The organism is Croceibacterium mercuriale (genome assembly GCF_000802385.1).
In the GTDB taxonomy this organism is placed as follows: Bacteria; Pseudomonadota; Alphaproteobacteria; order Sphingomonadales; family Sphingomonadaceae; genus Croceibacterium; species Croceibacterium mercuriale.
The window spans coordinates 119,663-177,333 of the sequence record NZ_JTDN01000001.1 but is presented as its reverse complement, the minus strand read 5'-3'; the positions used below and the strand labels follow the sequence as shown (position 1 = coordinate 177,333).

At 67.1% G+C, this 57,671-nt stretch carries 45 protein-coding genes and 1 pseudogene (1 of these 46 cut by a window edge); 22 read left to right on the top strand and 24 right to left on the bottom strand.

Annotated features, from left to right (window positions below; all coding sequences use genetic code 11):
* On the top strand, window positions 1-521 hold the 3' portion of the coding sequence (locus PK98_RS00805; RefSeq protein ID WP_039093571.1) for an acyltransferase family protein. The gene continues 664 nt to the left of window position 1, outside the view; only the last 521 of its 1,185 coding nucleotides appear in the window; the start codon falls outside the window, past its left edge; the stop codon is at window positions 519-521.
* On the opposite strand, the gene PK98_RS00800 is transcribed toward PK98_RS00805, so the two are convergent.
* From PK98_RS00800 to PK98_RS00775, 6 genes are all read right to left on the bottom strand, one after another.
* Window positions 511-2,808, bottom strand: coding sequence for an FdhF/YdeP family oxidoreductase (locus tag PK98_RS00800; protein ID WP_039093570.1), 2,298 nt, complete (start codon window positions 2,806-2,808; stop codon window positions 511-513). The two genes, PK98_RS00805 and PK98_RS00800, sit on opposite strands and share 11 nt — an antisense overlap.
* A 62-nt stretch (window positions 2,809-2,870) precedes the next feature.
* Complete coding sequence (locus PK98_RS00795; RefSeq protein ID WP_039093569.1) at window positions 2,871-4,013, bottom strand: HlyD family type I secretion periplasmic adaptor subunit; 1,143 nt, start codon at window positions 4,011-4,013, stop codon at window positions 2,871-2,873.
* Between the two features lie 5 nt (window positions 4,014-4,018).
* Complete coding sequence (locus PK98_RS00790; protein WP_052207831.1) at window positions 4,019-6,178, bottom strand: ATP-binding cassette domain-containing protein; 2,160 nt, start codon at window positions 6,176-6,178, stop codon at window positions 4,019-4,021.
* The gene (locus PK98_RS00785) at window positions 6,175-7,497 is read right to left on the bottom strand and encodes a TolC family protein (protein ID WP_081995976.1); all 1,323 of its coding nucleotides are present in this window, start codon (window positions 7,495-7,497) and stop codon (window positions 6,175-6,177) included. The genes PK98_RS00790 and PK98_RS00785 overlap by 4 nt, the downstream gene beginning before the upstream one ends.
* Window positions 7,498-7,670: 173 nt before the next feature.
* On the bottom strand, window positions 7,671-8,255 hold the full coding sequence (locus tag PK98_RS15840) for a nucleotidyltransferase family protein (RefSeq protein ID WP_052207829.1): 585 nt from the start codon (window positions 8,253-8,255) through the stop codon (window positions 7,671-7,673).
* Window positions 8,248-9,102, bottom strand: coding sequence for an XdhC family protein (locus PK98_RS00775; RefSeq protein WP_161792382.1), 855 nt, complete (start codon window positions 9,100-9,102; stop codon window positions 8,248-8,250). The genes PK98_RS15840 and PK98_RS00775 overlap by 8 nt, the downstream gene beginning before the upstream one ends.
* Before the next feature lie 189 nt (window positions 9,103-9,291).
* On the opposite strand from PK98_RS00775, the gene gmd reads away from it, so the two are divergent.
* The 6 genes from gmd (at window position 9,292) to PK98_RS00745 (ending at window position 16,662) form a co-directional block, all read left to right on the top strand.
* Entirely contained in the window at window positions 9,292-10,362 is a 1,071-nt protein-coding gene (gmd, locus tag PK98_RS00770) for a GDP-mannose 4,6-dehydratase (RefSeq protein WP_039093567.1), read from the top strand.
* A 92-nt stretch (window positions 10,363-10,454) separates the two neighbouring features.
* Window positions 10,455-11,327 (top strand): glycosyltransferase family 2 protein, encoded by an 873-nt coding sequence (locus PK98_RS00765; RefSeq protein WP_081995975.1) that lies wholly within the window; start codon window positions 10,455-10,457, stop codon window positions 11,325-11,327.
* 13 nt (window positions 11,328-11,340) lie between these two features.
* Entirely contained in the window at window positions 11,341-12,288 is a 948-nt protein-coding gene (fcl, locus tag PK98_RS00760; RefSeq protein ID WP_152608493.1) for a GDP-L-fucose synthase, read from the top strand.
* 25 nt (window positions 12,289-12,313) lie between these two features.
* A complete protein-coding gene (locus PK98_RS00755; protein WP_039093565.1) occupies window positions 12,314-13,546 on the top strand; it encodes a WcaI family glycosyltransferase in 1,233 nt (410 codons plus the stop codon).
* A 135-nt stretch (window positions 13,547-13,681) separates the two neighbouring features.
* Window positions 13,682-14,134, top strand: a complete 453-nt coding sequence (locus PK98_RS00750) for a hypothetical protein (protein WP_235425345.1) — start codon at window positions 13,682-13,684, stop codon at window positions 14,132-14,134.
* Window positions 14,131-16,662, top strand: a complete 2,532-nt coding sequence (locus PK98_RS00745; protein WP_039093562.1) for a hypothetical protein — start codon at window positions 14,131-14,133, stop codon at window positions 16,660-16,662. Before PK98_RS00750 ends, PK98_RS00745 begins: the two co-directional genes overlap by 4 nt.
* A 144-nt stretch (window positions 16,663-16,806) precedes the next feature.
* Here PK98_RS00745 and PK98_RS00740 read toward each other — a convergent pair whose 3' ends face one another.
* From PK98_RS00740 to PK98_RS00715, 6 genes are all read right to left on the bottom strand, one after another.
* Window positions 16,807-17,946, bottom strand: coding sequence for a glycosyltransferase family 4 protein (locus PK98_RS00740; protein ID WP_081995974.1), 1,140 nt, complete (start codon window positions 17,944-17,946; stop codon window positions 16,807-16,809).
* Window positions 17,947-18,046: 100 nt separating this feature from the next.
* On the bottom strand, window positions 18,047-19,612 hold the full coding sequence (gene gcvPB / locus PK98_RS00735) for an aminomethyl-transferring glycine dehydrogenase subunit GcvPB (RefSeq protein WP_039093561.1): 1,566 nt from the start codon (window positions 19,610-19,612) through the stop codon (window positions 18,047-18,049).
* Entirely contained in the window at window positions 19,609-20,967 is a 1,359-nt protein-coding gene (gene gcvPA, locus PK98_RS00730) for an aminomethyl-transferring glycine dehydrogenase subunit GcvPA (RefSeq protein WP_039093560.1), read from the bottom strand. Before gcvPA ends, gcvPB begins: the two co-directional genes overlap by 4 nt.
* Before the next feature lie 30 nt (window positions 20,968-20,997).
* Entirely contained in the window at window positions 20,998-21,372 is a 375-nt protein-coding gene (gene gcvH / locus PK98_RS00725; protein ID WP_039093558.1) for a glycine cleavage system protein GcvH, read from the bottom strand.
* A complete protein-coding gene (gcvT, locus tag PK98_RS00720) occupies window positions 21,372-22,511 on the bottom strand; it encodes a glycine cleavage system aminomethyltransferase GcvT (protein ID WP_081995973.1) in 1,140 nt (379 codons plus the stop codon). The genes gcvH and gcvT overlap by 1 nt, the downstream gene beginning before the upstream one ends.
* A gap of 245 nt (window positions 22,512-22,756) precedes the next feature.
* Window positions 22,757-25,210 carry a zinc-dependent metalloprotease gene (locus tag PK98_RS00715; RefSeq protein ID WP_052207823.1) on the bottom strand — a complete coding sequence of 818 codons (2,454 nt, stop codon included), beginning with the start codon at window positions 25,208-25,210 and terminating at the stop codon, window positions 22,757-22,759.
* A gap of 119 nt (window positions 25,211-25,329) precedes the next feature.
* Here PK98_RS00715 and PK98_RS00710 point away from each other — a divergent pair, with 119 nt between their 5' ends.
* The 3 genes from PK98_RS00710 (at window position 25,330) to PK98_RS00700 (ending at window position 30,679) form a co-directional block, all read left to right on the top strand.
* Window positions 25,330-25,848 carry an Lrp/AsnC family transcriptional regulator gene (locus PK98_RS00710; RefSeq protein ID WP_326998646.1) on the top strand — a complete coding sequence of 173 codons (519 nt, stop codon included), beginning with the start codon at window positions 25,330-25,332 and terminating at the stop codon, window positions 25,846-25,848.
* Window positions 25,849-26,082: 234 nt separating this feature from the next.
* Window positions 26,083-29,004: a TonB-dependent receptor domain-containing protein gene (locus PK98_RS00705; protein WP_039093556.1), complete on the top strand. Its 2,922-nt coding sequence runs from the start codon at window positions 26,083-26,085 to the stop codon at window positions 29,002-29,004.
* Window positions 29,005-29,089: 85 nt separating this feature from the next.
* Window positions 29,090-30,679 carry an amidohydrolase gene (locus tag PK98_RS00700; RefSeq protein ID WP_039093555.1) on the top strand — a complete coding sequence of 530 codons (1,590 nt, stop codon included), beginning with the start codon at window positions 29,090-29,092 and terminating at the stop codon, window positions 30,677-30,679.
* Window positions 30,680-30,734: 55 nt separating this feature from the next.
* On the opposite strand, the gene PK98_RS00695 is transcribed toward PK98_RS00700, so the two are convergent.
* Window positions 30,735-31,694 (bottom strand): YihY/virulence factor BrkB family protein, encoded by a 960-nt coding sequence (locus PK98_RS00695; protein ID WP_235425343.1) that lies wholly within the window; start codon window positions 31,692-31,694, stop codon window positions 30,735-30,737.
* A 303-nt stretch (window positions 31,695-31,997) separates the two neighbouring features.
* On the opposite strand from PK98_RS00695, the gene PK98_RS00690 reads away from it, so the two are divergent.
* From PK98_RS00690 to PK98_RS00680, 3 genes are read left to right on the top strand one after another with little or no spacing between them, the layout of a single operon-like run.
* Complete coding sequence (locus PK98_RS00690; protein WP_235425342.1) at window positions 31,998-34,244, top strand: autotransporter assembly complex protein TamA; 2,247 nt, start codon at window positions 31,998-32,000, stop codon at window positions 34,242-34,244.
* Entirely contained in the window at window positions 34,244-38,482 is a 4,239-nt protein-coding gene (locus PK98_RS00685) for a translocation/assembly module TamB domain-containing protein (RefSeq protein ID WP_039093554.1), read from the top strand. The genes PK98_RS00690 and PK98_RS00685 overlap by 1 nt, the downstream gene beginning before the upstream one ends.
* Window positions 38,482-38,706 (top strand): hypothetical protein, encoded by a 225-nt coding sequence (locus tag PK98_RS00680; protein WP_039093553.1) that lies wholly within the window; start codon window positions 38,482-38,484, stop codon window positions 38,704-38,706. Before PK98_RS00685 ends, PK98_RS00680 begins: the two co-directional genes overlap by 1 nt.
* Window positions 38,707-38,732: 26 nt before the next feature.
* On the opposite strand, the gene PK98_RS16965 is transcribed toward PK98_RS00680, so the two are convergent.
* Window positions 38,733-39,929 (bottom strand): PDZ domain-containing protein, encoded by a 1,197-nt coding sequence (locus PK98_RS16965; protein ID WP_161792381.1) that lies wholly within the window; start codon window positions 39,927-39,929, stop codon window positions 38,733-38,735.
* Between the two features lie 245 nt (window positions 39,930-40,174).
* Between PK98_RS16965 and PK98_RS00670 the strand changes: the two genes are divergently transcribed.
* The 5 genes from PK98_RS00670 to PK98_RS00650 are packed head-to-tail and all read left to right on the top strand — an operon-like array spanning window position 40,175 to window position 43,260.
* Window positions 40,175-40,579 carry a CrcB family protein gene (locus PK98_RS00670; RefSeq protein WP_039093552.1) on the top strand — a complete coding sequence of 135 codons (405 nt, stop codon included), beginning with the start codon at window positions 40,175-40,177 and terminating at the stop codon, window positions 40,577-40,579.
* Window positions 40,576-41,715, top strand: coding sequence for an RluA family pseudouridine synthase (locus PK98_RS00665; protein WP_052207817.1), 1,140 nt, complete (start codon window positions 40,576-40,578; stop codon window positions 41,713-41,715). The genes PK98_RS00670 and PK98_RS00665 overlap by 4 nt, the downstream gene beginning before the upstream one ends.
* Complete coding sequence (locus tag PK98_RS00660) at window positions 41,715-42,371, top strand: HAD-IA family hydrolase (protein ID WP_200884954.1); 657 nt, start codon at window positions 41,715-41,717, stop codon at window positions 42,369-42,371. The genes PK98_RS00665 and PK98_RS00660 overlap by 1 nt, the downstream gene beginning before the upstream one ends.
* On the top strand, window positions 42,368-42,574 hold the full coding sequence (locus tag PK98_RS00655) for a hypothetical protein (protein WP_039093551.1): 207 nt from the start codon (window positions 42,368-42,370) through the stop codon (window positions 42,572-42,574). Before PK98_RS00660 ends, PK98_RS00655 begins: the two co-directional genes overlap by 4 nt.
* The gene (locus PK98_RS00650; protein WP_039093550.1) at window positions 42,571-43,260 is read left to right on the top strand and encodes an ATP12 family protein; all 690 of its coding nucleotides are present in this window, start codon (window positions 42,571-42,573) and stop codon (window positions 43,258-43,260) included. The genes PK98_RS00655 and PK98_RS00650 overlap by 4 nt, the downstream gene beginning before the upstream one ends.
* A gap of 9 nt (window positions 43,261-43,269) precedes the next feature.
* Here PK98_RS00650 and PK98_RS00645 read toward each other — a convergent pair whose 3' ends face one another.
* Genes PK98_RS00645 through PK98_RS00630 form a run of 4 tightly spaced genes read right to left on the bottom strand, consistent with a single transcriptional unit; the run spans window position 43,270 to window position 46,883 of the window.
* Window positions 43,270-43,869, bottom strand: coding sequence for an ABC-type transport auxiliary lipoprotein family protein (locus tag PK98_RS00645; RefSeq protein WP_039093548.1), 600 nt, complete (start codon window positions 43,867-43,869; stop codon window positions 43,270-43,272).
* 22 nt (window positions 43,870-43,891) lie between these two features.
* Window positions 43,892-44,833 carry an MlaD family protein gene (locus tag PK98_RS00640; protein WP_039093547.1) on the bottom strand — a complete coding sequence of 314 codons (942 nt, stop codon included), beginning with the start codon at window positions 44,831-44,833 and terminating at the stop codon, window positions 43,892-43,894.
* Between the two features lie 9 nt (window positions 44,834-44,842).
* Window positions 44,843-45,763, bottom strand: coding sequence for an ABC transporter ATP-binding protein (locus tag PK98_RS00635; RefSeq protein WP_081995970.1), 921 nt, complete (start codon window positions 45,761-45,763; stop codon window positions 44,843-44,845).
* A gap of 1 nt (window position 45,764) precedes the next feature.
* Entirely contained in the window at window positions 45,765-46,883 is a 1,119-nt protein-coding gene (locus PK98_RS00630) for an ABC transporter permease (protein ID WP_039093546.1), read from the bottom strand.
* An 86-nt stretch (window positions 46,884-46,969) separates the two neighbouring features.
* On the opposite strand from PK98_RS00630, the gene PK98_RS00625 reads away from it, so the two are divergent.
* Both PK98_RS00625 and PK98_RS00620 read left to right on the top strand, forming a co-directional pair.
* Window positions 46,970-49,762: a valine--tRNA ligase gene (locus PK98_RS00625; protein ID WP_039093545.1), complete on the top strand. Its 2,793-nt coding sequence runs from the start codon at window positions 46,970-46,972 to the stop codon at window positions 49,760-49,762.
* A gap of 19 nt (window positions 49,763-49,781) precedes the next feature.
* A complete protein-coding gene (locus PK98_RS00620) occupies window positions 49,782-50,513 on the top strand; it encodes a 7-carboxy-7-deazaguanine synthase QueE (protein WP_039093544.1) in 732 nt (243 codons plus the stop codon).
* A 6-nt stretch (window positions 50,514-50,519) separates the two neighbouring features.
* Here the strand turns inward: PK98_RS00620 and PK98_RS00615 are convergent, their stop codons facing one another.
* From PK98_RS00615 to PK98_RS00595, 5 genes are all read right to left on the bottom strand, one after another.
* Entirely contained in the window at window positions 50,520-52,169 is a 1,650-nt protein-coding gene (locus tag PK98_RS00615) for an ATP-binding protein (protein WP_039093543.1), read from the bottom strand.
* A gap of 76 nt (window positions 52,170-52,245) precedes the next feature.
* Entirely contained in the window at window positions 52,246-53,004 is a 759-nt protein-coding gene (locus PK98_RS00610) for a TIGR02186 family protein (RefSeq protein WP_039093542.1), read from the bottom strand.
* The gene (locus tag PK98_RS00605) at window positions 53,001-53,915 is read right to left on the bottom strand and encodes a sulfite exporter TauE/SafE family protein (RefSeq protein WP_039093541.1); all 915 of its coding nucleotides are present in this window, start codon (window positions 53,913-53,915) and stop codon (window positions 53,001-53,003) included. The genes PK98_RS00610 and PK98_RS00605 overlap by 4 nt, the downstream gene beginning before the upstream one ends.
* Window positions 53,916-53,970: 55 nt before the next feature.
* Complete coding sequence (locus tag PK98_RS15830) at window positions 53,971-55,248, bottom strand: hypothetical protein (RefSeq protein WP_052207815.1); 1,278 nt, start codon at window positions 55,246-55,248, stop codon at window positions 53,971-53,973.
* On the bottom strand, window positions 55,245-56,684 hold the full coding sequence (locus PK98_RS00595; RefSeq protein ID WP_052207813.1) for a glycosyl transferase family protein: 1,440 nt from the start codon (window positions 56,682-56,684) through the stop codon (window positions 55,245-55,247). The genes PK98_RS15830 and PK98_RS00595 overlap by 4 nt, the downstream gene beginning before the upstream one ends.
* A gap of 179 nt (window positions 56,685-56,863) precedes the next feature.
* Here PK98_RS00595 and PK98_RS17535 point away from each other — a divergent pair.
* A pseudogene (locus PK98_RS17535) lies at window positions 56,864-56,914 on the top strand (hypothetical protein); the annotation flags it as partial.
* Between the two features lie 98 nt (window positions 56,915-57,012).
* The gene (locus tag PK98_RS17530; RefSeq protein WP_407637595.1) at window positions 57,013-57,318 is read left to right on the top strand and encodes a Na+/H+ antiporter NhaA; all 306 of its coding nucleotides are present in this window, start codon (window positions 57,013-57,015) and stop codon (window positions 57,316-57,318) included.
* Here PK98_RS17530 and PK98_RS00585 read toward each other — a convergent pair.
* Window positions 57,305-57,634, bottom strand: coding sequence for a DUF3297 family protein (locus tag PK98_RS00585; RefSeq protein ID WP_039096041.1), 330 nt, complete (start codon window positions 57,632-57,634; stop codon window positions 57,305-57,307). The genes PK98_RS17530 and PK98_RS00585 overlap by 14 nt on opposite strands.
* Window positions 57,635-57,671 lie beyond the last annotated feature (37 nt).

Genomic DNA, 57,671 nt, shown 5'->3' with positions numbered 1-57,671 from the left:
AGTTCATCGCCTACCTGCCGTACTTCGCGCTGGGCTGCCTGCTGCAACGAATGCCGGCGGTGCAGGCGAAGTTCGGCCAGCTGAGCCCGGCCGTGATGGTAATCGCGATCGTGGCCACGATCGTGTCGGTGCGCTGGGGATCGGAGGTCCACCCGGCAACCGGTCGCTTCATCGCCACCTTCGCCGCGCTGGCATCGACGCAGGTGCTGGTGGCCGCGGCGCGCACCTGGTTCGACCGGCCGAGCGCTGGCGTGCGCGCGGTGACGGAGGGCGCGTTCGTGATCTACCTGTTCCACATGCCGATCGTGATCGGGCTGGCCTGGCTGGGTCAGGAGGTTGCCTTGCCCACCTGGCTCAAGGTGGTCGCCGTCAATCTGCTGACGCTGGCGCTGTCGTGGGGCGCATGGCTGGTGATCCGCCGCTCCGGCACACTATCCCTGGCCTTCAACGGGGTGCGTACCCCGCTCCCGCTGCACCGGTCCGGCACCGGCGCAGCGGGTGGCGATCCGGTCAGGTTCTGATCCGGACGGGAATGCTCTTGGCCGCAGGCGTCTTCGACATCTCCTCGTGATACCATAGCGGCATCAGGGGGTTCAATTCGGGGAAGTAGCCGGCCAGCGTGCCAGCGGGCAGGTCGTATGGCGTCACGGTCAACCCGCCGACCTCGCGCACGACATCGTCACCCGCATCGCCGACCAGCGTCACGACCTGCCCTTCACGCAGGCTCAGCCGCTCCATTTCGGCTGGGCTGACCAGTACGATCATGCGTGATCCCGACAATCCGCGCAGCCGGTCCGAATGGCCGTAGATCGTGGTGTTGAACTGGTCGTTGGAGCGCAGCGTGACGAGGTGGAAGCGGTTCTCTGCCCGGCCGACCCCGGCAGCGTTGAGCACGGTGGGTGTGGTGAACTCCGCCTTGCCGCTATCGGTCTTCCAGATCCGTTCGCGCGCGGGATTGCCGCGGTAGAAGCCACCAGCCTGCCACATGCGGACATTCATGTCATGGAACTGGTCGGGCCAAGTGCGGGCGATCAGGTCGCGCACCAGACTGTAATCCGCCGTCCATTCCTGCCACGGAGCCTTGGGATCTGGATCAAGCGTCGCCTGCGCAATGCCGGCGACAATCGCCAGCTCCGACTTCAGCAGTTCGCTGGCGGGCGTGCGTCGCCCTTGCGAGCCATAGATGTGGCTGAAGCTGTCCTCCATGCTCACCGCCTGCGGACCGCCCGCCTGCATGTCCTCCTCCGCCCGCACCAGGCACGGCAGGATCCAGCCGCTCTTGCCCGGCATGAGGTGCGTGGTGTTGAGCTTGGTCGCGACATGCACGGTCAGTTCCATGTCGGCCCACGCGGCATGCGCCTGCTCATGTTCAGGGATCGCCATCGCCAGATTGCCCCCCAGCCCGATAAATCCCTTGTTCTCGCCTGTCAGCAACGCTTTCACGAACTCGACGGTGGTGTGACCATCCTCCATCGGCGGCTCGAAGCCGAACAGTTCGCGGTATTTGTCGTTCGGGGCCAGCTCGGCCTTCTCGGTGATGCCGACGGTGCGCTGGCCCTGCACGTTGGAATGGCCGCGGATCGGATTGCAGCCGGCGCCTTCGCGGCCGATATTACCGCGCAGCAGCAGCAGGTTGACCAGCAGGCCGATCGTCTGCCCGCCATGCACATGCTGGGTCACGCCCATGCCGTAGATGCCGATGACCCTCTCGGCATTGCAGTAGACGTCGCCGGCTTCCTCCATATCGGGGCGGGTCAGGCCGGATTCCGCCTCCAGCGCGTCCCAGCCGATCGTGTTTAGCTTGGCCAGGAACTCGTCGATCCCATGGGTGTGCTGTTCGATGAAGGCATGGTCCAGCACCGGCCGCGCACCCGTTTCCTGCGCCGCCCGCTCGCGTTCCAGCACGCGCTTGCACAGGCCCATGATGGCCGCGATGTCGCCACCGGGGCGCACCTGCAGGTACATGTGGTTCATCTTCGTGGGCGTGCCGACCGTCATCTGGATCGGGTTCTGCGGATCGGTGAACTCGATCAGCCCCTTCTCCTTTAGCGGATTGAAGACGATGATCTTGCAGCCGCGCTCTACCGCATCCTTCAGCGGATGCAGGATGCGGGGACTGTTGGTGCCGGGATTCTGCCCAAAATAGAAGATCGCGTCACACTTCGACAGATCCTCGAACGTGCAGGTGCCGACCGGTGAACCGGTCACCTTCTTCAGCCCGACCGAGGTGGTCTCGTGGCACATGTTGGAACTGTCGGGCAGGTTGTTGTGCCCGTACATTCGCGCAAACAGGGCATACAGGTAGGACGGCTCCAGCGCCGCCTTGCCCGATGCGTAGAAGGTGACCGACTTCGGATCGAGTTCCCGCAGCTTCTGCCCGATGGCGGCGAAGGCTGTGTCCCATCCGACCGGCAGATAGCGGTCGGTATTGGCATCATACCGCAACGGCTGCGTCAGCCTGCCCTGCATTTCCAGCTCGTAATCCCCCCATTGCCGCAGCTCGCTGACGGTATGGCTGGCGAAGAGTTCGGGAGTGCAGCGATCGGTGGTCAGGTCCCAGAGGGTGGCCTTGGCGCCGTTCTCGCAGAACTCGAACGCATGGGGGTTCGGCGGCTTGGCCCAGGCGCAGGAAGTGCACATGTAGCCGCCGGGCTTGTTCTGGCGGCTGAGCGTCTCGATCACGCCGGGGCTGGCGCGTTCCTTCAGTGCAATGCGGGCGATGCCCTGCAGCGAGCCCCATCCGCCCGTGGAGTGGCGATATTCGTGCGGCGTCGCCGTTCCGCCCGCGTTATCCTTGCTGCCTGCCATCAACCCGCTCCCGCATTCCTGTTCTGCAACAGGAACGCGCGAACGGGCGATAGTTTCACCAATCACCGTTCGCGCATGGCCTGGTGCGAAGTCTTGAGCAGCGGCTTGGTCAGATATTCGAACACTGTCTGTTCGCCGGTCTTGATATCGGCCGTCGCGGTCATGCCGGGCTGCAGGTCGATCACCTCCCCTTCGCGGCGTGGGCGGAGGTTGGAGATGTCGACCTCCAGGTTGACGCGATAGTAGGTGTTGACCCGGCCATCGGGCCCTTCCTCGCTCAGCGTGTCGGGGCTGATATAAACCACGCGGCCATCCGCGGCGCCGTAGATCGTGTAGTCGTACGCATCGAAGTTCACCCGCGCCTCCTGCCCCTGCCGGACATAGGCGATGTCACGCGGCGGCACCTGGGCCTCCACGATCAGGCGATCCTCGGTCGGCACGATCTGCAGCACCTCATCCCCTGGCGCCAGCACGCCGCCAACCGTGGTCAGCCGCACATTCTTGACGATGCCGTTCGCCGGCGCGACCAGATTGGCCGATTGCAGGGAGCGTTCACGCTGCGCCAGGGTCTGCTGCGCGGCGACCAGCTCCTCCTCCGTCTGGGTGAATTCGGTCTGCAGGTCCTGGATGTACTGGGAGCGGATGTTGCTCATCTGCCCTTCGGTCTGCACCACCTCGCGCCGCATGCGGATGATCTCCGACCGGGCGACATCGCCGCTGCCGACCAGCGGCTCGTTCAGCGACAGCTCCTCGCGCTGCAGGCGGGCCATGGAGTTCAGCGATCCCAGCTCGGACTGCAGTGCCGCACGGCGGCGCTGGAACAGCTGGCGCTGGTTGGTGACGAATTCGGGGAACTGCGACACCGATGCCGGGAAGGTGAGCGGCCGGTCGAACAGTTCCGCATTGATGCGGGCCATGCGGCTCTGCAACGCGGCGACCTGGGCCCGGGATTCCCGGACGCCGGCGTCCAGCTTCACACGGTCCAGCTCGACCAGCAGCTGCCCTTTCTCCACCTTGTCGCCTTCGCGCACGTTGATGGCGGCGATCGGGCCGCCCTCCTCGCTCTGCACGATCTGCACGCGACCGAACGGGATCGCCTTGCCGGGGGCGCGGGTCACCTGGTCCAGCGTCGCCCAGTTGGCCCACAGGATGAAGCCGATCAGCGCAACCGAGATGGTGATGATGATCCAGTAGGACGTACGCATGCGCGTCACGACGCGTTCTCCTCGTCCGCCGCTTCCGCGGGCGGTCGCCTGATGGTGGTGGTCACGCCGCCTTCGGGCGGGGCGACGGGACGCGGTGGCTGGGGCTGGCCCTGCGGGCGGCGGGGCGCCAGCTCGGCGATGATGTCCTTGGCCCCGCCATCGCGGATGATCCGGCCTTCGCGCATCACGATGATGCGGGTGAAGCGGGGCAGCAATTGCAGCTTGTGCGTGACGATCACCAGGATGTCGTCGGCCGCGAGCTGCCGGTCGATCGCATCCAGCACGGCACCTTCGGTCACCTGGTCCAGCGCGGCGCTGGGCTCGTCCAGCAGCCAGACCGACGGCGCGGCGTGCAGCAGACGGTTGAGGCCGACCAGGCTGCGCTGCCCGCCGGAAAGGCCGCGGCCGCCCTCCTGGATCTGCATGGCCAGGCCGTTCGGGTGGGAGGAGATCATCACCTCCAGCCGGGTTTCCTTGGCCTTCTCCATGATGGCGGCGTCGCTGATCTCGCCCAGCCCCATCGCCAGATTGTCACGCAGCGATCCGTTGATCATGCGCGAATCCTGCGGGAGGTAGCCGATGTGCCGCCGCACGACCTCTTCCGCCACCTGGTTCAGGTCCAGCCCGCCGATCAGCGCGGTGCCGGTCTGCGGGGCATAAAGGCCGGTCAGCAGCTTCAGCAACGTCGACTTGCCCGATCCGATACCGCCGACGATGGCGATACGTTCGCCGGGAGAGATCACCAGCCGGTCGATCTGCACGGCCTGGCGGCCACCGGCATAGGTGAAGCCGGCATCGGTCAGCACGATCGGCCCCGACAGGTGGTCGGGCCGCAGCGCACCGGACGAGGTCGCCGGATCGAGCGGCAGCTGCAGGATGCCGTCCAGCGCCCGCAGGGACGACTTGGCATAGCTCCACTGCACGATCAGCGTCGGCAGCTGCGCCACCAGCGGGCCGTTGATCCGCCCGGCGATGATGGAGCAGGCGAGCAGCGCGCCGGTGGTGATCATCCCCTGCGCCGCCATCCACGCGCCCCAGCCCATGATCAGGACGTAGGACACCTGCTGCAACGTGGAGAACATCGTGCTCGACAGGGCAGAGGCCCGCTTCACGGGATCCTCGTAATGGTGGATCTCGCGGATCAGCGCGTTCCAGCGGCCCATCATGAACCACGTGCCGCGATTGGCCTTCACCATCTCGGCGGCGTCCAGCGATTCCACCAGCATGCCGTTCTTGCGATTGCCGCTGACCTGCGCGCGGTCGGCCCCGGTGCGGATCACCCGCGACAGGATAAGCGCCATTCCCACCGCAATCGGCAGGCTGGCGATCGGCACCACGGCCAGCCAGCCGCCGATCATCGCGATCACGATGATGAAGAACAGGGCAAAGGGCAGGTCGGCCAGCAGGAACAGCGAGCCGGAGGACATCACCTGGCGGATCTGTTCCTGCCCGCGCAGCTGCGATGCCAGGGTGCCGATACCCGGCGGCCGGGCATCCAGCCGGATCGCCTGCGCGCGGGCGAAGAAGAATTCGCTCACCTCCGCATCGATGGAATTGGCTTCCTTCTCCACCAGCACGGCCCGCAGCGCGCGCAGCGCGAGGTCGAGCACCAGCGCGAACATGACGCCCGCCGTCAGCACGTACAGCGTGTCGAAGTTCCCCAGCGGGATGACCCGGTCATACAGCTGCATGGAATAGAGCGAGGTCGCCAGCGTCAGGATGTTGGCGAAGACGGTGGCCACCCCGGCCATCACCAGCGCACCTCGGCGCCGACCGATCGCCCGCCTGAACACGTCGATCGCCTTCTCGCCGCCGCCCGCCAGCGGATCGGGCAGGCGCATGCGATAGAAGCGCTGGTCACCGTCGAACGCCAGCAGCCCGCGTTCGCCCGCCAGCAGCATGGCATCGGGGCTGTCCCACTGACGCACCACGGACCAGCCGCTGGCGGCATCATAGACCAGCAGCGGGAACTGGTCGGGCCGCGGCCGCCCCTCGATCCGGGTGGGATAGGGCCAGCCGAGCACGCCACACAGGCCGGCCAGTGCATCCGCATCGTCCGACAGCTCGTAATCGCCGAGCTCCGCGCTCCATTGCGGAGACAACGGCGCGCCGGAAGCGCGGGCGTATGTCTCGATCGCCCGGATGATGCTGCCCTGCCCGCTCATTGTGTGTTCCCTGTCGGCATTGGTCCCCAACGGCAGGACAGCGCCAGGATGCGCGCGGCGGAGGTGGCGGCGGTGACCCGGGCCTCGCTTTCCGACAGGCGTGCATTGGCGGCTTCCCGCACGGCATTCATGACGTCCAGCCAGCTGCGCCGGCCGGCAATGAATTGCCGCTGGTAGGATTCGATCAGATCGGCCGCGGTGTCGGCGGCAAAGGCGCCATAGGCGATGCGGTCCTGCGCGGCACGCAGCTGTACGTAATCGGTCTGCAGCTGTTCGCGCAGCTCCCGCTCGGCCTGGCCGAACTCGGCAAAAGCGCGCGCGATGCGTGCCTCGGCGCTGTCGATCGCGGCCAGGCGGGACAGGCCGCTGCCCGTCTCTGCCCGCACGACCAGCGCGGCGCGGGCGCCGATGATCTCGTTCTGCGACAACTGGAAGAGCACCTGGGGCAACAGTTCGCCCCGTGCGACCCGGCGCCGTGCCTCGGCGGCATCCACCTGGCTCAGCAGCGCCTGCAGCGTGGGGCTGCACTGCAAGCCGTCCGCCACCGCCTGCTCCAGCAGGGGCATGGCTTCCGCGCTGACCGGCGGCGGCAGGACCGGTACGACCGGCACCCCGCCCGTCAGCTGCAGCAGCCGGGCGCGCGCACGATCCTGCAGCTCGCGCGCACCGGCCAGCTCCAGCTCGATCTGTGCAACGCGGGACCGGGCCAGCGTCAGGTCGACCTGCGGCGAGACCTCCTGCGCCACGCGCCGCTCGATCGAGCCGACCAGGATGCGATGCTGTTCCAGGCTGTCGGTCAGGACGCCGATCCGCTCCTCGCCCAGCACCTGCTGGTAATAGGCGGTCGTGACATCGATGGTGATCTGCCGCGCAGCCTCGCCGATACGTTCGCGTCCTGCCCGCGCCGCGGCATTGGCGCTGTCGATCTCACCGCTGATTCGCCCGCCGGACCACAGCGGCTGTTCGGCCACGATGTTGGCGGTCAGCCCGTCACGATCTGCGAAGTTGCTGCCGCGAGTCGCGGCCAGCGCCTCCACCCCCAGGTTGGGGTAGCGCAGCCAGCGGGCGCCGCGCAGTTCGGCATCGAGCGCCTCGCTCTCGGCCTCGGCCGCGTTCACGATCGGATGGGTAGTGACCGCCAGCGCCGCGGCACGATCCAGCTCCGCCGGGATGGTGGCCGGTGGCGGCAGGTTCTGCGGGCCGATATCCGCGGCAGGCGGCCCGTAGACCTCCTGCGCCCGGGCATGCGGCACCGCCACCCCGGCCAGTAAAAGCGCGGCATGAAACGACAGCGGCAATCGGCGAAAAGCGTGCAGCATGTACAATTGCTTCAGGCAAAACGATCGGCGGTGAACCCGAGATCGCGGAAACGGTCAGCCGCCCAGACCCCCCATGGACCGTGAGCCAGAATGCTTCGTAGTTGCGCTGTCGTTATGCGTTGCGTGAACGGCCGTCAAACGGGATCGGCAGACGGTCATCGTACAGACGGTGATTAGGCGTGACCTTGCAACAGCATGACAACAGCCTGTGCCAGCCCGGCTGCATCGTCCACGTCCAGCAACGCGGCGGCCGGCGCGCTGACGAGCGCCAGGCCGGCGATCGTGCGCAGCAGGCCGGCCGCGCCGCTGTCGCCTGCAAGGCTGGCGAGCTCCGGCAAGATGCTCGCCGGCAGCAACGCCGGCACGCCCGGCCGGCCGGGCGCATGCGCCACCGCCGCGGGCGCAGGGGACGCCAGCAGGCGGCGCAGCAGGGCCGCATCCACCAGCGGCATGTCGGCCAGCAGCACCAGCAAGGCGCCGGCGCCCTGCTGCATCGCTGCCCGCGCGGCACAGGCGAGCGAGGTGCCGAGGCCGTCCTCGCTTGCCGGATTGACAAACAGCGGCCAGCCGGACTGTTGCGCGAACCCGGGCACCTGCGGCGGCACGATGATGATGCGCTGCACGATCCCCGCCTGCGCCACTGCCTGCAACGCCCAGGCGCCGAGCGGGCGACCGGCGCACCGTGCGTCCAGCTTGCCGCCGCCAAAGCGCCGCCCCCGGCCCGCGGCAAGCACCGCCGCCAGAACCTGCTCAGCCATGGGGGTGCAGCTGCTCGTGGCGCTCCACCACCTGCGCCAGCACCGACAGCGCCAGCACCAGCGGTTCGCGGGTACGGGGGATCAGGCCGATCGGGCTGACGATCCGGGCAAGATCGTCGGTGGTGAAGCCGGAGTCGGCGAGCTGCTCCAACCGCTGCACCCGCGTGCGCGCACCGCCTTGCGCGCCGATCAGGAAGGCCGGGGTGCCTAGCGCCCATTGCAGCAGTGGCTGTTCCCACTCGTGATCGTGATACAGCAGAACGATCGCGGTCCACGGATCGACTGCGACGCCCGCCGGCGCATCGCCCAGCGCCATGCCGGCCCCGGCCTGCTCCACGGCGATCCCGGCGGCCGCCGCGAGATGCACCAGCGCAGCAGGCTCCGGCCCTTCCCCGAACACCAGCAGCCGCGGTGGCGGAGTATAGTGGCGGGTGAACGGTTCTTCCGGACCCGCAGCCAGCGGCAGCGAAGCGGCCCGGCGCGCGTCCAGCAGCGCGATCGCCTGCCGGCAGGCGTCGCGGTCAGGGGCCGGGTCGATCAGCACGTCGATGCCGCTGCCGCAAGGGAGGCGAAAGTCGATCTGCGGGGATCCGGCGCCGAACCTGCGGACCACCGGCATGCCGACCCCGCCCAGCTGCTGCAGTTCGCTGACCAGCTGTCGCTCAAGGCAGCCATCGGCAAGGCTGCCGGTCATCTGCCCGTCGGCCGAAACAGCCAGTTGCGCACCCAGGCGCCGGGAGTAGCTGCCCGCGATCCCGACGATCGTGCACAGACCCACGTCGTCCTGGCAAGCTGCGCGCAAGGCGGCGCGGTCATCGTCGGGGGCGCTCGGAAGCAGTTCGGTCAAGGTCACGCAGAGTCAGGTAGAGACGGGCGAGTGCCGTGTGAAGGTGGCTCGCCCCAGCCATTCGGCGCCCGATCCGACCGGGCTGCCGGGTTGCCACCGACGGTAAAGACTTTGCTGGCGAAGCGTCCTTGTGCGGCGCTGCAGCGGTGTATAAGAACCTCTTCGCATTTGCAGCATAAAGGGGCAGACATGGCATCGGGCGAAAAGCGCGCATTGATCACTGGCGTGACCGGACAGGATGGAGCCTATCTGGCCCAACTGCTGCTGGAAAAGGGTTACGAGGTCCACGGGATCAAGCGCCGGTCGTCTTCCTTCAACACGGGGCGGATCGAGGATATCTACCAGGATCCGCATGACGACGATGCGCGGTTTCACCTCCATTACGGTGACCTGACGGATTCGACCAACATGATCCGCATCATGCAGGAAGTGCAGCCGACAGAGGTGTACAACCTGGCAGCGCAGAGCCATGTGGCGGTCAGCTTCGAGACGCCGGAATATACCGCCAACGCCGACGCGATCGGCACGCTGCGCCTGCTGGAAGCGATCCGCATCCTGAAGCTGGAGGAAACGACCCGTTTCTACCAGGCGTCCACCAGCGAGCTGTACGGACTGGTGCAGGAAGTGCCGCAGCGAGAGACGACCCCGTTCTATCCCCGCTCGCCTTACGGCGTGGCCAAGCTGTACGGGTACTGGATCGTGGTGAACTACCGCGAAGCCTACGGCATGCACGCCTCCAACGGCATCCTGTTCAACCACGAAAGCCCGCTGCGTGGCGAGACCTTCGTGACGCGCAAGATCACCCGGGCTGCCGCCGCCATCAAGCTGGGCCGGCAGGAACGCCTGTATCTGGGCAACCTGGATGCCAAGCGCGACTGGGGCCATGCGCGCGAATATGTCCGCGGCATGTGGATGATGCTGCAGCAGGACCAGCCCGACGATTACGTGCTGGCCACCGGCGAGACGACCACCGTGCGCGACTTCGTGCGCTGGGCGTTCGAAGATGTGGGCATCCCGCTCGAGTTCCGGGGCGAAGGCGTGGACGAGGAAGGCTTCTGCCAGAACACCGGCAAGTGCCTGATCAAGATCGATCCCCGCTACTTCCGTCCGACCGAGGTCGAGCTGCTGATCGGTGACCCGACCAAGGCGCACGAGAAGCTGGGCTGGAAGCACGAGACCTCCGTCCGCGAGCTCGCGCGCGAGATGGTGCAGGCCGACCTGGAAATCATGCGCGACGCGCCGATCGCCAAGGACAGCTGAGCCTGACGTCACGAGGCGCGCCGCTGGAGCATCGGGCTCTTGCGGCGCGCCTTGTCCCTCATGGAAGCGGACTACCCGGAAGGAAGCGGCGGATGACGGCAGAGATCGCGATATTGTTGACCTGCCATAATCGCAAGGCGCTGACCTTGCGTTGCCTGGACCAATTGATGGCGCAGGAGCACTTCCGCCCGGAGAACGTGTTCCTGGTGGATGACGGGTCCACGGATGGCACCGGCGACGCGGTCAGGCAGTTTCTCCCGGCCGCCAATGTCATCCAGGGTAGCGGCAACCTGTTCTGGAACGGCGGGATGCGCTTGGCGTGGGATTCCGCCAAGGCTTCCGGACGGCAGTTCGATTTTTACCTCTGGCTCAACGACGATGTCGAGCTGGAGGCCGGCGCACTGGCGCAACTTGTGACGGATGCGGACCGGATGGTGCCACGTGGCGGCGCGGTGATCGTGTCCGGCGCGACGTTCGAGCCGGGGACAGGCGTCCTGACCTATGGCGGGCATCAGTGCAAGAACCCTGCCCGCCCGCTGCGCCTGCAGCCGATCGCGCCGACCGGCGAGCCCGCGCCGATCGATTCGGTCAGCGGCAATATCGTGCTGGTGTCCCGCGCCGCCGAAGAGCGGCTGGGCAACATGCTTGCGGATTTCGAGCATATCTACGGCGATCTCGATTACGGATACCGTGCGCGCAAGGCCGGCATTCCGATGTATCTCGCCGGTCGGATGCTGGGCGCGTGCGCAGCCAATTCGACGGAGCGGTCGTCGCTCGATCCCTCGCTTTCGCGGTGGCAGCGCGTGCGATTGCTGCACAAGGAGCGGCGCAAGGTCCATCACCGCGACTGGATGCGGTTCGTGCGCCTGCACGGCGGCGGCCCGGTGCAGCAGCTGGCTTACTGGCTTGCGCCATACCTGCGGATCATCGTCGACCGGCCCAACCGCCATGCCCAGACAGTTTGAAGAAAGACGAACAATGACCTATTCGCTGCAAGGCAAGCGCATCTATGTTGCCGGACACAAGGGCATGGTCGGTTCTGCGATCGTGCGCCGGCTGGCGGATGAGGGATGCGAGATCCTGACGGCAGACCGATCGGTCGACCTGCGCGAACAGGTTGCGGTGCGCGAGTGGTATGCCGCCAATCGCCCCGATGTCGTGGTGGTCGCCGCGGCCAAGGTCGGCGGGATTCTAGCGAACGACACCTACCCGGCCGAATTTCTGTACGACAACCTCATGATCGAGGCGAACCTGATCGAAGGCGCGCGGCAGGTCGGCGTGGAAAAGCTGCTGTTTCTGGGATCGTCCTGCATCTATCCCAAGATGGCGTCGCAGCCGATTACCGAAGATGCGCTGCTGACCGGACCGCTGGAACCCACGAACGAATGGTACGCGATCGCCAAGATCGCGGGGATCAAGCTGTGCCAGTCCTACCGAAGGCAATATGGCTGCGACTACATCAGCGCCATGCCCACCAACCTTTACGGTCCTGGCGACAATTACGACCTGAATGGCAGCCATGTCCTGCCCGCGCTGATCCGCAAGGCGCACGAGGCCAAGCTTGCGGGTGCCGACAGCATCGAGATCTGGGGCACGGGCACGCCGCGACGCGAATTCCTGCATGCTGACGACCTGGCCGATGGCTGCGTCTTCCTGCTGCAGACCTACTCGGACGACGAGCATGTCAATCTCGGCTCCGGCGAGGATCTGCCGATCGCGGAGCTGGCGGAACTGGTCTGCGATGTGGTGGGCTTCACCGGCACGATCACCAAGGACACCAGCAAGCCTGACGGCACACCCAGGAAACTGATGAGCGGGGCGAAGCTGGCAGCGATGGGGTGGCGCCCGCAGATCGGTCTGCGCGACGGGATCGGGAATGCCTATGCCGAGTTCCTCGCCGGGCATGTCAAGCAGCCTGCGCTCTGATCACCCTTCACGGCCCGGCGCTTCAATGCAAATCTCGATTATCGGGCTGAACTACGCCCCGGAGCCGGTCGGCATCGGCCCATACACGGCCGGTCTGGCAACCGGTCTGGCCGAACGCGGGCACGATGTGCATGTAATGGCCGGCGTGCCGTACTATCCGCAGTGGCGGCTTTATGCCGGCCATTCCGGCTATCGCTCAACCGCGATCGAGGATGGCGTAACGGTCACGCGGGTGCCGCATTATATCCCGCAGCAACCATCCGCCGCCCGGCGCCTGCTGCATCATGCCAGCTTCGCCCTGTCGGTGCGCGGGGACGCCATGGCCGCAGCCCGTCAGCGGCCGGACCTGGTCGTGGCAGTCGCGCCGTCGCTGATGTCGGTCCCGGTGGCAGCGCAGGCCGCGCGGCGGGCCGGGGCACCGCTGTGGGTGCATGTGCAGGACTTCGAGGTGGACGCAGCGTTCGCCACAGGCCTGATCGGTGGCGGCGCAGCAACGTTGGCCAAGGCCGCGCATGCTATCGAGCGGCGCATCCTGCGTCAGGCCAATATGGTGTCGACGATCAGCCCGCCGATGGCGGCGCTGCTTGCCGACAAGGGCGTTCCGCCTGAGCGCATCTACGAGTTACGCAACTGGTCCAATGCCGATTTCGCCGGCACGACACATGACGGGGCACGCTATCGCGCGGAATGGGGTCTGGGCGACCGTCATGTGGCACTGTATTCGGGTAACATCGCCAACAAGCAGGGCCTGGAAGTGGTGATCGATGCGGCCCGAGGCTTGGCCGGGCGGCCGGACATCAGCTTCGTCATCTGTGGCGAGGGCCCCAACCGGGCCAACCTGCAGCAGCTGGCCGCCGGGCTCGACAATATCCAGTTCCATGATCTGCAGCCGACAGGGCGGATGGCCGAGTTCCTGTCACTGGCGAGCGTACACCTGTTGCCGCAGAAGGCGGAGGCTGCCGATCTGGTGCTGCCGTCCAAGCTGACCAACATGCTGGCATCCGGTCGGCCGGTGGTCGCGACGGCCGCCGCCGGCACCGGCCTGCATGCCGAGGTCGAAGGTTGCGGCATCAACAGCGAGCCTGGAAATGGCGCGGCGATGGCGGATGCGATCGTGCAGTTGATCGACAATCCTGCCAGGCGGCACGCCCTGGGCGAAGCGGCCAGGATGCGAGCGGTCGAACGCTGGTCACGACCGGCGATCATCGCTGCGGCGGAACAGCGTATGCTGACGCTGGTGGAGCAGCACAGGCGGTAGTCCACCCGCGACTTGGGGTATGAACCGTTAGCTCCTGCGGCGATGCCGTTCAGCCTGCTTATGTGGTAAAAAGCATTTTCCTACAATAACCATAGTGGTTAGTCAGGGTCGGTACTCCCAAGCAAGAGAGGCCCGATGTCGCAAAAATTTCCGATCTCCAATCCGGCACGTTTCGCTACGCCAACGGCCGTTGGCTTCACTGACGGGGCCGGCACCCTCGCGCTGGTCAGTCAAGGCGCACCCCTGCCCGTGACGATCACCAATCCGAGCAGCTTGCCGGAGCTGCCAGCCGCCCCCAAGCCGGTGGTGGGTCGCACGACATCGTCCACCGTCGTGGGTCCGTTCAAGCCGGCGGGCAGCACGCCAATCCACCTGCAACTGAGCGGCAACTGGGTGGGCCGTGCCAGCCTGGAGCGATCGACCGATGGCGGTGCCACCCGTCAGGGCCTTACCGTCGGCGGGCGGCGCTGGGCAAGCTTCACGGGCAACGCGAACGAACCGGTCTGGCAGGACAGCGAGAGCGGAGTGACATTCTGGCTCGACGTCCAGATAAGTTCGGGCGAGCTGGCATACCGGGTGTCGCAATGAGCGCGCTGGATTTCGCCGCGCGCGCGGGCGCACAGGAGGCTCGCGACATGGCCGAAGCGGTTGTCGGCACTGCCGACGCCGCCCGTGGCACCGCCGCCAAGGCCGAAAGCGCCGCCCAGGCGGCGCTAACCGCAGCCGATGCCACGGGCAAGGCACTCGATGCATCCCGGCAGGAGATGGAAGCAGCACGCGAGGCCGCGGATGTGGCGGGCAGGACTGCACAAGCGGCGGATCGCGTTGCTCAGGCTGCCAACGGTGTCGCGCAGCAGGCCGAGCGTCTGGCGCGCGACGCGGCAGCCGGTGCGCCTCGCCTATTCACCAGCATGTCTGCCGCCAGTCTGCCGACCGGTGCTACGGTGATCGGCAGCAGCGGCTTCGCCGCAGTCGGCATGGGCGCCGCAACCTATGTCAGCGATGCAAATGCCACAGCCGACCTGGCGCGATCGCATCCGCTCGCCTGCTTCAAAGGGGAAGGCGGTCGCTACTTCCGCCTGATGCCCGACGCGCAGGGCGCCATCACGCCAGAGCAGTTCGGGTGCCCCATTCCGGCGGTCGGCAGCAACGCACAACCCTATCTGCAAGCCACGCTTGATTACGCCGCAGCCGTGCCTGATGTTCGGCAAATTTCCTTCACCCAGAACTATGATCTGTGGAACCCCATCAGGATCAGCGGAACCCCCACGACCGCCCAGCAGGCGGACTATCTCTATCTCCGCAGCACAGTGAAGATCGTCGGCACGGCGTCCGATCGCGTGGTGCTGCGGTTCCTTAATTCCCAAGGCGGGCGCAATGACATTGTGACCCAGCGCGTCGTGCTGCCAGGAATCGCGGGATACGAGGGCGGCCACGATGAGAACAACTATCCGTGGATGGGCAGCGGCCTTGTTCCCGACAGGACCAAGGGCTTGCTGGATTTTATCTATCTCGAAAACATCGAGATGGATGGAACCTACACATACGACGAAGAGAAGTTCTACGATGCGAATGGTCAGAGAACTTTGCATAGCACGAATTTGATGCACAAAGCATTTTCTTCTGATTCCAGCTGCCGCCGCGTGTTTATGCGGAATGTGTATATGCACGATTGGGGCGGTGAGATTTATTATCTCGGCGGATCAGAGGTCCGGGAAGAATATCTGGAGAATTGCGAGTTCCGCGGGTCGCCCCAATGCGCGATCAACCCGGGCACTCCCGCCCGCAGCACCTACGTCAACGTCGTTTGTGCCGATGCTCTTCAGAACGAGATTGTCGGCGGCATGGGCAAGACGTTTGTCGGCGGACGCTGGGAGAACCTGCGCGGTGCAGGTGTCTTTGGCGGCGCCCAGGGCGACGGCCGGACCCATGCAGGTTATTCGTTCGGGTATCCGTGGCGAGCCCCTGATACGATCCCATGGTGCGTGTTCCAGGATCTTCGTATCGAACGCTGCAAAGGTTTCACTCTTGGCTCTTATTCCAAGGGACGTATCCATGTTGTAGATACACCCATCATTCTCGGTGGTGATTTCGGAAAGCTGGAAGAGATTGATCTGGACATTCAGGCAACCTGTGATGGCCAAGCCGACGCTATTCTCTACATGGGCGGCCCCGCAACCCTGACCGAGCAGGTTCCAAACTGTGACCCCGGCATCTACAAGCAGTTGCCTCGGAACATTGACATTCGGATCAACGCCATGCGGACGCGCCAGGCGCAGGAATCCCCAGCATTCGGAGGTGGTGACAATCGCGCCGCTTGGAGAACGGCTGTCGTGTATTACGGCGGGATGGTCGAGGGCAATTCGGTCAAGATCACGATCGACGGTACGGCTAATGATGCATTCCAGACGGTTAATGGCCTCAGCGGCGAGGCGCCGCAGATCGTCGTGCTGCCCACGTTCAAGCGATCAAACCCTGGTATCGATCCTGTGGGTATCTCCATTCTTTCGACGACTGGCGAACAGTCGGTCAACGTCCTCCCAGGCGATAACCCGATTGCGCTGGATGGCGACGATGGACTTCGCCTTATCCGCATGAGGAATACGCAGGGGCAGCGCTCCTGGAATTGGGCTGATGGTACGCAAGTGTCCTTCACCATTCGAGGGGCGCCGGGTAACAGCGGATACGGTGATGGCCGTGTAGTTGCCTTGTTCCACCCGGAGGCCGCTTCCGAGTACGTTGTGCCCGAGGCGCGGCTGCTAGGCCAAGCCGGTGATCGCATCACCTTCCGTCGCGACAACAGAGCGAACCGCTGGGTTGAAGTATCGTGCGAAACTGGAACAAAGGTCAGGTTCAGCGGCAGCGGCAACATTTCGGCGCGGGAAGTTGCCGCGGGAGCGACGGTCACCATCGACTTTCCCGTCGCTGGGGTGCGCGCCTCTGACAAGCGGCGTGATGTTGTGGAGTGGGTCGAGCCGACGACAGGCTTCGTCAGCAGCGGCTCCGTGATCTCGAATGATCTTGTGCGCGTGTCAGTAACCAACACCGGCGCGACCGCTGCCGCTCTTCCAGGCGGCGTTCGCCGGGTGCGTGTGCTGAACGGGTACGCGCTGTGATCGATCGGTAAACGGCATGTCGGCGCAGCCATGAGGGAGGCTGCGCCGTAGCCGATGGGCTGACCCGGAGCGGACGGTTGCAGTCAGGACAGACATGGGCGGGGATCGATCGGTCCTCGCCCATGCTGCATCATGTGCCGAAGGTCACGAGCTGGCTGATGCGTCCCTGACGAGACGCGCCACACCGTCGCAGAAATGCCGCACGTGCCCGCGTGGGGCGCTGGCGCTGGCCCGGCTGCTCATGGCGCGCCACTCCGTCTCGGACAGGCCAGCCATGAACTCCATGGCCCGGACCAGATCCACCTCGTTCGAAGGGTTGATGATGAGGCCGTTGCCGAGATTGTCGACCAGCTCGTCCACGGCGCCTGCGTTGCTCGATACGATCACCGGCGTGCCGGTCGCCAGCGCTTCGTTCACGACCAGGCCGAACTGCTCCTCCGTGCTGGCGAGGATCATGGCAAGCGAGCGTGTCAGGGCATCGGCGATGTACGAGGATGGCTGTTGCCCCAGGAACCGGGTCCGCGCTGCGATGCCGAGTTCCTCCGTTTGCTGCTCCAGATCCGCAAGCATCGGGCCGTAGCCGATGATGTGCAATTCCCGTGTGCCGGCTCCTGTGCTGTCGAGCTGGGCATAGGCGCGCAGCACCAGCCCGAGGTTCTTCTTCGGGACGAGGCGGGCAACGACCACGAAGGGCCGTTCGGCATATGGAGTGTCATGTGCCACCGGCTCGATCGTCCGGTTGAATCGGCCGGTATCGATCGTGTCGTACCCCTGCGCGATCGGCCGCTTGCCGAACCCGAGGAAGGACAGATATTCCACCGACCGCCTGCTGGCCACCAAAGCGCCGCTATAAGGCAGCAGGAACAGCGCCTTCAGGCATTCCCGCGGCAGCTGGCGCGGATAATCGTCGAACTTGGAGTCCACCATCGTGTAGACACGGCGCCCGGCCAGCCGCAGGATGACAGCGGCAAGCAGGACGGCGCTCTTGTCATAATGGCAGAAGAACAGATGCCGCGCGCGCGTTTGCCAGGACGCACGCACGATGCGCCAGGCCAGCTTGACCGAAGACGGCCTGACGGGTCCGGCAGACAGGGTCGTGACGTCATAGTCACCTGATGAGGAACGGTCCCAGCGATAGTCCTGGCTCGTCTCGGCAAGCTCGATCGCCTGTACCCTGTAACCGCTCCGCGCCAGGGCACGGAGCCGGTCATGATGGTACGGACCAAGGCTTTCCCACAGCAGGACAATGGTCTGTGATGCCGGGGTGAGCCGCATGTCGGTCATGACCGGCCTATAGCTCCGCCCGATGCTCTTCGCACTTGCAAAATGTTAGTGCGCGATATGGCGCAAGGATCCCCGCTACAGGCCGACCCGGACATGGCGCTCAGCCGAGCTCCGCCACCTCCCGCCAGACCAGCCGCGGTTTGCGGGCCGCAGCCGTTTCGTCGACGCGGCGACGTGGCGCCAGGAGCGGCGCGGCATGCAGGCTGTCGTCGCCGGCATTCGCCCGTTCCGCGATCGCGCGCATGGAGGCGATGAATTGGTCGAGCGTGGCCTTGCTCTCGCATTCGGTCGGTTCGACCAGCATGGCGCCGTGCACGACCAGTGGGAAGTACATGGTCATCGGATGGAAGCCTTCGTCGATCAGCGCCTTGGCGACATCCAGCGTGCTGACCCCCTTGGCGAAGTTGGCGTCGCTGAACAGCGCCTCGTGCATGCACGGACCGCTGGCGGCGAAGGGTGCATCCAGCAAATCTTCCAGGCTGCGCAGCATGTAGTTGGCGTTAAGGACCGCATCCTCCGCCACTTGCCGCAAGCCGTCCGCGCCATGGCTGAGGATGTAGGTCAGCGCACGGGTGAACATGCCCATCTGGCCATGGAACGCGCTCATCCGTCCGAACGAATGCGGGTGACGGTCACCGACCGTCTCCTCCTCCACCAACGTGATGTGTCCATCACCCTGCCGTTCCGTGAAGGGCAACGGGGCATAGGGGCTGAGCGCTTCAGACAGGACCACCGGGCCAGAGCCCGGACCGCCGCCGCCATGCGGAGTGGAGAAGGTCTTGTGCAGGTTGATGTGCATGGCATCGATGCCGAGATCGCCCGGCCGCACCCGGCCGACGATGGCATTGAAATTGGCGCCATCGCAATAGACGTAGCCGCCGACGGCATGGACCGCATCGGAGATCGCCTTCATGTCGCGTTCGAACAGGCCGCAGGTGTTCGGGTTGGTGATCATCACGCCGGCCACATCAGGGCCCAGCCGCGCCGTCAGCGCCGCCAGATCGACCCGGCCATCAGCATCGGCCGGGATACCTTCCACGGCGAAGCCGGCGAAGGCCGCGGTAGCGGGGTTGGTGCCATGGGCGCTTTCCGGCACCAGGATGACGCGGCGATCCTCCCCGCGCGCTTGCAGGGCAGCCTTGATGCACAGGATGCCGCAGAGTTCACCATGCGCGCCGGCCTTGGGCGTCATGGCGACGCTGTGCATGCCGGTCAGCTTGATCAGCCACACGGCAAGTTCGTCGATCACGGCCAGAGCGCCCTGCACCGTGTCAGCCGGCTGCAGCGGATGCACGTCGGCGAAGCCGGGCATGCGCGCGACCTTCTCGTTCAGGCGCGGATTGTGCTTCATGGTGCACGATCCCAGCGGGAAGATGCCGCAGTCGATGGCGTAGTTCTGCCGGCTGAGCCGGGTGTAGTGCCGCACCGTCTCCGGTTCGGACAGGCCGGGCAGACCGATCGCGCCGGTGCGGGCATGCCTGCCGAGGCGGCTGACGCGATCGGTGGCAGGCTCCGGCAGGTCGACGCCGGTGGTCTCGGTCGTGCCGATCTCGAAGATCAGCGGCTCTTCCAGCATCAGTCCCCGATTGCCGCTGACCGTCGCGCTCTCGTCACCGGCCGGAACCGGCGTGCCGGGCTTCCACCCGCTGGCGTTCATCACGTTCATGCGAGCACTCCTTCAAGCCCGGCGACCAGGGCGTCGATATCCTCGGGCGTGACCGTCTCCGTCACCGCCACCAGCAGCCCGTCGGCCAGACCCGCTTCCTGCGGGTAGAGCCGGCCGAGCGACACGCCGGCGAGCACCTGTTGCGCTGCCAGGTCGCGCACGACCTGCCGCGCATCACGACCAATGCGAACCGTGAATTCGTTGAAGAAGCTGTCATTGACCACCTCCACTCCGGGGATCGCCGCCAGCCGGTCCGCGACATCGCAGGCGAGCCGGTGGTTCTCCGCCGCCAGCGCGCGCAGCCCCTTTTCGCCCAGCAGGGTGACGTGGGCAGAGAAGGCCAGCGCACACAGGCCGGAATTGGTGCAGATGTTGCTGGTCGCCTTCTCACGGCGGATATGCTGTTCGCGTGTCGACAGCGTCAGCACGAAGCTGCGCCGGCCAGCCGCATCCACCGTCTCTCCGCACAGGCGGCCCGGCATCTGGCGGACATATTTGTCGCGCGTCGCGAACAGGCCCAGATACGGTCCGCCGAACTGCAGCCCGACGCCGAGCGACTGCCCTTCCCCGACCACGATGTCGGCGCCGAGCTCGCCCGGGCTGGCGATCGCGCCCAGCGCGACCGGCTCCGTCACGACGGCGATCAGCAGCGCGCCGTGCGCCTGCGCCGCCGCGGCGATTGCGGCCAGGTCGGGCAGGCGGCCCAGGATGTCGGGATACTGCACCACCACGCAGCTGGTTCCGCCATCGATGCGGGCGACAAGCGCGTCTTCCCCGCAATCGCTTGCCAGCACCGGCGGTGCGTAGTCGATCACGTCGCCGGTGAAGCGGGCCATGGTCTGGATCGTCGACACGTAATGCGGGTGCAGCCCATCATGGATCAGCACGCCCGAGCGCTTCGTGATGCGGCGCGCCATCACCACCGCCTCCCACGCGGCGGTAGAGCCGTCATACATGGAGGCGTTGGCCACGTCGCAACCCAGCAGGCGCGCAACCTGCGTCTGGAACTCGAACAGCATCTGCAGCGTGCCCTGCGCGATTTCCGGCTGGTAGGGCGTGTAGGCGGTCAGGAACTCGCCGCGCTGGATCAGATGGTCGACGCTGGCCGGCACATGGTGGCGATACGCCCCCGCGCCCAGGAAGAACGGCGCATCGGCCGCCGACAGGTTCTGCGCGGAAAGCCGGCGCATGTGGCGCTCCACCGACTGTTCGCCGGCATGCAGCGGCAGACCTTCGATCGGGCCGTACAGATGCGCACTTTCGGGCACATCGGCGAACAGGGCATCGACGGAAGGCGCGCCGATCACCGCCAGCATGGCGGTGCGGTCGGCATCGGTAAGGGGAAGGTATCGCATGGGTCGATTTAACTTTCGCTTGGCGCAGGCTTAGTCGAGCCCGGCCACGAATTCCTTGTAGGCGGCCTCGTCCATCAGGCCGTCCAGTTCCGCAGTGTCGGCGATCGTCAGGCGGTAGAACCAGCCTTCGCTCTCGGCACCGGAATTGACCAGCGAGGGGTCTTCCTCCAGCGCACCGTTGCTCTCGATCACCGTGCCGCTGACCGGGGAATAGACGTCGGATGCGGCCTTGACCGATTCCACGACGCCCGCTTCCTTGCCCTTGACCAACTCGGTGCCGGTGGCCGGCACTTCGACGAAGACCAGATCGCCAAGCTGGCTTTGCGCATGATCGGTGATGCCGATCGTGGCCGTGTCGCCATCGACCTCGATCCACTCATGCTCGGTCGTGAAGTAACGTGCCATCAGGCCTCTCCTTTGCGGTAATAACGATGGGGAACGAAGGGCGGGCGCGCCACCGTGGCGGGCAGGCGCTTGCCCCGCACTTCGGCAAATAGCGCCGTGCCGGGCGCGATATGCGCCGTGTCGACGAAGGCCAGTGCGATCGGATGACCCAGCGTGGGCGAGAAGCCGCCGGAGGTGACCCGGCCGACCTGCTCCTCACCGGCGAAGACCGGGCTACCTTCGCGCGCGGCCATGCGCCCTTCCAGGACCAGGCCCACGCGGCGCATCGGCGCACCATCGCGCAGCAGCGCGTTGATGCGCCCGGCACCGGGAAAGCCGCCATCGGCACGGCGTGCCTTGGTGATCGCGAAGGCAAGGCCGGCCGTCACCGGATCGACATCGATGTCGAGGTCATGGCCATAAAGCGGCAGGCCCGCCTCCAACCGGAGGGAATCGCGCGCGCCCAGGCCGATGGGGCGGACTTCCTCCTCGGCCATCAGGCGATCGGCGAGGGTCACGGCATCGACAGCCGGCAGCGACAGCTCGAACCCGTCCTCACCCGTATAGCCGGACCGGAAGATGCGCACCGGAACCTCGCCCAGCAGGCGGCTGGTCGCCTCCATGAAGCCGAGTTCGGTGGCAATGCCGGGGAACACCCGATCGAGCACCAGGGCCGCTTCCGGCCCCTGCAGCGCCAGCAAGGCCAGCTCCGGCAGCGGGGTCAGCACCACGCCCGCGGGCAGATGCGTCCGCAGGTGAGCTATATCGCCGTCCTTGGTCGCACCGTTCACCACCAGGAAGTAGGTCGGCTCGCCTTCGGAAACGTTGGTGACGATCAGGTCGTCGATCACGCCGCCACTGTCGTTCAGCAGCAGGGAGTAGCGCATCCGGCCCGGCGCCAGCGCCTGCAGGTCGGCCGGCAGCAGCGCTTCCAGCGCGGCGGCAGCGCCAGTGCCCCCCACGGTGAGCTGACCCATATGGCTGACGTCGAACAGGCCGGCATGGGTCCGTGTCCATTCATGTTCCGCGATGATGCCGTCCGGGTACTGGATCGGCATGGCATAGCCGGCGAACGGGACCATCCGGGCGCCTGCCGCGCGATGCCAGCCGTCCAGTGGCAGGGTCGCGGGCGGACGTTCGATCACGGTGCTGTCACTCATTTCAGGCGGGCTCCGGTTTGATGGTCGCCCGGCTCGGCTGCAAGCTGGCGGGCGTCGGTTTGCGGTGAGAAGGTGCGCTGGACAGGTGGCTCATGGCGCGCCGCGCCTGGGTTCAATATCCATTGTCCCGTTCACGCCGCGGGCGGCGCGCAACAGCGTCGCGAACACGCCGGCGGCGATCGAGGACACGGAAAAGCGCAACGGAATCATCGGTAACAGCTCTGGCGGGCGGGAACGCGCATCCCCTACTCGGAGAACCAGCCGCTGTCGCCACCGATCGGCATGCCGGGCGGGATGGCCGGCGCGGTTGCCGGTTGCTGCTGCAGCAGCGCGGTCAGCCTGGCCTCGTCGCCCAGAACGTCGGCGGCGTAGGTGGCCCACGCGCCGTCCTCCCCTGCCCGGCTGCCTTCGCCCGCCAGCCGGCGCGCTATCGTGCCGAGCCGGGCGTGCAGCAGCGCTGCCGCCTCCGGCGAGGTGGCGGGATCGCGCTCGGCCGCGGCCATGCCCAGCAGCGCGCGCCAGGCCACCCGCCGGGCGACCATGTCCGGACGGCTGGCGATCACCCTGGTGTCGATCGCCGTCAGCAGGTCGGCAATGCCCGGCATCCCCGGATCGCGCCGCTGCTGCTCTGCCAGACGGCGCAGGCGTGCCGGTGCCAGCAGGCTGCCGAGCGTGATCTGCGCGGCGACGTCGGCCGCCACCAGCGGGTCGAACGCGGCAGCGCCGGCATTGTCGAACACCTCGGTGTTGAACTGCGGATCGGGCAGGCTGGTGGTCGGCACCGACAGCAGCGGCACCAGCCGGGCCGGTACGGTGAGCCGCGTGGAGGATAGCGTATCGATCAGTCCGGCAATGGCGGCACGCTGCTGCTCCGCCGGGAACGGTGCCGGATCCTGGTGCCGGTCGCCCCGCACGCCGTACTGGTAATCCAGTCCGCCGATCAGCTTGCCCGCCGCATCCACGTCATAGCGGTGCAGCAGCCACAACGGCACGAACTTGCGGCGCAGATTGGCCAGTGCCTCGCCCGGCAGCACGCTGCCCTCCCCGAAGTTCGCCAGCGCAATATCGCGCACTGCCAGCGTGTTGGCGAGACCGGCCAGCGGGTCGGGCCCGTCATCCCACATGGAGCCGACCGGGCTGGGCAGGTCGGGCGCGCGTCCGTCGATGTCGGTGATGAAGGCCAGGCCCTGCTCCTGCGCCGCCAGCGCCTTGGCCGCTGCATGTGCATCGGGGTTCACGCCCGGCGCGGGATCGCCATAGAGCCAGTCGACGGAAAAATCGTCCCACACGCCGCCGCCGGGGGCGTAGGCATCACCCAGGTCGACCTGCCCGTTGGCGACGCGCCAGCGCGGCGACGGGTAATCCATCACGCTGCTGCGATCCTGCGTGCTGCCCGCGAAATTGTGCATGAAGCCGATCGCATGGCCCACCTCGTGCGCGCCCAGCTGCCGCATCCGCGCCAGTGCGGCCTGCACCGGATCGTTGCGGCTGCCGGTGCCGTTCTCGGCCGTGCCCACCAAGGCTTCGAAGATGGTGATGTCCTGCCGCACGCGGAGGGAGCCGATCACCACGTTACCCTTGATGATCTCCCCCGTGCGCGGATCGACGATCCCGCCGCCATAGGACCAGCCGCGCGTCAGCCGGTTCGCGAAATTGACGATGTTGTAGCGGACATCCAGCGGGTCGGCATCGGCCGGCAGGATCTCCGCCCGGAACGCATCGACGAAGCCGGCCGCCTCGAACGATTTCGCCCAGTAGTTCACGCCATCCATCAATGCGGTCCGCACAGGCTCCGGCGCGGCCGGATCGATGTAGAACACGATCGGCTTGACCACGGGAGAGCGGTCCGCGGCCGGGTCCGTCTTCTCCAGCCGGAACCGCACCGCCATCTGCCGGGCGACCGGCTGGCCCAGTGGCGCACCGTAATCATAGGCCAGCATGCCGTTCGCGGGCGAGCGCGGATCATAGGCGCGCGGCACGAAACCGGGTTCCGGCAGGCGGATGAAGCTGTGGTGCACGATGAAGCTGACCTGCCGCGGATCGGCGGCGAGGCCGGTTACTTCGGTCCCCGGCGCATCGCTGGTGAAGGTCTGCGCCACGTCGAGCTCGACATTGTTCGGAAACGCCTTCAGCGAGGCGGTGTCCACCGCGCCCAGTTCCGGCGCCAGGCGGTAATTGCGCCCGTCGCGATTCAGCACGCCGGCAATGCCGTTGACGTCGCGCGCCAGCATCGGCGCCATGTCCACCACCAGCGCACCGCCATCGCCCCGCACGATCGGCAGCATGGCCGCGATTGCGAAGGGGAAGCTTTCCCGTGCACCCCGCTCCGTCGCGGCATCGCCGCTGGCGCGGAAGCGCGGGTTGCGGAAGATCGCGGCGACCTTGTCGCCCATCCGGCGGAAGCACAGCAGTTCCGTGTTGCCGCCGTAGCCGCCGCCCAGCGCGCCGCGATCCAGGATCAGCCCCGGCGAACCGAGCCCGGTGCGCATAGCGGTGCTGTATATATAGCAGCCTGCCTCGCTATTGTCGGTGCCGTGGTCGGGCACCTGCGGCAAGGCAAAGTGCACGGTGCCTGCCGCCGGCAGCGCCTGCGTGCGGAACAGGGCGTCATCCTGTGCCAGCGCGGCGGCGGGTATCAGCGACGCAAGCGCCGCACTCATGGCAGCCAGCCGGCGCCGATCCAGAAGCGAGCGACCCATGAAACCCTCTTTTCGATTGCCAGCGCAGCCCCCCGCTTCGCGCCTGCAACATCGATACCATTCCTGCCCTTGCAAATCTTGGGAAAAACGGCAGTAATTTGCCTGCACTTTGATGGTTTATGCGGCAACAGGGGTTTGTAATGGCAAAAAGCGTGCGTGAAGCACTGGACCGTACTGATTTTCGAGTCCTGCGCGCTCTGGTTGATGACGGGCGCGCAGCCGATGTGACCCTGGGTGAAACCGTCAACCTGTCCAGCACGGCAGTGGCTCGCCGGCGCAAGCTGCTGGAAGAAAAGGGTGTCGTGACCGGCTACTCGGCCGTCATCAACCAGCAGAAGCTGGGCTACGCCATCACTGTCCTGGTGATGATCGAACTGAGCAGCCAGTCCGAGACCAAGCTGATGGAGTTCGAGGAGGCAGTGATGGCCTGCCCCTCCATGTCTTTCTGCTCCTTCATCTCGGGCGAGAACGATTTCATGATGCTGATCAACGTCCGCTCCTTCGACCATTATGACCTGGTCTACCGCAAGGAGCTGTCGAACCTGCCCCACGTGGCGAAGATCCGGTCGAGCTTCCTGCTGCGGGAAGTGGCCCGCCGGCGCGTTGCCCCTGCCGTACTGGATGAATCGGAAGGTTGAACGCAACTTTGCGCTGAAAACTGCAAGGCTCAGATTCTGTCGCCCAATCGCCACATGGCGAGATAATGCAGCGAACAATCGGCAGGATTGAGCAAATTTAATTGCCCTGGTTCGGGATTAATAGATTAGGTTACCCCTCAAGCATCACAGCGAAGGCCTGCGGCACACGCCGGAAAAGGCAGGCAGCGGTTCGGGGGAGGATCAACAGACACACCTGATCAGGGGGGTTGATCCATGAAGACGAAGCAACAGGGGAACGGGCGCAAGGTCTTGCAGGCACGGCTGCTGTGCCACGCGGCCGGCCTGCTGGGGGCAGCAGCCCTGCTGCCGGATGTCGCGCTGGCGCAGATCGCCGCAGCGCCCGCCAATCCGCAGACCGACACGGGCGTACAGGAGGATGAAGGCGAGGCCATCGTGGTCACCGGTTCGCGCATCGTGCGCAACGGCAACGACGCGCCGACCCCGGTCAGCGTGGTCAGCGGCGAGGAGATCAGCACCGAAGCGCCGGCCAACATTGCCGACTTCGTGAACACCCTGCCCTCCGTCTCCGGCAGCCAGACAGCAGTGTCGAACTCCGGCTCGCTGTCCAACGGGCAGACCGGCGTCAGCGCGCTGAATCTGCGCAACCTGGGCCAGAACCGCACGCTGATCCTGGTCAATGGCCAGCGCTCGGTCGCCTCCACCTCCAGTGGCCTGGTCGACGTCAACACCATCCCGCAGGCCCTGATCGAGCGGGTCGAGGTCGTCACCGGCGGCGCCTCGTCCGTCTATGGCTCCGACGCGGTCGCGGGCGTGGTCAACTTCGTCCTCGATACCGACTTCACCGGCATCAGCGCCGATTACGAATATGGCGTCACGACCTATGGCGACATCCCCAACCACAAGGCCTCGCTGACCCTGGGCACGCCCTTCGCGGACGATCGCGGCCACGTCGTCTTCTCCGCCGAATATTTCACGCAGGAAGGCCAGCACACGATCGACCGTGACTGGAACGACAGCGGCTATTTCCAGATCAACAACCCGGCCTACACTCCGACCAACGGTCAGCCGCAGCGGCTGATCCAGTCCGGTATCGGCTCGTCCAATTTCACGCCCGGAGGCCTGATCACCGCCGGTCCGCGCCGGGGCACCTATTTCGGCCAGATCGATCCCGCGACCGGCCGGCCCACGCTGAACCAGCTCGCCTATGGCACGGTCAGCGGGCAGTGGATGGTCGGCGGCGACTACGACGTCACCAGCGCCAATCACCGGGGCTCCAACTCGCTGGCGAATGACGAGGATCGCATTTCACTGTTCGGCCGGGCCGAATACGAGTTCGCCCCCTGGTTCACCCTGTTCGGGCAGGCGTCGTACAACACCTTCGAAGGGCTCAGCTTCTACCAGCAGACGCCCAGCGTGAACGTGGCGATCCGGTCGGACAATGCCTTCCTGCCGGCGGCTTTGTACAACGCCGCCGGCACCACCAGCTATACGATCGGCACCAGCAACGCGGGCATCCCGGCCGGCGGCGGGCGGACCAAGCGCGAGGTCGAACGCTACGTCGTGGGCGGCAGCGGCGAGTTCGACGTGGGTGCGATAGGCTGGAACTGGGACGGCTACTACCAGTACGGCAAGACCACCTCGAACGAGCTGCTGACAAACTCCTGGCGCGCCGACCGCATGAACGCGGCGCAGGATGCGGTCTATGACCGGACAGGCAACATCGTGTGCCGCGTGAACATCGACACCAATCCCGCGAACGACCAGCCCGGCTGCGTCCCCTTGAACCGCATCGGCATCGGCGGGGTGACGCAGGACGCGCTGGAATGGCTGTTCGCGCTCTATCCGGAGCGGACGCAGTACATCAAGCAGGAGGTCGCCGGCCTGAACTTCGCCACCAGCGAGCTGTTCGAGAACTGGGCCGGTCCGGTCAGCCTGGCGTTCGGCGGCGAATGGCGCAAGGAGTCGGTCAGCGGCATCACGGACGAGAACCAGTACAGCACCAATCCGAACCTGTTCTGGCTGTACGGCAATTTCCGCGTGACCGACGGCTCCTACACCGTGAAGGAGGCCTACGCCGAACTGCTGTTCCCGCTGTACGAAGGGCTGGAATTCAACGGTGCGGTGCGGGTGACGGACTATTCCACCTCCGGCACGGTCACCACCTGGAAGGCCGGTCTGGTGGCCGAACCGTTCGACGACCTGCGCCTGCGCGGCACGATCTCGCGCGATATCCGTGCGCCGAACATCGCCGAGCTTTATGACCCAGGCACCGCGCGCACCAACGCGGTGAACGTGCCGGTGGCGAGTGGAGGCGTGATCGCCGACGAATTCATCCAGCAATTCGCCGGCAATCCGGCCCTGACGCCGGAAGTTGCCAAAACCTACGGCATCGGCGCGGTCTACACCCCGTCCTTCGTGCCCGGCCTCGCGCTGACGGTCGATTACTTCGACATCGAGGTGCAGGATGCGATCAGCCAGATCGGTGCGCAGGCGACGGTCGATTTCTGCTTCGACCAGGCTCAGCAGAGCTTCTGCGACAACATCAACTACCTGGCCGGTTCGACGACCGACATCAGCACCATCGACATCACCAACTACAACTTCGCCAGCCAGAGCTCGCGCGGGATCGATGTGGAGGCAAGCTATCGCCGGGCGGTCGGGCCGGGCGACCTCTCGCTGCGGGCGCTGGGCACCTACACCATCTCGAACGTGACCGACAACGGCATCGACCCGATCACCGACGACACTGCCGGCACCTTCCTGCTGCCCGACCTGCAATACCGCTTCAGCGTCGGCTACGACATGGACAGCGGCTTCGGTGCATCGCTGGTCGGCCGCGGCCACACGGGTGGCACATACGACAATGACTGGATCGAATGCGCAACGGCCTGCCCGTTTATCGAGGATCCGGTGCTGCGCAGCTTCTATCGCACGGTGAACGACAACAAGGTGTCCGGCGCACTCTATTTCGACACCAACTTCAATTACGATTTCGAACTGCAGGGCGTGCAGGCCCAGTTCCTGTTCGCGGTGAAGAACCTGTTCGATCGTGATCCGGAACTGGTCGGCAACGGGCCGGACGGCAACAACACGCCAGCCTACCCGCAGACCGCGCGGACCCGGTACGACACGTTCGGCCGGACCTTCCGGCTGGGGCTGCGGCTCCGTTACTGATCACGCACATACCCGCGGCGCGAACCACACAGGTTCGCGCCGCTTCTCTTTCAGCGACAGCGATTTGCAGCAGGGAGCAGCAGGCATGAGGAACATTCGCAGGGTGGCGCTCGGCGCCGTGGCAACGTGGGCGATGGCCGGCACCGGCATCGCCCACGCCGAAGCACCCGCCGCCTACAAGCAGGAGGCCACCGCCAGCGTCGACGGCAATGCCAAGCTGGTGCAGGTGATGGTGGACAGCGTGTTCAGCTTCGCCGAGCCGGGATTCCAGGAGTTCCAGACGATGGACTACCTGACCGGCATCCTGGAGGAGAACGGTTTCACCATCGAGAAGGGCGTCGCCGGCATCCCCACCGCATGGACCGCGACCTTCACCCATGGCAGCGGCGGGCCGAAGATCGCGCTTGGCAGCGATGTGGACGGCCTGCTGGGCCTGAGCCAGAAGCCCGGCACGGGCGAGATCACGCCGCTGGTGCCCGGCGCGCCGGGTCATGGCGAAGGCCATAATTCCGGCATGCCGCTGATGGTCGCCGCCGCGCTCGCCACCAAGGAGGTGATGGAGAAGAACAACGTGTCCGGCACGCTGATGCTATGGCCCGGCGTGGCGGAGGAGCTGCTGGCGACCAAGGCCTTCTTCGTGCGCGACGGCATGTTCGAAGGGGTCGATGCCTGCATCTTCACCCATGTCAGTTCCGACTTCTCGACCGGGTACGGTCCCAGCACCAGCAACGGCATGGTTTCCGTCGAATACACCTTCAAGGGCAAGACCAGCCACGGCGCGGGCGCACCGTGGGCGGGGCGCAGCGCGCTGGACGGGGCGGAGCTGATGAACATCGGCTGGAACTTCCGGCGCGAACATCTGCCGCTGACGCAACGGTCGCACTACGTGATCACCAATGGCGGCGGGCAGCCCAACATCGTCCCCGGTGATGCATCGGTCTGGTACTACTTTCGCGACTACACCTTTGCCGGCATCCGCTCTCTCTACGATATCGGCAACACCATGTCGGAGGCGGCCGCGCAGATGAGCGGCACCACGGTCACCCGACGGACGCTGGGCTATGCCGCGCCGCAATGGGGCAACCAGCCGCTGGCGGAGGCGGCCTACGCCAACATCCAGGCGGTCGGCATGCCGCAATGGGACGCGGACGACCAGGCCTTCGCCCGCATGTTGCAGGAAACGAATGGCCTGACCGTGGCACCGCTGAAGGCTGAGGTCGGTGAGCTGACCGGTCCCAGCACGGAACGGCCGACCGGCGGCGGGTCCGACGATATTGGCGATATCATGTGGGCCGTGCCGACCATCACCATCCGCTTCCCCAGCAACGTTCCCAACATGATCGGCCACAACGTCACGGCCGCGATGGCGATGGCGACCCCGGTCGCCCACAAGGGCGTGGTCGCCGGGGCCAAGGCGGTGGCGCTGACCACGCTGGACCTGCTGACCACACCCGCACTCGTAACCGCGGCGCAGCGTTACCAGCAGGACGTGCAGTTCGCGTCGGAGCAATATGCCCCCGTGCTGACGCCGGAGGACACGCCGGCCATCCACCTGAACACCGAAATCATGAACCGCCTGCGCCCGCAATTGCAGGAATTCTACTACGATCCGGCCAAGCACGATTCCTATCTGGAACAGCTGGGCGTCGACTACCCCAACGTCGCCGCGCAGTAGCAGGGCGTGATCGCGAGCCGGCGATGAATGCCGGCCCGCGATCCCTGCCCATCGTTCAGGCCCGTGCCTCGCGCCGGGCCGCCTTGCGCGCGTGCCGGCGGGCCTTGCGCTGTTCGGTCTTGTGCAGCCATTGCTCCATCGACATGCCGCCTTCCGCCAGATCGGCCAGCACGGCGCCGCGCTGCCCCATCGGCTTGGGCGCGCCGATTGTCGTGTCCACGGTGGTCTGCCGTTCCAGCTCCGCATTCAGCAGTGCGCCGGCCAGGATGCCGTAGGTCGACAGGAACAGCCACATCAGGAACACCACGATGGCCGACAGGGAGCCGTAGGTGGCATTGTAGTCGCTGACGAAGGCGACATAGAACGAGAAGCCGAAGGTAATGGCGATCCACAGCAATGTCGCCAGCAATGCGCCCGGCGTTAGCCACCGCCACTTGGCCGGGCGGCGATCCGGACCATAGCGCATGATCAGGGCAAACCCGATGCTGCCCAGCAGGATGGATGCGGTCCAGGTCAGCAGCTTGAACAGGGTCGCCACCCATGACCCGATCAGGTTCTGCGTATGCGTCTGCAGCCAGGCGAAGATACCGCCGCTGATCAGACCCGTCAGGGCCACGAACACCACTGCCAGCGTCAGCAACATCGCGCGGATCGTCAGCGTGACGATCCCGCGCGTTTCATGCTCCTCGTTGATGATGTTCAGCGCGCCGATCAGCCCGTTGGCGGCGCGCGTGCCGCCATACAATGCGAAGAACAGCGCGATCACCAAGGCGAAGCCGGTCACGCCGGCATTGGCATTCACCGCCCCCAGCAGCTGGTCCTGCAGCAACACGGCTGCCTCCTGCGGGATCACCTTCACCAGTTCGCCCATCTGGCGACGCACAGTATCGGTATCGCCGACCAGACCGTAGATCATCACGGTCGAGGCGATCAGCGGCGTCAGCGCCAGGAAGGTGAAGAAGGCGACGCCCGCACCGATCAGCGACAGGTTGTGATAGCCCCACATCGTGATCATGCGCCTGACCACTTCGATCCAGCCCGCCCGCGGAACCTCGCGAGGATAGTGGGCATACGCCCCCGGCGCCTGGTGCGCCGCCGGCTCGCACAAGTCGGAACCATTTGGTTCCTTGGCAAGTTGATGGTCGACGGGGCTATGGTGTGTCGTGCTATCGGGGGCATGATCATCAGGGATCAAGTGGGGAATCCTCTTTTGCGAAATACGGTCTGGCTCAGGCACGGAACAGGCGAGCGTCTGAATGGTGCCGCATCGGGCCTGCGTAACCTTCCCCGGCTGAGTGGGGTCACCCTGGCGCTTGCCGTGGCCCTGGCCGGCAGCGCCGCTTGCGCGCAGGCCACGGGCAGCACTGCCGTGCCGCCCGCGCAGCAGCAGCCTGCCACTCCGCTGGACGTTCCGGCTCCGCCTGCCGACGTCCAGCTGCCGCCCGTCGAACCGGTGATCCCCGATGCCGAGTTCGAAGCGACCGTGCCGGCGCTGGATCCCGCCGGAGATGCCGCGCTGGATGCCCCGCTGGAATCCATCGAGGCGTTCGAACGGCGCATCGCGTCCGAACAGGCCGCCGCGGCACCGCAGGACGGGCAGACGCCGCCCGCAGGCAATCCCGCCCTGGCCGATGGCGATCCGCAGGAAACGATCGGCGATGCCCCGATCACCGATACCGCGCTGAACGAACCGCTGCCGCCGCTGGAAAGCTTCCAGGTGGAGGAGGTGCAGTTCACCGAGGCCGAGGTCGAGAGCGGGCCGACGGAAGTCGCCTACACAGTCGTGATCAACGGGCTGGACTCGGTGGACGAGGACAGCGCCGCGAATCTTGCCGGCATGTTCGACGGGCTGTCCGCACTGAAGGATGATGACGAGGCCGCCAACGTCGCACAGGTTTCCGCCAGGCTGACGGAAGACAGCGCCTTGCTGCAGAGCATCCTTGCTTCCGAAGGCTGGTACGATGCCACCGTGACGACCCGGCTGGATCGCACCGGCGAGGACAACGCCGCGCCGCTGACCGCAGTGCTGGATGTGGTGCCGGGGCAGCGCTACAATTTCTCCGACATCATCGTCACCGCCGCACCGACGGAGCCGACCGAACTGATCAGCAGCAATCTGGCGCTGAAGGTCGGCGAGCCGATCATCGCCGAACGGGTCCAGGGTGCGGAAGCCCAGGTGGCGGTCGCCCTGCCGGAAAACGGCTACCCCTTCGCGCAGGTCGGTCAGCGTGACATCCTGCTCGACCCAGAAACCGGCGATGGCGTCTACACCCTCCCGGTGGAAGTCGGGCAGCGTTCCGTGTTCGGCGGGATCCGCACCACCGGCAACCTCGCCTTCGATGCCGAGCATATCGAGGTGCTGAGCCGGTTCGACCGGGGCGAGCTGTACGACAGCCGCATGGTCGACGATCTGCGGCAGGCGCTGGTCGCGACCGGCTTGTTCAACACCATTTCCGTCACGCCGGAGGCCACCGGCGAGGATGCAGGCAATGGCACGCAATATGCCACGATCCTGGTCGACCAGGATGCCGGTCCGCCGCGCACGCTGGCGGGCAGCGCCGGGTACGGCACGGGACAGGGTATCCGGGTCGAAGGCAGCTGGACCCACCGCAACCTGTTCCCGCCCGAAGGCGCGCTGATCGGCACCGCCGTGCTCGGCACGCGCGAGCAGGGCGTGGGAGCAACGTTCCGCCGGAACAATGCCGGCCGCCGGGACCGGACCTTCAGCCTTATCGCACAGGCGCTGCACAGCGACTTCGATGCGTTCGAGGCCTATACCGGGCGTGTGGCGGCGCTGGTCACCTACGATTCCACGCCGATCTGGCAGAAGCGCTTCACCTATGCCTACGGCGCGCAGCTGCTCGGCTCGGTCGAGGAGGATTTCGATTTTTCCATCAACGGTCTCGCCGACCGGACCTTCTTCATCGGCGGGCTGACCGGGCAGGCCGGCTTCGACACGTCCGATAGCCTGCTCAACCCGACACGCGGCTTCCGCTTCACCACCCTGATCGAACCCGAGGCATCGCTGCAGGACGGGTTTGACACCTATGTCCGTGCACGGATCGACGGCACGGCCTACCTGCCGATCGGCGACAGCTTCGTGGTGGCCGGACGGCTGCGCTTCGGCACGATTCAGGGCATCGACCGGTTCGACCTGGCACCTTCGCGGCGGTTCTATGCCGGCGGCGGCGGTTCCGTCCGCGGTTTCGGCTTCCAGCAGCTGGGTCCGCGCGTCGAGTACGCCAATCCGGACTTCGACCCGACGGACGAGGATTCCGACGAGCCGGAGACCCTGATCCGCCCGATCGGCGGCCGCAGCGTTGCAGAAGGCGCGGCGGAGGTGCGGTACCGCTGGGGCAATTTCGGCGTGGTCGGCTTCGTCGATGCGGGTCAGGTGTACGAGGAAACCTATCCCACCTTCGACGACATTCGTATCGGCGTCGGCGTCGGCGCACGCTACTACACCAATTTCGGGCCGCTGCGGGTGGATATCGCCACCCCCATGAACCGGCAGCGGGGCGAAAGCCGGCTGAACCTCTACATCTCGATCGGGCAGGCTTTCTGATGGCGGACGACACCACCATGACGCCTGACAGCATCGAGCCGACTGTCGAGCGCCGCCACCGCAACCCCGCGCTGCGCATCGCCAAGTGGGTCGGCATCGTGCTGCTGGTGCTGGTCCTTCTGGTCGCCGCGGCGCTGGTCGGCATCAACACCGCGCCGGGCAAGCGCTTCGTGGTGCGCCAGATCGAGGCGCTGGAGTTCGAGAACGGGATGCGCATCGGCATCGGCGAGATCGACGGGTCGCTGTATGGCCGCATGGTCATCCGCGAGCTGGCCATCGCCGATCCGCAGGGTGTGTTCGTCACCAGCCCGGAAATCGCGGTCGACTGGCGGCCGTTCGCCTTCGCCAATGGTCACATCGATGTGCGCTCGCTCGCCAGTCCGCTGGTCACGCTGGCACGGCTGCCGCAATTCAACGAGACCCCGCCCAGCGATGCGCCGCTGCTGCCGGACTACGACATCGACGTGAACAGCCTGCGCGTCGGCCGCTTCGTGGCGGAGGCGCCGGTCAGCGGCGATCGCCGCGTCGTGGGCATGGATGGCGAAGTGCATATTGCCGACGGCCGCGCGCAGATCGACTTCAATGGTCGGACCATCGCCGGCCAGGGCGTAGCTGGCGGTGACACCGTGGCGCTGGTGCTGGATGCCGTGCCCGACGACAACCGGCTGGACATCAAGCTGGACCTGAATGCACCGGCTGGCGGCGTCATCTCCGCGTTGGCCGGCCTGAGCGATCCGCTGCGGGTGCAGGTGGACGGACGCGGCAGCTGGGCAAGCTGGGACGGTCGGCTGAATGCCGATCTGGCGGGGGCCGCCTTTGCCCGCGTGCAGGTCCTGGCGCGCGACGGCACCTTCACCCTGCGCGGTCCCACGCGCGTCGCTCGCCTGTTCGAAGGGCCAACCGCCACGCTGCTGGGGCCGATCCTGAACCTGGACGTGACCGGCAAGCTGGCGGACCGGAAAGTCGACCTGGCTGGCAACGTCAATTCCGATGCCTTCCGCCTGAACACGGCGGGCATGGTCGACCTGTCGGATAACAGCTTCGATGCCTTGCGCCTCGGCTTCGTGCTGCTGAAGCCGGCCGCCATTGCGCCCAACTTGGCCGGCAGCGGACTGCGGGCGCAGCTGGTGCTGGACGGCGCCTTTGCCACGCCTGCGGTGCAGTACGAATTGAACGCAACGCGGCTGTTCATGAACGACATGGGGCTGGAGAACCTCGTCGCGAAGGGTGCTGCCCGGGTCGATGCGGACCAGATCCTGATCCCGGTGGATGCACGCGCCACGCGCATCGTCGGGCTCGACACCGTAGCCGGCGGCACCCTGCGCAACGTGCGGGTGGCGGGGGACCTTGCGATCGACGGTACCCGCATCCTGTCGGACAACCTGCGGATCCGGTCCGACCGGATCGATGCCGGGCTGATCGTCGTCGCGGACATGTCCACCGGACTGTATACCGGAGCGGTCGACGGGCGGATCGATGATTATCGCGTCGAGAGCGTCGGCATCTTCAACATCGAGACCGACATCGACCTCAAGACCGTGCCTACCGGCGGCTTTGCCATGCAGGGGCGTGTGCGGGCGCGATCGACGCGGCTGCTGAACGACAGCGTGCTGAACTTCCTGGGCGGCAATGCTGTGGCGGCGACCGATGTGCTCTACGGCCCGGATGGCGTGGTGCGCTTCGCCAATCTGCGGCTGGACGCGCCGGATGCGCGGATCACCGGGGGACGTGGTTCCTGGTCGCCTGACGGCCGGCTGACGCTGAACATGACCGGCACCACCACCGCCTACGGTGCCGTAGGCGTGCAGGTCGCCGGCACCATCGCCAACCCCAACGCCGTCGTCACGGTGGAGCGGCCGGGCTTCGGCATCGGCCTCGCCAATGTGGAGGCGCGGATCAGCGGCGCACAGGGCGGCTATCGCCTGGATGCGACGGCGCAGACCGATTATGGCCCGCTGACCGCCGACGTGGTGCTGGGCATCAACGCGCCGCTGACGCTGACCATCAACAACGCCAACCTGGGCGGCATCGATTTTGCCGGTCGGGTGCAGCAGACCAGCGCCGGGCCGTTTGCCGGGCAGCTGACCGCCAATGGCAACGGCCTGGGCGGCGTGGTCCGGCTGGCGGCCCTGGGCCAGTACCAGCAGGCGCTGGTCAATCTGCGGGCGCGCAACACGGTTCTGCCTGGACCCGCGCAGCTGGCGATCGGCTCTGCCATCGTGGATGCGCAGATCGTGCTGTACGACCAGCCGCGCATCGTGGCGGACGCACAGCTGGCGCAGACGCGCTACGGCGCGCTCAACATCGTCGCTGCCCGTGCACAGGTCGACTACCAGAACGGGCGCGGCAATGCGCGTGTGCTGGCCGAAGGCACCAGCGGCGTGCCCTTCCGTGTGGCGATGAATGCCGATCTGCAGCCGGAACTGTGGCGCGCGGCGCTGCAGGGCCGTGTGCGCGGCATCGACTTCCGCACGACCAGCCCGGCGCGGATCGTGCCCGGCGACGGTACCTACGAATTGCTGCCCATGCGCATCGACTTCGGCCAGGGCGACATCCGCCTGGCCGGCAAGTATGGCGAAGGCATGGAGTTGCAGACCCGGCTGGACCGGCTGGATCTCGCCATCCTGAATGCCTTTGCCCCCGGCTTCGGCATCGGTGGGCAGGCGACCGGCAGCCTGGACTTCGCACAGGCCAGCAGCACCGCCTTCCCCAGTGCCGATGCGCGCCTCTCGATCGACAACTTCACCCGTACCACCGCCGCGGCGGTCAGCCGGCCGATCGACATCAACTTCGTCGGCAAACTGCTGCCCGATGGCGGCGAGGCACGCGCGGTGATGCGCGATCGCGGCGCGGTGATCGGCCGGGTGGTCGCATCCCTGCGGCCGCTGGGCCCCAACGCGGGCACCTGGACCGAACGGCTGCTGGCGGCCCCGCTTGGCGGCGGCATCCGCTATAACGGTCCGGCGGCGACGCTGTTCTCCTTCGCCGGCCAGGTGGACCAGAGCCTCAGCGGACCGGTCGGCGTCGCTGCCGATTTCAGCGGCACCGTCTCGGCGCCGTCCTTTGCCGGCCTGATCCGCTCCAGCAATCTCACTTACGAGAACCAGACCTACGGCACACGACTGACCAACATGGCGATCGACGGCCGCTTTACCGGCGACCGGCTGGAAGTGCGCAGCCTGACCGCCAAGGCGGGGGATGGCACGGTCAGCGCCACCGGCTTTGTCAGCCTGGCGGCCGATGCCGGCTATCCGATGGATGTCGCGGTCACGATGGACAATGCCGAACTGGCGGACAGCGACCAGATCGCCGCCCGCGCCACCGGCAATCTGCGGCTATCCAAGGCGGCCGGGCAGAACGCCATCCTGGCCGGTCAGATCAGGCTGCCGGAAACGCGCTACCAGATCGTGCGCCAGGGTGCGGCGGAAGTGCCCCGGCTGACGGGCGTGCGGTTCAAGCCGCCGCGTGGTCCGCAGCGGATTACCGGTGACGAGCCGGCGGAACCGTCGGCCGGCCTGTTCGAGCAGCTGGCGCTGAACATCGACCTGGTCGCACCGGAACGGCTGTATGTCTCCGGCATGGGCCTCGAGTCCGAGTGGAGCGCCGACTTCACCGTTGCCGGCACCAGCGCCGCCCCCAGCCTGTCGGGCGAGGTGGAACTGATCCGCGGCACGCTGGGCTTTGCCGGCCGCTCCTTCGCGCTCAGCGACGGGCGGGTGCAGTTCACCGGTGGCAACACGATCGACCCGACCATCACCATCGTCGCGACCGAGGATATCGAGGACGTGACGGTGAACGTGAATGTGGAGGGCCGTGCGATGGATCCGCAGATCACCTTCTCCAGCACCCCCGGCCTGCCGCAGGACGAGATCCTCAGCCGTATCCTGTTCGGCAGCTCCGTCGGCAACCTGTCCGCCATCCAGGCGGTGCAGCTGGCGGCCTCGCTCAACTCCCTGCGGGGTTCGGGCGGCGGGCTCAACCCGCTGGGGACCCTGCGCGCTGCCAGCGGGATCGACCGACTGCGTATCCTCGGCAGCGATGACGAGACCGGTCGGGGCACCGCGCTGGCCGCGGGGCAGTACCTGACGGACGACATCTACGTGGAGTTCATCACCGATGCGCAGGGCTTCACCGCTACGCAGCTGGAGGTCAGCCTGACCCCGGCGCTGTCGATCCTGAGCCAGGCGGGCGGGTCCGGCGCGACCAATGTGAGCGCCCGGTACCGGCGCAACTATTGATGGGGCGGGTTCTGCCGGCCCTGTTGCTGCTCCTGCTGGCCGCGTGCCAGCAGGAGCCGAGCTTCGACGAGCGTTATGCCGCGGCACAGAAGAAGGTGGGCACCACGGCAGCCAAGCTCGAGACAGAGATGGTCAAGGCCGACAGCGCCGCTGCGGCGGATCGCAAGGCGCTGGAAGCAGCCGGGCGCACGGCTCCGCCGGCTGCGGCTACACCGACGACCTGAGCCTCCCGGCCGCCTTACGGGTGCCTTTATCGTGTCAGCAGACGCGCCTTCTGCGCGTCGAACTCCGCCTGCGTGATGACGCCATCCTTCAACAGCGTGGCAAACTTGGCCAGTTCGTCCGCCACGGAGAAGCCGGCGGTGGCCGGGGCAGCCGGAGCTGGTGCGGTAGACGTTGCGGGCATTGGCGTGGCAACCGGTGCAGGCGCAGGCGCCAGGATCGCGCCCTGCGGCATCGCAAAGGCTGTCGGCACGTAGGGCCGTGGCGGAACATAGGTCAGCGGCACGCTGGGCGGCGCCATGATCGGCGCGGCGGAGTACGGTGACGCATTGTAGGTCTGCATCGTACCGGCCGGCATTGCCTGCGGCGGCGGCGTGCCAGCGACCGGCAACGGCACAGCCGGGCTTGCAGCAGGCGCGCTGACCGCCAGAGCCGGCGGTGCGGTGGCGACTGCCGCCGTGACCGGTGCGGCCGAAGCGACACGCACCTCCGGCTCGTTCTCCTCCGCCGTCGCGAGCACGGGCGCGGTCACGGCCGGCCGGAACTCCGAACGCAGCAGAGCCACTCCTTCGCGGCCTTCGCGCAGGAAGCGGATCTCGAAATTGGCGGCCCTCGCCGCTTCCACCAGGCTGCGGTTCAGATCCTCCTGTGTTCGCGTGCGGCGATTGGCAATGCGGGTTACCAGGTCGCCCGGCTGCAGCCCGGCACGCAGTGCGGGGGATGCCGGATTGACCTCCGTCACCTCCAGCGATGGTTGCGGACGGATGCGGGCCACGAAGCTGGCGCCGATCATCGCGTGATTGGGAAACCGCGTGCCCGGCGGAAGCCGCCCGCCCGCTTTCTCCATCAGGTCCATCAGGGCATTGTGGAACACCGGGTCGTCAAATTCACGCGGGTTGGTTCCGCCCCAGAAGCCGGCCACCTCTTCCCACCCGTTGGCAACCACGCGGGATGCTGTGCCCCGCTCCTCCACCTGGAAGCGGTAGAAGATCGGTCTGCCGGTGCGGCCCGCCTGGCCAAGGTCGGCCCGGGCACCAGCCTCGCGATCGTCCGGCAGCTGGCAGGTCACCGCGCCGGCCTCCTTGCTGGCCACGCTCAGGCCGGCAGACAGGCACTGGTCCGCCATCTGCGAGGCGGCAGTTTCGGGATCGGTGTCGAACAGTGTTTCGGCAAGGCCGGTGGGCGTCCGCGCATACACGGCCAAGCCCTGCGCGGTGGCTGGCATCGCCGGCAATGCGAACGCAAGCAGCGCCGCCAGTGATACGCTACCGGACAGTCGGCGGACAAAGGCCTCGGGCATGCGCACCCCCATATTGTGCAATGCAGCAAGGTGATGCCGACTCGCCGGGCGAGTCAAGGAATTTGCAACCATGTTCCGCCCTGCTGTCCGGTTCGGGACGCGTACAATCCTGCCATCCGCCACCAGACGGGTTCCCTGCCCCGCCCACGACGGCTAAGGCGAGTGCAATCATGAATTCCTCAACCTCCTTTCTCTCCTCGCTCTCGGTGGCGCTTGGCGGCGGCATCGGTGCGCTGCTGCGTTATCAGACCGGCCGCTGGATGACGGGCCTGCTCGGCCCCAACATCGTCGGTACCTTCCCCTTCGCCACGCTGGCGGTGAACGCGATAGGCAGCATCGCCATGGGCGTGCTTGCCGGCGTGCTGGCGCGTGGCGGCGGCGGTGAACCCGCCCGGCTGCTGCTGGGCGTGGGCCTGCTGGGCGGCTTCACCACCTTCTCCGCCTTCAGCCTGGAGATGGTGCTGCTGATCGAGCGCGGGCAGCTGCTGTTCGCGCTGCTGTACCTGATCCTGTCGGTCGGCCTTGGGATCAGCGGCCTGATGATCGGCCTCAACACGATGCGGATGCTGGGATGACCGAGGCTGCACCGACCCCTTCCCCCGCTTCAGCCACTGTGCGCCAGTTCACCGTGGCGCCCGATGACGATGGCGTGCGGCTGGACCGCTGGTTCCGCCGCCACCTGCCGCAGATCGGCTTTGCCACCATTTCCCGCTGGGCACGCACCGGGCAGATCCGGGTGGATGGCGCGCGCGCCAAGCCGGAGGATCGCCTTGTCACCGGGCAGGTCGTGCGGGTGCCGCCTGGCGGCGATGCGCCGGCCGCCACCGACCGGCCCAAGGCCGAGCTGACGGACGAACAGCGGGCGGAAGCTGCCGCCATGCTGATCACCCGCACCGATGCCGCGCTGGTGCTGAACAAGCCGCCGGGCCTCGCCACGCAGGGCGGCACCGGCATGCGCCAGCATGTCGACGGCCTGCTGGATGCTTATGCCGATCCGGGCGCCCCGCGCCCGCGGCTGGTACACCGGCTGGACAAGGATACGTCGGGCGTGCTGCTGGTCGCCCGCACACCGGGCAGCGCGGCGTTCTTCTCCAAGCGGTTTTCCGGCCGCTCCGCCAAGAAGGTCTACTGGGCGCTCGTGATCGGCGTGCCGGATGTCTACGAAGGCTTCATCGACGCTCCCATCAGCAAGCAGCCGGGCACCGGCGGCGAGAAGATGCATGTGGACGAGGCGGAGGGACAGGCCGCGCGCACCCGCTATCGCGTGATCGACCGCGCCGGCAACAGCGCCGCCTGGGTGGAGCTGCAGCCGCTGACCGGGCGCACGCACCAGCTGCGTGTGCACATGGCCGCCATCGGCCACCCGATCGTGGGCGATGGCAAGTATGGCGGGCAAGCCGCGTTCCTGACCGGTGCTGTCAGCCGCAAGATGCACCTCCACGCCCGGCGCCTGATCATCGACGCCCCGGGTGGCGACAAGCTGGACGTGACGGCCGACCTGCCCGAGCATTTCGCCGCGACCATGACCCAGCTGGGCTTCGACGAGAACGCCAGCAAGGCCGAGCCCGAGTCCGGCCCGCCGGAGCGCAGCCGCGAGGAGAAGAAGCAGGCCGCGCGCGCCCATGCCAAGCAGTACCGCAAGGCACGCCGGGGCGAGCGGCGCGGGCGGCGCGAAGCCGGGGCTCCGCCGACCAAGGGTCCCCGCCGCTGATGGCCGGCGTGCGGCTGGCGGTGTTCGATTGTGACGGAACGCTGAGCGACGGGCAGGCGGCGGTCTGCGCGGCCATGGCGACCGGCTTCGCCGAAGCTGCCCTGCCCGCGCCCGCCAACCACGATGTGCGCCGGATCGTCGGCCTCAGCCTGCCTGAGGCCGTCGCGCGGCTGGCGCCCGATGCCACGCCCGAGGCCCAAGCCCATGTGGTCGACGCCTACAAGGCGGCGTTCCGGCTGGCACGCGAGGAAGGCCGCCTGCGCGAGCCGCTGTATGACGGCATCGCGCCGCTGCTTCGCCGGTTGCATGCGGATGGCTGGAAGCTGGGCGTGGCGACCGGCAAGAGCGATCGCGGGCTTGCCGCCTGCCTGACGACGCATGGGGTAGCCGGACTGTTCACCACCCTGCAGACCGCCGACCGTCACCCGTCCAAGCCGCATCCTGCCATGCTGGAGCAGGCGATGGCGGATGCCGGTGCGCACCCGGCGGACACGGTGATGATCGGCGACACCGTATTCGACATGACAATGGCGGAGATGGCCGGCGTGCGGGCGCTGGGCGTCAGCTGGGGGTATCACGAGCGGGCGGAGCTGCTGGCCGCGGGTGCCGCGGCGGTGGCGGACACGCCCGAGGAACTGGAAGGATTGCTGCAATGAATGATCCCGCAAAGGGCCGCTGGCTGCTGCTGGGCGTGTTGCGCGGCATCGGTGTCGCGATCGTGCTGCTGGGCCTGATGGTGACCGAAGGGCGCTTCGGCCTGCCCTACTGGGTCGGTGTCGTCATGCTGGCGATCGGGTTCGCGGCTGCGTTCGTCGCCCCGCGCGTCCTCTCCCGCCGCTGGCGCAGCCCGCGCCCGTGAAGCGGTTCTGGCGGGAGGTGACGCTGGCGGAGGTGGCCGGCGGCTGGCAGGTGCTGCTGGATGGCCGCGCGGTGCGCACCCAGGGGGGCACGGCGCAGATCGTGCCGGGCCATGCGCTGGCAGAGGCGCTGGCGGCGGAATGGGCCGCGCAGGGCGAGGTCGTCGACCCGCAAAGCTTCCCCATGCGCGACCTGGTGGATCTGGCGCTGGACCATGTGGCGCCCGATCTGGCGGCACACGCTGCCAAGCTGATGCGCTACGCCGAAACGGACACGCTGCTGTACCGCGCTGATCCCGACGAGCCGCTCCACCGCCGGCAGCTCGAGGAGTGGGAGCCGCTGGTGCAGTCGGTCGAGCGCCGCCACGGCATAACCTTCGAACGGGTCAGCGGGATCATCCATCGCCCGCAACCCGCCGCCACATTGGAAACACTGCGGCACGCGTTGCTGCAGCAGGATGCCTGGCGCCTGGCGGCCATCGCCACGCTGGCGCCGCTTGCGGCATCGCTGATCGTGGCGCTGAACGCGCTGGAGGAAAACGCAGCGGCCGAACACTTGTTCGCCGCCGCCAACCTCGAAGAGGACTGGCAGACGGAACAATGGGGCTCCGACGCGGACGCAGCCCAGGTGCGGGCAGCGCGTGAGGCTGCCTTTGCGGCTGCCATGCGCCTGGTCAGGCTGGCCTGACCGCCGCGCTCAGTTCAGCCAGTCGGCGACCTGTACCACCACCTGGTTGGCCGCCTGATTCAGGGCCGGGCCGACCGAAGCTGCATCGGCGGTGACGCCGGGCACGCTGGCTTCGAACCGCTGCGTGCGCACCTGTCCGCCCGGCATGGTCAGCACTGCGTCGTAACGGACCACGGCGCTGGAACTGGCCACATCGTAACCCATGTCGACCAGCCGACCACTCAGCTTGACCGGCGCTGTGTAGAGTAGCGGTGGCTCGTCCAGCACGAGGCGATTGCGGCGCACCCGGATGGTCTCGGCCAGCAGGCGCTGGAACAGCCGTGCGGGACGTTCGGCCCAGAACGCCTCCTCCAGATAGGCCAGGCTGGCATCGTCCACCCGCACCGGCACGCGGGTGACCGCCAGGCTCTGCGGTGTTTCCGGCTCCAGCACGGCCAGTGCGTTGGCGGTCTCGCTCTCCAGCACCGCACCTGGCGCGACGCGCTGAGTCGGCGTCAGGGTGAACAGCCGCTCCGGCGGTTCGGCACCCAGGCTGATGCAGCCACCGAGCAGCGCCGTGGCACAGGCCAGCAGCGCGATGCGGGAAAAGGCAGGATTGCGAAGCTTCATCGTGGCGGCATCCCTATCACGCTCAAGGCTTGTAAGTGGGCAGTTGTGCGCCCCGCACCAGCGAACCGGCGCCTTCGGTTTCGATCCGTTCCATGATCGCCCGCGCCGCAGCGCTGGTGCGGCGCAGATCCTGCAGCGTGGCATCCGCCGCCGGCAGCGTGGTTTCGGTCAGTTCGTTGATCGCCGGTTGCGACGAGTTCAGCGTGGCTTCCAGTGCCTTTGCGGCGGAACCGGCGTCAACCAGCGTCTGCCGCAGTTCGTCCGCCAGTCCGCGCCCTTCGCCATTGATGACCTCGTTGGTCGAATTCAGCGTCGTCTCGAACGCGCCCAGGGTGCGCTGCGACTGCTGCAGCGTGCCCTGCAATTCGCGCAAGGTGTTGCCGATCTCGGGCGAGGTCTGCGCCAGTGATCCGCTGATCTCCGACGTGTTGGCCAGGATGCCGCGGATCGATTCCTGGTTGTCGTCGGACAGTACGCGGGTCAGCCGGTCGGTCAGGGTAGCCAGGCGTTCCAGCAGCAGCGGGGCGCTGGCCAGGATCTCGCCCAGCCCGCTGGCGCGTGGCGGGATGACCGGCACGCCCTCGGGGCAGGCGGAGGTGTTGCAGGTGATCGGCCGGTTGCCACGCGGGCCGCCGTTAAGGGCAATAGTGGACACGCCGGTGAAGCTGGAGGAGACCGACGCGGTCGTACCCTGCAGGATCGGGGTGTCGGCATCGACGCTGATGCGCACCTTCACGAATTGCGCCTGCCACAGATCGATGTCGCTGACCTGCCCGACGGGCACGCCCGAATAGGACACCTCCGACCCCTTCGCCAGGCCGGCAACCGACTGCTGGAAGAAGATGTCGTACTCGGTCTGGTTGTTCTCGTTCAGCCGGGCGAGCCAGATGAAGAAGGCCGCCAGGGCCGCGAGCAGCAGCAGCGTTACCACACCCACCCAGACGTAATTGGCGCGCGTTTCCATGTGCTGTGCCTATGCCCCCGTTATCTTGTCGTGCAAAGCCGGCGCCGGCTGCGCATGCGCGTCACCATCACCTGCAACCGTCGTCTCCGCCGCACGATCCCGGCTGTCGCGTGCCGCCCGGCTGCGCGGACCGTTGAAATATTCCTGGATCCACGGATGATCGCTTTCCAGCAGTTCGGGAATGGTGCCGACGGCTATGACCTGCTTGTCCGCCAGCACCGCGACCCGGTCGCAGATGGCATAGAGCGAATCCAGATCGTGCGTGATCAGGAATACGGTCAGGCCCAGCGTGTCGGCCAGATCGCGGATCAGCTTGTCGAAATTGGCCGCGCCGATCGGGTCGAGACCCGCGGTCGGCTCGTCCAGGAACAGCAGTTCGGGATCCAGCGCCAGCGCGCGGGCCAGGCCGGCACGCTTCTTCATGCCGCCCGACAGTTCCGACGGATATTTGCTTGCCGCCTCACCCGGCAGGCCGGTCAGCACCACCTTGTAGCGGGCGATCTCGTGCATCAGTTCGGCCGTCAGTTCCGGGTAGAACTGCTTCATCGGAACTTCGACATTCTCCGCCACGGTCAGGGTGGAGAACAGCGCGCCGCCCTGGAACAGCACGCCCCAATGGTTGCGCACGCCGATGATCTCGTCCGGCCCGGCGGAGGTGATGTCGCGGCCGAACACCTCGATCTTGCCCGCGGTCGGGCGTTGCAGCCCGATGATGGAGCGCATCAGCACCGACTTGCCGGTGCCCGATCCGCCGACCACGCCCAGGATCTCCCCGCGGCGGACCTTGAGCGCCAGATCCTCGTGGATGACGTTCTCGCCGAAGGCGTTCTGCAGCCCTTCGATGACGATCGGGTACTTGCCGTCATACCGGTCGGTGACGATGTCCTGCGCCTCGGGCGGGGGCGCGATGGTGGCCGGATCGCTCGCCATGTCAGTTCCAGCCCAGATTGCTGAAGAAGACCGCGAAGAATGCGTCGAGCACGATCACCATGAAGATCGCCTGCACCACCGCCTGTGTGGTGCGCAGCCCCACCTCCTCGGCATTCCCTTCGACCTGCATGCCCTGGTAACAGCCGGCCAGCCCGATGATCAGGCCGAACACCGGCGCCTTGATCAGGCCGATATACAGATCATAGATCGGCACCACCTCGCGGACACGCAGCAGGAAGGATATCGCCGGCACGCCCAGGGTCAGGTCGGAAATGACCGCCCCGCCCAGGATCGCGATCACGCTGGCGTAGAAGCCCAGCAACGGCATCATCAGCACGGAAGCCATGATGCGCGGGATGATCAGCGCCTCCAGCGGGGCGACGCCGATCGTGCGCATGGCATCGATCTCTTCCGTCAGCTTCATGGTGCCCAGCTGTGCGGCGAAGGCGGAGCCGGAGCGACCCGCGACCATGATCGCGGTCATCAGCACGCCCAGTTCGCGCAAGGTGAGCCGGCCGACCAGGTTGACGGAGAGGGACTCGGCGCCGAACTGCGACAGCTGCGCCGCGCCCTGCTGGGCGATGACGATGCCGATCAGGAAGCTCATCAGGCCGACAATCGGCAGCGATGCCACGCCGACGAGTTCCATCTGCCGCACGATGGCACGGCCGCGGATCCGGCGCGGGTGGCGGATCATGCCGCCGAATGCGAGGACGATGGCGCCGAGAAAGGCGATGACCCGCATGGTGCCATGGCCCAGGCCGGCCATGAAACGTCCGAAATCGCCGAAGATCCGGACCGGCAGGCTGCGATGCGGCGGACGGATGTCGGCGGTGCTCTGCGCGCCCTGCACGACCTCCAGCAGGCGGGTGGCCTGATCGCCGGCACCGGTGATCTCGGCCCCGTACCGTTCCGCCAGGCGCCAGACGATCCAGGCCCCGACCGTGTCGATCTGTCCGGCATTGGAGAGGTCGATGCTGGTCACCGGCTGGTCGAGCGCCCGCAACTGCCGGTCCAGCGGACCGACGGAGGATATCAGCAACGGGCCATGGAGGGCGATTGCCCCGCCCCCATTGCCACCTTCGCCGTCCTGCCAGCTGAAATCCGCCCATTCGCGCATCGGCAACGCTATGTGGCCAAACCGCGCGTGGCACAACCCAAGAGAATTGCCTTGTCCTCCACCCTGTCGCTAAGGCGGGCGGCGACATGACCGACGAAACCACCTCCGCCCTGCCGACCGACGGCACACTGGCCAAGACCTTCGACCCCGCCGCGATCGAGGCGCGCTGGTATGCGCGGTGGGAGGAAAGCGGCAGCTTCCGTCCGCATCGTCCGGAGGCCGCGCCCTTCACCATCGTCAACCCGCCGCCCAACGTGACGGGATCGCTGCATATCGGTCATGCGCTGGACAACACCTTGCAGGACATCGTGATCCGGCACGAACGGCTGAAGGGCAAGGATGCGCTGTGGGTGGTCGGCACCGATCATGCCGGCATCGCCACGCAGATGGTGGTGGAGCGGCAGATGGCACAGGCGGGCGAGAAGCGCACCGACCTGACGCGCGAGGCGTTCGTGGGCCGGGTGTGGGAATGGAAGGCGGAAAGCGGCGGCACCATCACCGGCCAGCTGCGGCGGCTGGGATGCTCCATGGACTGGAGCCGCGAGCAGTTCACCATGGACCCGCATTTCACCCGCGCGGTGGTCAAGGTGTTCGTGGACCTGCACAAGCAGGGCCTGCTGTATCGCGACAAGCGGCTGGTCAACTGGGACCCGGCGCTGAAGACGGCGATCAGCGACCTCGAGGTTGAGAACCGCGAGGTCGCCGGCCACATGTGGCACTTCAAGTACCCGCTCGCGGGCGGGGCGACCTACACCTATGTCGAGCGGGATGATGACGGCAACGTGGTGCTGGAGGAGGAGCGCGACTACATCGCGATCGCCACCACCCGGCCGGAGACGATGCTGGGCGACGGCGCCGTGGCGGTGCATCCGTCGGACACCCGCTACACCCCGATCGTGGGCATGCTGTGCGAGATCCCGGTGGGGCCGAAGGCGCATCGCCGGCTGATCCCGATCATCACCGACGAATATCCGGATCCGGCCTTCGGCTCCGGCGCGGTGAAGATCACCGGGGCGCATGACGAGAACGATTACGGCGTCGCGCAGCGCAACGGCATCCCGATGTATCGCCTGATGGACGAGGTCGCCGCCATGCGCAGCGACGGCGCACCCTATGCCGAGGCGGCCGAACGCGCCCGCGCCATTGCCGCTGGCGAGAGCGCGTTGGCGGCGGAGATCGACACGCTGAACCTGGTGCCGGACGCCTATCGCGGGCTCGACCGGTACGAGGCGCGCGCGCGGGTGGTGGCCGACATCGATGCCGACGGGCTGATGATCGCGGTCGAGGACAAGACCATCATGCAGCCTTTCGGCGACCGGGGCGGCGTGGTGATCGAGCCGATGCTGACCGACCAGTGGTATGTCGATGCCGCTACCCTCGCCAAGCCGCCGATGCAGGCGGTGCGCGACGGCAGCGTGGAGATCGTCCCCAGGTCATGGGAGAAGACCTTCTTCAACTGGATGGAGAACATCCAGCCGTGGTGCGTCAGCCGCCAGCTGTGGTGGGGGCACCAGATCCCCGCATGGTACGGGCCGGATGGCCAGGTGTTCGTGGCGGAAAGCGAGAAAGAGGCGCAGGTGCAGGCCGGCAACCTGCCGCTGACCCGCGATCCCGACGTGCTCGATACCTGGTTCTCCAGCGCGCTGTGGCCGTTCGCCACGCTGGGCTGGCCGGACCGGACCGACCTGCTGGAAAAGCACTTCCCGAATGACCTGCTGATTTCCGGCTTCGACATCCTGTTCTTCTGGGATGCGCGGATGCTGATGCAGGGCATGCACTTCCTGGGCGAGGCACCGTGGAAGCGGCTGTACCTGCACGGGCTGGTGCGCGCCGCCGATGGCGCGAAGATGAGCAAGTCCAAGGGCAACGTGGTCGACCCGCTGCTGCTGATCGACAAGTACGGCGCCGATGCCCTGCGCTTCTTCATGGCGGCGATGGAAAGCCAGGGCCGCGACGTGAAGATGGATGAAAGCCGGGTGGAGGGGTATCGCAACTTCGCCACCAAGCTGTGGAACGCCACCCGCTTCTGCCAGGCCAACGGCATCGGCGCCTCCACCACGCTGGCGGCACCGGCTGCGACGGGGGCGGTCAATCGCTGGATCGTGGGCGAGGTGGTGGAAACGCTGGCCGCGCTGGACAAGGCGATGGCGGACCTGCGCTTCGACGCGGCGGCCAACACCATATACCAGTTTACCTGGGGCACCTTCTGCGACTGGTACCTGGAACTGATCAAGGGCCAGATCGACGCGGAGACGAATGTGGTCGCCGGCTGGGTGCTCGACCAGATCCTGGTCATGCTGCACCCCTTCATGCCGTTCATCACGGAAGAGTTGTGGCATGCACAAGGAACCCGGACGAACGACCTGATCCTGGCGCGCTGGCCGGAGCCGCAGGCGACGGTCGATGCGGGCGCAAAGGCGGAGGTCGAGTGGCTGATCGCCCTCACCACCGCGCTGCGCGGCGCCAAGAACGAACTCGGCATCGCGCCCGGTGCCCGGCTGGAAGCGTTCCTGCCCGAGCCCTCCCCCACCGCCCGGACGGTCATCGCCGGCTCCATGCCGGCGATCGAACGGCTGGCGCGCCTGTCGGCCATCCATTCCGCCGCTGCGTCGGACGGCCCCGCCATGCAGGTATCGGCAGGGGCCGACCTGTTCGTGATCCCGCTCGAAGGCGTGATCGACATTGCGGCGGAGCAGGCGCGGTTGACCAAGGCGAAGGCCGCGTCGGAGAAGGAGCGGGACAATCTGGCCAAGCGGCTGAACAATCCCGCTTTTGCGGAGAAGGCGAAGCCCGAAGCGGTGGAGAAGGCCCGCGCCGATCATGCGCACCATGCAGCGGAGGTCGACCGGCTGACCGCGGCGCTCGCTCGGCTGGGGTGAGGCACACTGGAGTGCCCCGATGCTAGTCCTTGCCACCACGACGCCCGGCGAGCCGGAGATCTTCGCCTCCCTGCAGGGTGAAGGACCAAGCATCGGGCGCAGCGTCGCCTTCGTGCGGCTGTCGCGCTGCAACCTGGCATGCCGCTGGTGCGACACGCCCTACACCTGGCACTTCAGCGGCGACAACCGGCCGCACCGCGACGGCGTGACGCATGACCGCGCGGCGAACCAGCTGACCCTGTCCGAAGAAGAGGTCGCACGGCGCATCGCCGCCTTCGGCAAGCCGCGCCTGGTTGTCACCGGAGGCGAGCCGCTGCTGCAAGGCAAGGCGCTCGCCCGGATGCTGGCGCATTTGCCGGACATGGCGGTGGAGGTGGAGACCAACGGCACGATCGCGCCGCATGCCGATCTCGATCCGCTGATCGGGCAGTACAATGTCAGCCCCAAGCTCGCCCATTCGGGCAACACGGCCGACCTCGCCCTGCCGCCCGAGCGGCTGGCACAATGGGCGGCCGAGCCGCGGGCGATCTTCAAGTTCGTGATCGCCGAACCGGCCGATCTGGAGGAGGTGCTGGCGCTCGCGTTCCGCTACGCCATCCCGAACCAGCGCATCTGGCTGATGGCCGAAGGCACCGACACGGTCACGCTGGCCACCCGCCAGCGCTGGCTGGCGGAACTGTGCCTGCAGCACGACATGAACCTGTCCCCCCGCCTGCACATCGCGCTGTACGGCGATACCCGGGGCACTTGAACGGTTCTATCGTCCCTGCGCGCGCCAGCGGCGCACCGTGCGGGCGATCGCCTGGCCACCCTCCGCCGGGTGCTGCCACAAGGCGCTGAACAGCGGGTCGGCGCTGGCCGGGCGGCGGTGCTCCTCCAGATCGGCGAAGCTGACGCGCATCGGCACGGCCACGCCTTCGCCACAGATGATCGCCTCCCGGTTGCGCAGGGCCGGAATGGCGTCGAGGAAGCCCCGCGCACCTTCCGGCATGGCGGAGCGGACGAAGGCCTGGTCGCGTTCGTTGTTCAGCCGCATGGCGATGATCGTGCCGCATTGCGACAGCACGCCTTCGGCCAGATCGCTCGGTCGTTGAGTGATCAGGCCCAGCGCGATGCCGTATTTGCGCCCTTCCTTGGCGATCCGGCCGAGTACGTCGCTGACGCTCGATCCACCCGACTGCCGGTCGCCGGGAACGTAGCGATGGGCCTCCTCGCACACCAGCAGGATGGGGCGCACAGCTTCCCCCCGGCTCCAGATCGCATGGTCGAAGACCATGCGGCTGAGCACCGCGACCACGGTGGCGGTGATGTCGGACGGCACGCCCGACACGTCGATGATGGTGATCGGCCGGCCGGCGCCGTCCATGCGGAACAGCCGGGCGATCAGCTCCGCCATGGTGTCCGCCACCAGCATGCCGGAAAACATGAACTGGTAACGCGGATCACCCTTCAGCTCGTCGATCTTGCTGCGGATGCGCAGGAACGGCGCGCTGCTGCTCGCCTTGTCGAGCTGCCCCATCTCGTCGTTCACCAGCCGCAGCAGGTCGCTGAGAAGATAGGGCACCGGCGAATCGACGGTGATGCGCCCGATCTCCGCCGCCAGCCGGTTCTTGCCCCGCGCCGCCAGCAGGCAGCGGGCGAGAATGTCGGCATCCTCCTGCCGGTCGTTGCCGGTCGTGGTCAGGAACACCTCGCAATGTTCGGCGAAGTTCATCAGCCAGTAGGGCAGCTGCAGGTTGCCCACGTCCAGCACCATTCCGCGATCCTGGAAGGCCGCGCCGTATTCGCCATGCGGGTCGACCATCACGACATGGCCATGGGGCGCGGCATCGCAGATGCGGTGCAGGATCAGCGCCGCCGCCGTGGACTTGCCGGTGCCGGTGGAGCCGAGCAGCGCAAAGTGCTTGCCAAGCAGGGCGTCGATGAACAGCCCCGCACCCACTGTCGCGGTCGGATGCACCGTGCCGACCGTGATCGCCACCCGCCCGGCCGGATCGTAGATGCGCGCCAGCTGCGCGGTGGCGACCGGATGAACGGTGCTGCCCGGCAGCGGGTAACGGGTCACACCGCGGCGAAACGTGCCGCCCGCCGCATCGTCGATCCCTTCACCCAGCAGGTCCGCAATGGCGCATACAGAGCCGTCGGCTGCCTGCTCCAAGTCCCGCAGGGAAGCCAGCAGCCACGCGCCATCAGGCGCTGCGATCCGGATCGCGCTGCCGACCTGGCCGGCCATCGCGATCGCCGGGTCGGCGCTGCCGCCACATGCGGCCAGTGCGATGCCATCCAGCACCAGCCGGGCCTGCGCGCCGGAGATCGCCTGTACGGTGCCGACGGTATGGGCCAGACCCTCGACCGGCACCGGGGTCAGGGCCGCAACCGGCCAGGGTTGCGGGGAGAACTCGCTCATCGGGGTCGTCCTTCGTGCCGGCAGTGGCGGTGAAGGATAGCGGCAGGGGTCTAAACAGGCCCTAAACGCCTGAAACTCAGACCAGCGCGAACAGCCGCCCGGCGGCCCAGCCGGTCAGGAGGGCAAGCAGCACCACGCAGATGCCGTACAGGAAGCCGGAATCCTGCGACCGGTCCGCCACCAGCTTCTCGAACCCTTCCTTGCTGACCTCCACCTCCGCAATGGCGGAGGCGATCACCCGGCCGCGCTGGATGGCGAAGGTTTCCGCGGTGTAGCGGCCGGTGATGACGTTGGAGGGAACGGCGATGCGCGCCTGATACAGCACGTCCTGGCTGATGGAGACGCCGCGGCCATCCTCCTTGTACAGGCCCTGCTGCCGCCGCAGCTCCACCAGGCCGGTGGAGAAGCGCGCCTGCTCCTCCGGCTCGATCAGGCCGGTGGGGGACAGCTGCATGAAATCCAGCCCCAGTTCGTAGATCGCGGCAGTCCGCTCGTCCACGATCTGGCCGATCGGGCGGGAGGAGGACACCGCGAAGAAGGACGGCGCGGAGCGGAAGGCGGTGCTGTCGGCATTGACCCAGATGCCGAGCCGCTTCTGCTTCTCGCGCACCAGCATCGCCTCTGTCGGGCCCTTCAGCACCACCACGATGTCGTAAGGTTCGGTCGCGCGGCGGCCCTGCGGATCCAGGATCGCGCCATACAGCAGCAGTTCGGTGCCGGTGAAATCCTGCCGCACCTCGATCCGGCTCTGCGAGACGGCCGGCACCAGCACGGGATCGCGCTGCGCCGTCAGGGTCAGGAAGCTCAGGACCAGCAGCAGCAGCCGGCCGCTCACAGCTCGATCACCGTATAGACCGCGTCGGGCCGCACCCCCAAGCCGAAGGCCATGCGCAGCGCGATCGCCAGCACGATCAGCGCCAGCACCAGTCGCAGCAGTTCCGGCTTCGCCGTCCCGGCCAGGCGGGTACCGATCTGCGCCCCGGTGACCGACCCGATCAGCAGCAGCCCGGCCAGCACGATGTCGACCGCGCGCGTCGTCAGCGCGTGCATCATGGTGGTGGCGACCGTGACGAACAGGATCTGGAACAGCGAGGTGCCGACCACGACCTGCGCGCTCATGCCCAGGATATACAGCATAGCCGGCACCAGGATGAAGCCGCCGCCCACGCCCATCAGCATGGTCAGGATGCCGACCACCACGCCCAGGATCAGCGGCGCCAGCGGCGAGATGTAGAGGCCGGACTTGTAGAACCGCCAGCGCAGCGGCAGGCTGGCGACCAGCGGATGATGCCGCCGCCGCGCGGCGCGGCGGGGTGCGCCGGTGCGGCTGGCCCGCAGGGTGCCGATGCTTTCCCGGCCCATCAGCCCCCCGATCGTGCCCAGCAGCACGACATACAGGATGTTGATCACCGTATCGATCTGGCCCCAGGATTGCAGCAGCCGGAACAGCCCGGCGCCGATACCCGCACCGATGATGCCGCCCACCACCATCACCCCGCCGATCTGCGGATCGACCCCGCCACGCTTGCGATGCGCCAGGACGCCCGACACGCTGGCGCCGGTCACCTGGCTGGCGGCGGAGGCGGCCGCGACGGTCGGTGGCACGCCGTAGAAGATCAGCAGCGGCGTGGTCAGGAACCCGCCGCCCACGCCGAACAGGCCCGACAGGATGCCGGTGCCCGCGCCCAGCAGCACGATCACCAGCCCGTTCACTGACAGGTTCGCAATCGGCAGATATACATCCATCAACCACGCCTAGCCCAAGCGGCGGCCGGTTTGAAGCGACCGGAGACTGTCGCGATCAGAAACCCGCGGCGATCGTCAGGGCCGGACCGGATGCCGGCTCCGCATTGCCGGCCACGCGCAGACGGTAGTCGGCGGCCACCCGGCCGCGCAATCCGCCGATTGCAAAGCCGATGCTGGCGCTTGGCCCCACATCCACCCGGTTGCTGCCGCGTTGCGCCCCGCCCCACGCGGCCGCGCCGACCCGCAACTGCGCGCTGCCGCGGCCCAGCAGCGGCCGGTCGATCCGCGCCTGCCCATCGACAAAGGCACTGGCGAAATCGCCGCCGACATAGCCGGCCTGCACATAGGCCTCGCCCCGTGTACCGCCGGGCAGCGCCACGGGTGGCAATTCGGTCACCGCGAACACGGCCGGGCGCACCTGGCTGCCGGCGCGATTGTCGTTGACCCGCAGCTCCGCGGCGACCCGGACCGGCACACCGGGCAGCGGGCGCAAGGCTGCACCGGCCGCAATCTCCTGCTCACGCGGGCCGGTCAACGCGGAACTGCCGCGCAGATAAAGCTGCGGCGACAGGCCGCCGGTTCCGGACGTCAGCCGATACCGCAGGACCGCGCCCGCCTGACTGCGGCCATAGGACGGCCGGCCCGGGGTGAGTGCGGTGGCGGCATCGTCCCGCAGCAGCACCCAGCCATCGCCGCTCCAGCGCCCGGCGCCTGCCATGCGCGGGACCGGCGTGATCGTCGCCCCGACGGCCGCCTGCGGAACGCCGGGACGCGCCGCCGATGCCGCCAGTGCCGCCGCCGGTGCCGACGGGCGGACCGGGGCCGACGGGCGCAGCGCAGCAGGCTGCAGATAGGCGAGCAGCATTTCCGGAACTTCCATTTGCGCCAGCCCGGCCAGCATCAGCAGTTCGCTGCCGATCAGGGTGGCAGGGGGCACATCCTGCGTCGACGTGCCTGCCGGCGGCACCACATCCGTGGCCCGCGCCAGCCGCCATGGCACGCCCGTGAAGGGAGCCACGCCGTCAGCGGCTGAGCCGCTCCGTCCCGAAAGCCGCTGCCAGCCGGGACGCTGCGGGACCGGCGCCGGCAAGGGCCGCTCCAGCCAGTCATCCTGGCTTGGCGCATCAGCGTCCACCGGGCTCGCTGCGGGTCCGGCAACGGGCGAAGCAGGATCGAACGCCGACTGCTCCAGCTCCGCCGCCTGGTCCTGCGCCGGCCAGGGACTTTCCCAGTGGGCGGCACGCAGGCCGCACCAGCCAAGCACCAGGCCGCCGAGCAGCAGCAGCGGCTGTCCGCGGAAGGCTGCCCTGGAGTTGACCGGCCGACGGCTCACGAGAGTGCGCGAGTCCGGCGATAAGGCGTCACCCGGTCAGCCATGGTGCTGGGATGGGCGTGGTGGAAGGTCTTGTCCCATTGCGGCGCCCCGCCGCGCAGGGTGCTGACATAGGCGCTCAGTGCCCGCCGCCCGGCCATGATGGCGATGACGTTGGACAGCGGGATGCGCAGCACGGCACGGAAACCTTCGGCCGGGCCATATTCGCGCGTGGTGAACAGGTAGCGGGAGCCGGCGCGCCAGACGAAGCTGGCGAAGTTGAGCGCCAGCAGCCATCTGGTGGCCGTGCCCATGGCGAACGGGTGGTCGTAGCCCGCCAGGCTCGCCACCCACAATCCGGTTCCCAGCGCCAGCAGCGCATAGGCGGCGAACAGCACCAGCGCGGATAGCGGTCCACGCCGGTCACGGATGCGCATCCATGTTTCGCCCAGCCCGCTGCCACTGGCCCAGCCCATCCGGTCCCAGCCCTGCAGCGCGATGCCATGCACCCAGCGCGCCTTCTGCCGCACGGACTGGTCCAGCTTTGCCGGGAAGCACGCACGGGTGGCGATCAGCCGCCCGTCCTCGCCGCGCACCCGCAGGAAGCGGGAGCGTCCACCGGCGGCCTTGATCCTGAGGCCCAACTCGTAATCCTCGGTCAGGGACTCGACGGAGAACGGGCCGGTCGCGTCCGTGGTCGTCGCCATTTCGCCGGCGATGCGCGCCAGCATGGTGCGGGAGAAGGCGCAGCCGACCCCGGCCGAGGGCAGCGACGCCGCCAGCGCATCCCGCACGACCATGGCCTTGCCATGCGCCTCGGCAAATTCCTCGCAATAATGGCTGCCGACCCAGCGCGAACGCGCCTGCGGTTCGGGCAGGACGGGCAGCTGGACGAACTCGGCCTCGGCAATCCCGCGGTCGAGCAGGGCCAGACCGGCAGGATCGACCATATCCTCCGCGTCGTGCAGCACCACCATGCGGAAAGCGTAGCCACCGCGCTGCTCGTCATGTTCCATGGCGGTGTAGAGGCGATTCAGGCAGTCTGCCTTGGTCGTCGGCCCGGCGCGTTCGTGCACCACCAGCCGCACCCGCGGGTCCCCGCCGGTGCCGCGGATGATGGCTTCCACCGTGCGCGGATCGTTGCAGTAGCAGCCGACATACAGGCGCAGCGCATCCTGCGGCCACGCCTTCAGCGTGGTGGCGATGGTATCGGTGATGACCTCGTGTTCCAGCCATGCCGGAATGAACACGGCGGCCCGTCCGGACAGGGGGCGCTCGCCCTCCTCCCGGTTGATCGTCCACTCCCGCACGCGCCCGGTCAGCCGCAGGAAGCCGAACACGACATCCACGGCCAGCTCGTCAAGCGCGCCGACAAGGAAGAACACTCCTGCAAACAGCAACAGTTCATGCTCGACCAGCGCCGCAAGCTGCAACACCGTCACACCCCCAGAGATCATAGCCCCCGAGACCCTTTTCTAAACGACCCGTCGTGCTGTGTAGTCGGTTGGTCGGGTGGGTAAACATATTTTATGCAGAGTTGGGAACCAGCAGGCAAAAACTTGGTTGGCGTAGTCCCAAAGGCTTCATTGTCCATAAGCTGGTGACAATCCCCCTGCCGCGGGGTGATGGCTCGCCCATGCTGATGAGGGCGGACCATGCGCTGGTGGGCTGGAACGCCTACGTGGTGGTGCCGCTGTTCGGCTTTGCCAATGCAGGCGTGGCGCTGGCGCGCTGGGTCTGGCAGCGTTCGCCGATCCGTTGCCGCTGGCGGTCGGTGCGGGACTGGTGGCGGGCAAGCAGCTCGGCATCTTCGGCAGCGCCGCCGTTGCGGACCGGATCGGGTTCGCCAGGCGGCTTACCGGTGTCAGCTGGGGTCAGCTGTGGGGCACCAGCACATTGTGCGGCATCAGCTTCACGATAAGCCTGTTCATCAGCGCCCTTGCCGTCCCGAATCACCTGTTGCTGTGGAAGAAGCGAAGCTCGGGACCGTCGCAGGCTCCGCCATCTCGGCGTGCTTGGCTACTTCGTGCTGCGACTGGTCGCGCCGGCACTCGTGCAGGCGCGACCAGAAGGAACATCACAGGCGATTGACGGGCGCGTCCTCACCCAGATCCTCGAACCAGGCTTCCACCGGGCCGATCAGCTTGAGCGTCAGCGGACGGCCCTTGCGGTCCATCGCCTTGCCGGCCTGCACACGCACCCAATTCTCGGGAATGCAATATTCCTCGATATTGGTGCGCACCGTCCCCTTGAAGCGGATGCCCACACCGCGGCGCAGCACTGTTTCATCGAAAAACGGGCTGGCCGGATCGATGGCCAGCCGGTCAGGCGGTGTCGCGGCGCCCTGCGTCGTGGTGTCGACAGCCTCCGCAGCGGTGTCGGGCTGGCTTTCGGCCGGTTCGGGCATGTCCTGTTCGCTCATGCCCCAGCCGCTGACACGCGCC

Bases quoted from the DNA above. Each gene is read 5' to 3' on its own strand.
- PK98_RS16965 (WP_161792381.1), bottom strand. From the start codon at position 39,929: ATGCCAGCCACCGCGCAGGGCTTGGCCGTGTATGCGCGGACGCCCACC.
- PK98_RS00695 (WP_235425343.1), bottom strand. From the start codon at position 31,694: ATGATCACGATGTGGGGCTATCACAACCTGTCGCTGATCGGTGCGGGC.
- PK98_RS00615 (WP_039093543.1), bottom strand. From the start codon at position 52,169: ATGAGCGAGTTCTCCCCGCAACCCTGGCCGGTTGCGGCCCTGACCCCG.
- gcvT (WP_081995973.1), bottom strand. From the start codon at position 22,511: ATGAGTGACAGCACCGTGATCGAACGTCCGCCCGCGACCCTGCCACTG.
- PK98_RS00715 (WP_052207823.1), bottom strand. From the start codon at position 25,210: ATGGGTCGCTCGCTTCTGGATCGGCGCCGGCTGGCTGCCATGAGTGCG.
- PK98_RS00745 (WP_039093562.1), top strand. From the start codon at position 14,131: ATGAGCGCGCTGGATTTCGCCGCGCGCGCGGGCGCACAGGAGGCTCGC.
- PK98_RS00635 (WP_081995970.1), bottom strand. From the start codon at position 45,763: ATGGCGAGCGATCCGGCCACCATCGCGCCCCCGCCCGAGGCGCAGGAC.
- gcvPB (WP_039093561.1), bottom strand. From the start codon at position 19,612: ATGAACGTGATGAACGCCAGCGGGTGGAAGCCCGGCACGCCGGTTCCG.
- PK98_RS00670 (WP_039093552.1), top strand. From the start codon at position 40,175: ATGAATTCCTCAACCTCCTTTCTCTCCTCGCTCTCGGTGGCGCTTGGC.
- gcvPA (WP_039093560.1), bottom strand. From the start codon at position 20,967: ATGCGATACCTTCCCCTTACCGATGCCGACCGCACCGCCATGCTGGCG.
- fcl (WP_152608493.1), top strand. From the start codon at position 11,341: ATGACCTATTCGCTGCAAGGCAAGCGCATCTATGTTGCCGGACACAAG.
- PK98_RS00790 (WP_052207831.1), bottom strand. From the start codon at position 6,178: ATGAGCGGGCAGGGCAGCATCATCCGGGCGATCGAGACATACGCCCGC.
- gcvH (WP_039093558.1), bottom strand. From the start codon at position 21,372: ATGGCACGTTACTTCACGACCGAGCATGAGTGGATCGAGGTCGATGGC.
- PK98_RS00595 (WP_052207813.1), bottom strand. From the start codon at position 56,684: ATGATCTCTGGGGGTGTGACGGTGTTGCAGCTTGCGGCGCTGGTCGAG.
- PK98_RS00750 (WP_235425345.1), top strand. From the start codon at position 13,682: ATGTCGCAAAAATTTCCGATCTCCAATCCGGCACGTTTCGCTACGCCA.
- PK98_RS00680 (WP_039093553.1), top strand. From the start codon at position 38,482: ATGGGGCGGGTTCTGCCGGCCCTGTTGCTGCTCCTGCTGGCCGCGTGC.
- PK98_RS00655 (WP_039093551.1), top strand. From the start codon at position 42,368: ATGAATGATCCCGCAAAGGGCCGCTGGCTGCTGCTGGGCGTGTTGCGC.
- PK98_RS15840 (WP_052207829.1), bottom strand. From the start codon at position 8,255: ATGGCTGAGCAGGTTCTGGCGGCGGTGCTTGCCGCGGGCCGGGGGCGG.
- PK98_RS00800 (WP_039093570.1), bottom strand. From the start codon at position 2,808: ATGGCAGGCAGCAAGGATAACGCGGGCGGAACGGCGACGCCGCACGAA.
- PK98_RS00605 (WP_039093541.1), bottom strand. From the start codon at position 53,915: ATGGATGTATATCTGCCGATTGCGAACCTGTCAGTGAACGGGCTGGTG.
- PK98_RS00685 (WP_039093554.1), top strand. From the start codon at position 34,244: ATGGCGGACGACACCACCATGACGCCTGACAGCATCGAGCCGACTGTC.
- PK98_RS00755 (WP_039093565.1), top strand. From the start codon at position 12,314: ATGCAAATCTCGATTATCGGGCTGAACTACGCCCCGGAGCCGGTCGGC.
- PK98_RS00785 (WP_081995976.1), bottom strand. From the start codon at position 7,497: ATGCTGCACGCTTTTCGCCGATTGCCGCTGTCGTTTCATGCCGCGCTT.
- PK98_RS00700 (WP_039093555.1), top strand. From the start codon at position 29,090: ATGAGGAACATTCGCAGGGTGGCGCTCGGCGCCGTGGCAACGTGGGCG.
- PK98_RS00640 (WP_039093547.1), bottom strand. From the start codon at position 44,833: ATGGAAACGCGCGCCAATTACGTCTGGGTGGGTGTGGTAACGCTGCTG.
- PK98_RS00630 (WP_039093546.1), bottom strand. From the start codon at position 46,883: ATGCGCGAATGGGCGGATTTCAGCTGGCAGGACGGCGAAGGTGGCAAT.
- gmd (WP_039093567.1), top strand. From the start codon at position 9,292: ATGGCATCGGGCGAAAAGCGCGCATTGATCACTGGCGTGACCGGACAG.
- PK98_RS00795 (WP_039093569.1), bottom strand. From the start codon at position 4,013: ATGCGTACGTCCTACTGGATCATCATCACCATCTCGGTTGCGCTGATC.
- PK98_RS00710 (WP_326998646.1), top strand. From the start codon at position 25,330: ATGCGGCAACAGGGGTTTGTAATGGCAAAAAGCGTGCGTGAAGCACTG.
- PK98_RS00740 (WP_081995974.1), bottom strand. From the start codon at position 17,946: ATGACCGACATGCGGCTCACCCCGGCATCACAGACCATTGTCCTGCTG.
- PK98_RS00665 (WP_052207817.1), top strand. From the start codon at position 40,576: ATGACCGAGGCTGCACCGACCCCTTCCCCCGCTTCAGCCACTGTGCGC.
- PK98_RS00705 (WP_039093556.1), top strand. From the start codon at position 26,083: ATGAAGACGAAGCAACAGGGGAACGGGCGCAAGGTCTTGCAGGCACGG.
- PK98_RS00765 (WP_081995975.1), top strand. From the start codon at position 10,455: ATGACGGCAGAGATCGCGATATTGTTGACCTGCCATAATCGCAAGGCG.
- PK98_RS00620 (WP_039093544.1), top strand. From the start codon at position 49,782: ATGCTAGTCCTTGCCACCACGACGCCCGGCGAGCCGGAGATCTTCGCC.
- PK98_RS00645 (WP_039093548.1), bottom strand. From the start codon at position 43,869: ATGAAGCTTCGCAATCCTGCCTTTTCCCGCATCGCGCTGCTGGCCTGT.
- PK98_RS00625 (WP_039093545.1), top strand. From the start codon at position 46,970: ATGACCGACGAAACCACCTCCGCCCTGCCGACCGACGGCACACTGGCC.
- PK98_RS00585 (WP_039096041.1), bottom strand. From the start codon at position 57,634: ATGCCCGAACCGGCCGAAAGCCAGCCCGACACCGCTGCGGAGGCTGTC.
- PK98_RS00660 (WP_200884954.1), top strand. From the start codon at position 41,715: ATGGCCGGCGTGCGGCTGGCGGTGTTCGATTGTGACGGAACGCTGAGC.